At 61.5% G+C, this 56873-nt stretch carries 54 protein-coding genes and 1 other RNA gene (2 of these 55 only partly in view); 28 read left to right on the top strand and 27 right to left on the bottom strand.

The features are described from left to right. The 4 genes from murG to murB form a co-directional block, all read left to right on the top strand. Positions 1–687 carry the 3' portion of an undecaprenyldiphospho-muramoylpentapeptide beta-N-acetylglucosaminyltransferase gene (gene murG / locus FQV27_RS05455; RefSeq protein WP_147096786.1) on the top strand. The gene continues 396 nt to the left of window position 1, outside the view, so only the last 687 of its 1083 coding nucleotides appear in the window; its start codon lies beyond the left edge, outside the window; it ends in the stop codon at positions 685–687. After that, positions 684–2114, top strand: coding sequence for a UDP-N-acetylmuramate--L-alanine ligase (gene murC / locus FQV27_RS05450; protein WP_147096785.1), 1431 nt, complete (start codon positions 684–686; stop codon positions 2112–2114). Before murG ends, murC begins: the two co-directional genes overlap by 4 nt. 678 nt (positions 2115–2792) lie before the next feature. Beyond that, positions 2793–3872, top strand: a complete 1080-nt coding sequence (locus FQV27_RS05445; RefSeq protein WP_147096784.1) for a hypothetical protein — start codon at positions 2793–2795, stop codon at positions 3870–3872. Positions 3873–4449: 577 nt separating this feature from the next. Continuing rightward, on the top strand, positions 4450–5373 hold the full coding sequence (gene murB / locus FQV27_RS05440; RefSeq protein WP_147096783.1) for a UDP-N-acetylmuramate dehydrogenase: 924 nt from the start codon (positions 4450–4452) through the stop codon (positions 5371–5373). 28 nt (positions 5374–5401) lie between these two features. On the opposite strand, the gene FQV27_RS05435 is transcribed toward murB, so the two are convergent. Continuing rightward, positions 5402–6061, bottom strand: a complete 660-nt coding sequence (locus FQV27_RS05435; RefSeq protein WP_147096782.1) for a MarC family protein — start codon at positions 6059–6061, stop codon at positions 5402–5404. A gap of 93 nt (positions 6062–6154) precedes the next feature. Between FQV27_RS05435 and FQV27_RS05430 the strand changes: the two genes are divergently transcribed. From FQV27_RS05430 to recN, 9 genes are all read left to right on the top strand, one after another. Beyond that, positions 6155–6988 carry a glycosyltransferase gene (locus FQV27_RS05430; RefSeq protein ID WP_147096781.1) on the top strand — a complete coding sequence of 278 codons (834 nt, stop codon included), beginning with the start codon at positions 6155–6157 and terminating at the stop codon, positions 6986–6988. Next, positions 6985–7857 carry an NAD-dependent epimerase/dehydratase family protein gene (locus FQV27_RS05425; protein ID WP_147096780.1) on the top strand — a complete coding sequence of 291 codons (873 nt, stop codon included), beginning with the start codon at positions 6985–6987 and terminating at the stop codon, positions 7855–7857. Before FQV27_RS05430 ends, FQV27_RS05425 begins: the two co-directional genes overlap by 4 nt. 108 nt (positions 7858–7965) lie before the next feature. Next, a complete protein-coding gene (locus tag FQV27_RS05420) occupies positions 7966–8889 on the top strand; it encodes a D-alanine--D-alanine ligase (RefSeq protein ID WP_147096779.1) in 924 nt (307 codons plus the stop codon). Beyond that, positions 8877–9866 (top strand): cell division protein FtsQ/DivIB, encoded by a 990-nt coding sequence (locus FQV27_RS05415; RefSeq protein ID WP_147096778.1) that lies wholly within the window; start codon positions 8877–8879, stop codon positions 9864–9866. Before FQV27_RS05420 ends, FQV27_RS05415 begins: the two co-directional genes overlap by 13 nt. Before the next feature lie 15 nt (positions 9867–9881). After that, complete coding sequence (ftsA, locus tag FQV27_RS05410) at positions 9882–11216, top strand: cell division protein FtsA (protein ID WP_147096777.1); 1335 nt, start codon at positions 9882–9884, stop codon at positions 11214–11216. Positions 11217–11442: 226 nt separating this feature from the next. Then, positions 11443–13053, top strand: coding sequence for a cell division protein FtsZ (gene ftsZ, locus FQV27_RS05405; protein ID WP_147096776.1), 1611 nt, complete (start codon positions 11443–11445; stop codon positions 13051–13053). A 229-nt stretch (positions 13054–13282) separates the two neighbouring features. Next, positions 13283–14221, top strand: a complete 939-nt coding sequence (gene lpxC / locus FQV27_RS05400) for a UDP-3-O-acyl-N-acetylglucosamine deacetylase (RefSeq protein WP_147096775.1) — start codon at positions 13283–13285, stop codon at positions 14219–14221. A 139-nt stretch (positions 14222–14360) separates the two neighbouring features. Beyond that, the gene (locus FQV27_RS05395; RefSeq protein WP_147096774.1) at positions 14361–15209 is read left to right on the top strand and encodes an outer membrane protein assembly factor BamD; all 849 of its coding nucleotides are present in this window, start codon (positions 14361–14363) and stop codon (positions 15207–15209) included. A gap of 34 nt (positions 15210–15243) precedes the next feature. Then, a complete protein-coding gene (gene recN / locus FQV27_RS05390) occupies positions 15244–16890 on the top strand; it encodes a DNA repair protein RecN (protein WP_147096773.1) in 1647 nt (548 codons plus the stop codon). Here the strand turns inward: recN and FQV27_RS05385 are convergent. The 5 genes from FQV27_RS05385 to FQV27_RS05365 form a co-directional block, all read right to left on the bottom strand. Then, the gene (locus FQV27_RS05385; protein WP_147096772.1) at positions 16887–17183 is read right to left on the bottom strand and encodes a hypothetical protein; all 297 of its coding nucleotides are present in this window, start codon (positions 17181–17183) and stop codon (positions 16887–16889) included. The genes recN and FQV27_RS05385 overlap by 4 nt on opposite strands. Positions 17184–17302: 119 nt before the next feature. Then, positions 17303–18178 (bottom strand): 3-hydroxyisobutyrate dehydrogenase, encoded by an 876-nt coding sequence (mmsB, locus tag FQV27_RS05380; RefSeq protein ID WP_147096771.1) that lies wholly within the window; start codon positions 18176–18178, stop codon positions 17303–17305. Continuing rightward, positions 18175–19194 (bottom strand): enoyl-CoA hydratase/isomerase family protein, encoded by a 1020-nt coding sequence (locus tag FQV27_RS05375; protein WP_147096770.1) that lies wholly within the window; start codon positions 19192–19194, stop codon positions 18175–18177. Before FQV27_RS05375 ends, mmsB begins: the two co-directional genes overlap by 4 nt. Then, a complete protein-coding gene (locus FQV27_RS05370) occupies positions 19194–20339 on the bottom strand; it encodes an acyl-CoA dehydrogenase family protein (protein WP_147096769.1) in 1146 nt (381 codons plus the stop codon). The genes FQV27_RS05375 and FQV27_RS05370 overlap by 1 nt, the downstream gene beginning before the upstream one ends. Before the next feature lie 61 nt (positions 20340–20400). Then, entirely contained in the window at positions 20401–21900 is a 1500-nt protein-coding gene (locus tag FQV27_RS05365; RefSeq protein ID WP_147096768.1) for a CoA-acylating methylmalonate-semialdehyde dehydrogenase, read from the bottom strand. Positions 21901–22000: 100 nt separating this feature from the next. Here FQV27_RS05365 and FQV27_RS05360 point away from each other — a divergent pair, with 100 nt between their 5' ends. The 3 genes from FQV27_RS05360 (at position 22001) to coaD (ending at position 23989) form a co-directional block, all read left to right on the top strand. Further along, a complete protein-coding gene (locus tag FQV27_RS05360) occupies positions 22001–22918 on the top strand; it encodes a LysR family transcriptional regulator (protein WP_147096767.1) in 918 nt (305 codons plus the stop codon). A gap of 50 nt (positions 22919–22968) precedes the next feature. Next, positions 22969–23409 (top strand): CBS domain-containing protein, encoded by a 441-nt coding sequence (locus FQV27_RS05355; RefSeq protein ID WP_147096766.1) that lies wholly within the window; start codon positions 22969–22971, stop codon positions 23407–23409. Positions 23410–23488: 79 nt separating this feature from the next. Then, on the top strand, positions 23489–23989 hold the full coding sequence (coaD, locus tag FQV27_RS05350; RefSeq protein ID WP_147096765.1) for a pantetheine-phosphate adenylyltransferase: 501 nt from the start codon (positions 23489–23491) through the stop codon (positions 23987–23989). Positions 23990–24070: 81 nt separating this feature from the next. Here coaD and FQV27_RS05345 read toward each other — a convergent pair whose 3' ends face one another. Then, the gene (locus FQV27_RS05345) at positions 24071–24586 is read right to left on the bottom strand and encodes a bactofilin family protein (protein WP_147096764.1); all 516 of its coding nucleotides are present in this window, start codon (positions 24584–24586) and stop codon (positions 24071–24073) included. Further along, on the bottom strand, positions 24576–25826 hold the full coding sequence (locus FQV27_RS05340; protein ID WP_147096763.1) for a DUF5930 domain-containing protein: 1251 nt from the start codon (positions 25824–25826) through the stop codon (positions 24576–24578). Before FQV27_RS05340 ends, FQV27_RS05345 begins: the two co-directional genes overlap by 11 nt. A gap of 286 nt (positions 25827–26112) precedes the next feature. Between FQV27_RS05340 and FQV27_RS18830 the strand changes: the two genes are divergently transcribed. Together FQV27_RS18830 and gap are read left to right on the top strand one after the other, a co-directional pair. After that, complete coding sequence (locus tag FQV27_RS18830; RefSeq protein WP_186827218.1) at positions 26113–26256, top strand: hypothetical protein; 144 nt, start codon at positions 26113–26115, stop codon at positions 26254–26256. 76 nt (positions 26257–26332) lie between these two features. Next, the gene (gene gap / locus FQV27_RS05335; RefSeq protein WP_147096762.1) at positions 26333–27334 is read left to right on the top strand and encodes a type I glyceraldehyde-3-phosphate dehydrogenase; all 1002 of its coding nucleotides are present in this window, start codon (positions 26333–26335) and stop codon (positions 27332–27334) included. A gap of 74 nt (positions 27335–27408) precedes the next feature. On the opposite strand, the gene FQV27_RS05330 is transcribed toward gap, so the two are convergent. Next, entirely contained in the window at positions 27409–27729 is a 321-nt protein-coding gene (locus tag FQV27_RS05330) for an antibiotic ABC transporter (protein ID WP_147096761.1), read from the bottom strand. Positions 27730–27844: 115 nt separating this feature from the next. On the opposite strand from FQV27_RS05330, the gene pyrC reads away from it, so the two are divergent. From pyrC to FQV27_RS05310, 4 genes are all read left to right on the top strand, one after another. Continuing rightward, positions 27845–28894, top strand: a complete 1050-nt coding sequence (pyrC, locus tag FQV27_RS05325) for a dihydroorotase (protein ID WP_147096760.1) — start codon at positions 27845–27847, stop codon at positions 28892–28894. After that, on the top strand, positions 28891–29562 hold the full coding sequence (locus tag FQV27_RS05320) for an orotate phosphoribosyltransferase (protein ID WP_147096759.1): 672 nt from the start codon (positions 28891–28893) through the stop codon (positions 29560–29562). The genes pyrC and FQV27_RS05320 overlap by 4 nt, the downstream gene beginning before the upstream one ends. Before the next feature lie 172 nt (positions 29563–29734). Then, positions 29735–31222, top strand: a complete 1488-nt coding sequence (locus tag FQV27_RS05315) for a replicative DNA helicase (RefSeq protein ID WP_147096758.1) — start codon at positions 29735–29737, stop codon at positions 31220–31222. Beyond that, on the top strand, positions 31219–31752 hold the full coding sequence (locus FQV27_RS05310) for a hypothetical protein (protein WP_147096757.1): 534 nt from the start codon (positions 31219–31221) through the stop codon (positions 31750–31752). Before FQV27_RS05315 ends, FQV27_RS05310 begins: the two co-directional genes overlap by 4 nt. A gap of 64 nt (positions 31753–31816) precedes the next feature. Here the strand turns inward: FQV27_RS05310 and FQV27_RS05305 are convergent, their stop codons facing one another. The 7 genes from FQV27_RS05305 to FQV27_RS05275 form a co-directional block, all read right to left on the bottom strand. Next, the gene (locus FQV27_RS05305; RefSeq protein WP_147096756.1) at positions 31817–32866 is read right to left on the bottom strand and encodes a flagellar motor switch protein FliG; all 1050 of its coding nucleotides are present in this window, start codon (positions 32864–32866) and stop codon (positions 31817–31819) included. A 57-nt stretch (positions 32867–32923) separates the two neighbouring features. Then, complete coding sequence (gene purB, locus FQV27_RS05300) at positions 32924–34234, bottom strand: adenylosuccinate lyase (RefSeq protein ID WP_147096755.1); 1311 nt, start codon at positions 34232–34234, stop codon at positions 32924–32926. 28 nt (positions 34235–34262) lie between these two features. Then, on the bottom strand, positions 34263–34481 hold the full coding sequence (locus FQV27_RS05295; RefSeq protein ID WP_147096865.1) for a ribbon-helix-helix domain-containing protein: 219 nt from the start codon (positions 34479–34481) through the stop codon (positions 34263–34265). Between the two features lie 10 nt (positions 34482–34491). Next, the gene (locus FQV27_RS05290) at positions 34492–34668 is read right to left on the bottom strand and encodes a DUF4169 family protein (protein ID WP_147096754.1); all 177 of its coding nucleotides are present in this window, start codon (positions 34666–34668) and stop codon (positions 34492–34494) included. Between the two features lie 68 nt (positions 34669–34736). Further along, positions 34737–35858 carry an acyltransferase family protein gene (locus FQV27_RS05285; RefSeq protein ID WP_147096753.1) on the bottom strand — a complete coding sequence of 374 codons (1122 nt, stop codon included), beginning with the start codon at positions 35856–35858 and terminating at the stop codon, positions 34737–34739. A gap of 640 nt (positions 35859–36498) precedes the next feature. After that, a complete protein-coding gene (gene fumC / locus FQV27_RS05280) occupies positions 36499–37893 on the bottom strand; it encodes a class II fumarate hydratase (protein WP_147096752.1) in 1395 nt (464 codons plus the stop codon). Between the two features lie 294 nt (positions 37894–38187). Next, entirely contained in the window at positions 38188–38649 is a 462-nt protein-coding gene (locus tag FQV27_RS05275) for an SspB family protein (protein WP_147096751.1), read from the bottom strand. Between the two features lie 127 nt (positions 38650–38776). Here FQV27_RS05275 and FQV27_RS05270 point away from each other — a divergent pair, with 127 nt between their 5' ends. Then, the gene (locus tag FQV27_RS05270; RefSeq protein ID WP_147096750.1) at positions 38777–40000 is read left to right on the top strand and encodes a cation:proton antiporter; all 1224 of its coding nucleotides are present in this window, start codon (positions 38777–38779) and stop codon (positions 39998–40000) included. A 22-nt stretch (positions 40001–40022) separates the two neighbouring features. On the opposite strand, the gene ssrA is transcribed toward FQV27_RS05270, so the two are convergent. Further along, positions 40023–40378, bottom strand: a transfer-messenger RNA (tmRNA) gene (gene ssrA / locus FQV27_RS05265). A 69-nt stretch (positions 40379–40447) separates the two neighbouring features. Between ssrA and FQV27_RS05260 the strand changes: the two genes are divergently transcribed. Beyond that, positions 40448–41053 (top strand): nucleoside deaminase, encoded by a 606-nt coding sequence (locus FQV27_RS05260; protein WP_186827217.1) that lies wholly within the window; start codon positions 40448–40450, stop codon positions 41051–41053. A gap of 14 nt (positions 41054–41067) precedes the next feature. On the opposite strand, the gene FQV27_RS05255 is transcribed toward FQV27_RS05260, so the two are convergent. The 10 genes from FQV27_RS05255 to FQV27_RS05210 form a co-directional block, all read right to left on the bottom strand. Further along, the gene (locus FQV27_RS05255; protein ID WP_222611658.1) at positions 41068–41631 is read right to left on the bottom strand and encodes a CGNR zinc finger domain-containing protein; all 564 of its coding nucleotides are present in this window, start codon (positions 41629–41631) and stop codon (positions 41068–41070) included. A 96-nt stretch (positions 41632–41727) separates the two neighbouring features. Beyond that, the gene (locus tag FQV27_RS05250) at positions 41728–42054 is read right to left on the bottom strand and encodes an antibiotic biosynthesis monooxygenase family protein (protein WP_147096748.1); all 327 of its coding nucleotides are present in this window, start codon (positions 42052–42054) and stop codon (positions 41728–41730) included. Between the two features lie 12 nt (positions 42055–42066). After that, a complete protein-coding gene (locus tag FQV27_RS05245; RefSeq protein WP_147096747.1) occupies positions 42067–42939 on the bottom strand; it encodes an alpha/beta fold hydrolase in 873 nt (290 codons plus the stop codon). A gap of 171 nt (positions 42940–43110) precedes the next feature. Next, a complete protein-coding gene (locus FQV27_RS05240) occupies positions 43111–44226 on the bottom strand; it encodes a calcium-binding protein (protein ID WP_147096746.1) in 1116 nt (371 codons plus the stop codon). Positions 44227–44269: 43 nt separating this feature from the next. Next, positions 44270–45607 carry a calcium-binding protein gene (locus FQV27_RS05235; RefSeq protein WP_147096745.1) on the bottom strand — a complete coding sequence of 446 codons (1338 nt, stop codon included), beginning with the start codon at positions 45605–45607 and terminating at the stop codon, positions 44270–44272. A gap of 266 nt (positions 45608–45873) precedes the next feature. Next, positions 45874–46914, bottom strand: a complete 1041-nt coding sequence (locus FQV27_RS05230) for an ABC transporter substrate-binding protein (protein ID WP_147096744.1) — start codon at positions 46912–46914, stop codon at positions 45874–45876. Positions 46915–47053: 139 nt separating this feature from the next. Continuing rightward, positions 47054–47947, bottom strand: a complete 894-nt coding sequence (ppk2, locus tag FQV27_RS05225) for a polyphosphate kinase 2 (protein ID WP_147096743.1) — start codon at positions 47945–47947, stop codon at positions 47054–47056. Between the two features lie 72 nt (positions 47948–48019). Beyond that, complete coding sequence (gene metA, locus FQV27_RS05220; RefSeq protein WP_147096742.1) at positions 48020–48943, bottom strand: homoserine O-acetyltransferase MetA; 924 nt, start codon at positions 48941–48943, stop codon at positions 48020–48022. A 1-nt stretch (position 48944) separates the two neighbouring features. Continuing rightward, positions 48945–49820, bottom strand: coding sequence for an ATPase (locus tag FQV27_RS05215; RefSeq protein ID WP_147096741.1), 876 nt, complete (start codon positions 49818–49820; stop codon positions 48945–48947). 97 nt (positions 49821–49917) lie between these two features. After that, on the bottom strand, positions 49918–51054 hold the full coding sequence (locus FQV27_RS05210; RefSeq protein WP_147096740.1) for an OmpP1/FadL family transporter: 1137 nt from the start codon (positions 51052–51054) through the stop codon (positions 49918–49920). Between the two features lie 415 nt (positions 51055–51469). Between FQV27_RS05210 and guaB the strand changes: the two genes are divergently transcribed. The 4 genes from guaB to FQV27_RS05190 all read left to right on the top strand — a co-directional run. Further along, positions 51470–52918 (top strand): IMP dehydrogenase, encoded by a 1449-nt coding sequence (gene guaB, locus FQV27_RS05205; RefSeq protein ID WP_147096739.1) that lies wholly within the window; start codon positions 51470–51472, stop codon positions 52916–52918. Positions 52919–53127: 209 nt separating this feature from the next. Further along, positions 53128–53505 carry a hypothetical protein gene (locus FQV27_RS05200; protein WP_147096738.1) on the top strand — a complete coding sequence of 126 codons (378 nt, stop codon included), beginning with the start codon at positions 53128–53130 and terminating at the stop codon, positions 53503–53505. Beyond that, entirely contained in the window at positions 53502–56342 is a 2841-nt protein-coding gene (locus tag FQV27_RS05195) for a hybrid sensor histidine kinase/response regulator (RefSeq protein WP_147096737.1), read from the top strand. Before FQV27_RS05200 ends, FQV27_RS05195 begins: the two co-directional genes overlap by 4 nt. Further along, positions 56339–56873, top strand: the 5' portion of a protein-coding gene (locus FQV27_RS05190; protein ID WP_147096736.1) for a diguanylate cyclase. 386 nt of this gene lie beyond the right edge of the window; the window shows 535 of its 921 coding nt (coding positions 1–535); it begins with the start codon at positions 56339–56341; its stop codon lies beyond the right edge, outside the window. Before FQV27_RS05195 ends, FQV27_RS05190 begins: the two co-directional genes overlap by 4 nt.

Raw genomic sequence — 56873 nt, 5'->3', positions numbered from 1 at the left:
GCCTTCGCCAAGCGCGTGCAGAAAGTCGCCTGCGGCACCTGGCCGACCCGGCTGCCATCGGGCGTGGAAGGTGATCATACCGGCAACCCGGTCCGTCAGGCGGTGCTCGATCAGGCCGGCGCGCCCTATGCGCGGCCCGGCGAGGAACGGCTGAACCTGCTGGTGATCGGCGGCAGTCAGGGCGCGCGCGTTCTGTCGGACGTGGTCCCTGCCGCCGTCGCTGCGCTTCCGGACGATATTCGCGCCCGGCTGGACGTCGCCCATCAGGCCCGCGCCGAGGATCACGACCGCGTCGCGGCCGCCTATGCCGATGCCGGGATCAGCGCCACGGTCGAGCCGTTCTTTACCGACGTTCCCGAACGTCTGGCCGCGTGCCATCTGGTCATCAGCCGCGCCGGGGCGTCATCCGTCGCCGACATCACCACCATCGGCCGGCCCGCCATCCTGATCCCCTTTGCAGCGGCAACCGGCGATCACCAGACCGCCAATGCGCGGCCCCTTGCCGATGCGGGGGCTGCCTTGATGCTGCCTGAAAGTATACTTGACCCCGAAACGCTTGCGCGCGACATGCTCGCAATCTTGACCGACCCCGACCGCGCGGCGGGCATGGCCGCTGCCGCATTGGCGCTTGGCCGTCCCGACGCCGCCCAACGCCTGTACGAAATCGTAACGGAGATAGCCGCATGAATGCCGCGACGAAACTGCCCGGAGAGCTTGGCCCGATCCACTTCATCGGCATCGGCGGCATCGGCATGTCGGGCATTGCCGAAGTGCTGATGACGCTTGGCTATGACGTGCAGGGCTCGGACGCGAAACGCTCGAAGATCACCGACCGGCTGGAAAGCCTCGGCGCACGGATCTTCGAAGGCCAGCGGGCGGAAAACATCGGCGAGGCGGGGGTCGTGGTGATTTCCACGGCGATCAAGAAGGGCAATCCCGAACTGGAAGAAGCCCGTCGCCGCGGTCTGCCCATCGTCCGCCGGGCCGAGATGCTGGCCGAACTGATGCGCCTGAAATCCAATGTCGCCATTGCTGGCACGCATGGCAAGACCACGACGACGACGATGGTGGCGACGCTGCTGGATCACGGCAATTTCGACCCCACTGTCATCAATGGCGGGGTGATCCACGCCTATGGGTCCAACGCGCGGGCGGGTGCCGGCGAATGGATGGTGGTCGAGGCCGATGAAAGCGATGGCAGCTTCAACCGCCTGCCCGCGACCATCGCCGTCATCACCAATATCGACCCCGAGCATATGGAGCATTGGGGCGATTTCGACAAACTGCGCGAGGGTTTCTACAACTTCGCATCCTCGGTTCCCTTCTACGGTCTGGTGGTCTGCTGCACCGACCATGCCGAGGTGCAGGCCCTTGTCGGCAAGCTGAACGACCGCCGCGTCGCGACCTTCGGCTTCAATGCGCAGGCCGATATCCGCGCGATCAACCTGCGCTATGAAAACGGCATCGCGCATTTCGACGTGGCCCTGCAGGGCGAGGGAGATCTCTCCGAGGACGGCGAAGTGCCGGTGATCGAAGGCTGCACCCTTCCCATGCCCGGCGATCACAACGTCTCGAACGCTCTGGCCGCCGTCGCCGTGGCCCGCCATCTGGGCATGAAGCGCAGCGAAATCCGCGAGGCGCTGGCGAAATTCGGCGGCGTCGGCCGCAGGTTTACCCGCGTGGGAGAGGTGAACGGCGTCACCATCATCGACGATTACGGCCATCACCCGGTCGAAATCGCCGCCGTCCTGAAGGCCGCGCGTCAGGCCACCAAGGGCCGCGTCATCGCCGTCCATCAGCCGCATCGCTATTCGCGCCTGTCGAACCTGTTCGAGGATTTCTGCGCCTGCTTCAACGAGGCCGATGTCGTCGGCATCGCCGATGTCTATTCCGCAGGTGAAGACCCCATTCCCGGCGCCTCGCGCGACGATCTGGTCGCGGGCCTCATCGCCCACGGCCACCGCCACGCCCGCGCCGTGGTCAGCGAAGAGGACCTCGCCCGCCTCGTCCGCGAACAGGCCCGCCCCGGCGACATGGTCGTCTGCCTCGGCGCCGGCACGATCTCGGCTTGGGCCAACGCGCTGCCGGAACGGCTGACCGAAAAGGCGGCGTGATCGGCCGGGCGGCACACGCCCGTCCTGCCGCTGCTGGCTCGGTTATGCGCGCATAGGCTGGGGCCGTTCCCGCCATGTTCTGATTATGCGTGCCACGGCGCTGACGGCGGCGGGGGCCTGTCATCCGGTCAGCCGGATGAAGACGGCGCAAGGCGGATTTCTGGCCGGCATCATCGGCCTTGGCATGGGCGTGCTGCTACTCGTCGGGGTGCTCTCCATAGGCATCGGCGCCGGCCTCGCGCGGCGCTCGGGCCGCCGTCACCCGCCCGGCCCCGTCGCCTGCTGCCCGAGGCCGCGCTCTTCTACCTGCTCCTCGCCTGCGCCATCACCCTCAGCCTGCTGGAAGAAACCGGCGAGCCCTACGGACCCGGAGGCCTCCACTGACCCCCACGTCACCCCCGACACCCGGCCGAGCCACACCGCATAGGCTGCGCTTCAACGCATTGCCGAGGCGGAAATCAGCCTTGTCGCGGATCGGATTTGCGGCTTTGTTGCCGACCTACGCCGCGCTGCAAATGGACTGCGCGATGGCGTGACATTACTGCCGTTTGATTCCCGGCACCCAAAGCCCGGTTCGCGCGCTTCGCACCCGCCGCGGGAAACACCTCTGGCAGGATGCGGAAGTCTCGACCAAAGCTAAAACAGCGAATAGACAGAACTTCATAAGAGCATGGTGGTTTGGAGAGCGATAACTTGAATACAATCGGATTGATAGACCCGGACCGACTCCAAAACATCCCGGAAAAGCACTGGGCGGAGCATGAGTTTTGCTTTCACTTGCACGACCTCATGGCGGCGTTGCTTGTGCAAATGGAAATTCAAAAGGCTGGGCATATTCGATTTGAGACCGGTTCCGAAGATGATCGCCGCCTGTTGGCAAGCGGCATCCACATTCTGGATTTTCTGGATAAGTCAGGACGCGGGGAGTTGGAAAGGCGAGCGGTCGTAAATCACGTTTGTAATGCGCTCTTTTCCGACATGCTCCACTTCATCTATGAAGCCCTTCGGGCGTTAGAAAAGCGAAAATTTACCGTCGCCTTCTCGCTCCTTCGCAAGCCCCTGAAAGAAGGCATGTTGATAGTCGCCCAGATGTGCGCGGACGAAGGAGCATTCTTCGATAGACTGAAGGCAGACGCGAAGAACCTGCTCAGTCGAAGAAACTTGGATGAAGCAGGGATCAAAGCTCTACTCGAAGCGGCGATGAAGTTGAGTCGGGGGTGCAGCTTCACAAATCCTGACAAAGTGTATGACGCAGTTTTCAATTATCATAACGACCAAGGCTTCGCGGGTCTTTTCGACAAGGCGACCCATCTAGTGACAGAGTTTCGAAGAAATCAGACCGAAGACTACAATCTGAACTTTATCTTCAAAAATCCTGAGGATGACGACATCTATGCTGGTGGGACATATGCCCAACTCGCAATGCTTATTCTCGTTCTCCACATAATGCAGATTGAACTGTATCGGCGAATGGGAAAAGCCAGCAAGAAATATCAGAATTGGATGTTATTCACGTCTGTTGGAGCATATGAAGCCCTCTTTACGAAGGGCCGCTCTCGGATGACGAATTTTGTTAATTCGAACTTTGCCGAATTTATGCAGTGTCGATTGTGCGAAGCTCAGCTTCGGATCAAGAAAGTCAATGCTCCGCGCCTATTCATAGGAGAGCGACTATACTGCGAACAATGCTTAGCGGATCAGCACTTCCCGTTTGGATGGCTACTCTCCAAAGTCGATCTGGACCTCTTCGAAGACTGATCCAGAAGTGTCCGCTGCCCTTGCTTCGCGATTTCCCGCGCGAGTCGCAGCATCGGTCAACATAGACACTTCGCAGTTACCTACAGCGCATTCCATGAACAGCAGCTTTTGCATGCCCACCTCGCGCGCACACACAAAAAACCACCGGATAGACCCGACAGCCCCAGCCCGGAACAAGGGACGTCAGCCCCGCCGGGCCAGCGTCCGACCGCCCCCAGGGGCGGACGTTTTTGCTCCGCTCCGCGCCAAACGGGCCTTTCACGTGGCAGCGCGACAAGGGGATGCCGCTCAGACGCCGGCGGCGTCCACCCGCGGCCGGACGCTGGCCGTCAGATGCACGCGGGAACGGCCCTCCGCGTCGAGCGGGGCATCGCCAGCACGGGCGCAACCGGGGGGCTGCGGCTGTATATACGGATAATAGACGCGTTATGGACGGGTTATAGACGCATTATTACAGCCAAAACCCAGCATTTGCAGGCGAAACGTGGCCCGCGCGCCGGTTCGCCGCAACACCCTGCGCCCGCTGCTGTTGCGCAGATATTGACGCCCGTAGCGTGTCTGGATACCAGCTTGGGGCATGAGCATCGACCTTCCCACGCCGCGCGGCGCATTGACCCCGAACCGCCCCCTCGACAGCCTCACCTGGCTGCGTGTCGGCGGCCCTGCCGACTGGCTGTTTCAGCCTGCTGACGCCGATGACCTCTCAGCGTTTCTCGGGGCGCTCGACCCGGCAATTGCGGTCTTTCCGATGGGTGTCGGGTCCAATCTGATCGTGCGCGACGGCGGGATACGCGGTGTCGTGATCCGTCTTGGCCGCGGCTTCAACGGGATCGGGGTTGATGGGGATATCGTGACGGCGGGTGCTGCGGCGCTTGGCGCGCATGTGGCGCGCAAGGCCGCCGATGCCGGTCGCGACCTGACCTTCCTGCGCACGATCCCTGGCAGTATCGGTGGTGCGGTAAGGATGAATGCGGGCTGCTATGGGTCATATATTGCCGACCATCTGATTGATGCGACGGCAATTTCCCGCGACGGGACCTTCGTGACGCTCGGCCCCGACGACCTGAAATTCGCCTATCGCCACAGCGAATTGCCCGATGGGTCGGTGCTGATTTCAGCACGGCTGCGTGCCTCGGCAGGCGATGCAGAGCTTCTGCATGCGAAGATGGAAAACCAGCTTGCCATGCGCGATGCCTCGCAGCCGACACGGGAACGCAGCGCCGGATCGACCTTCCGCAATCCCGCCGGCTTCAGTTCGACCGGGCGCGCCGATGACACACACGAGGCGAAGGCGTGGAAGCTGATCGAGAATGCCGGCCTTCGCGGTCATCGGCTTGGCGGTGCGCAAATGTCCGAGAAGCATCCGAATTTCCTTCTGAACGCAGACGGTGCGACCGCCGCCCAGCTGGAGGAGCTTGGAGAGTTCGTGCGCGGCCGCGTGCGCGAGACGTCGGGCCATGAGCTGCAATGGGAAGTGATCCGGATCGGCGATCCGGCCTGAACCTGCAGAGCAGTGCTACAAAGCCGCGCTATTTGGCGCCTGACAGCATCTCTCCGGCGCCGCCGACAACGGTTGCCAGCCCCATCATGTCCATTCCGCCAAGGATCGCATCGACCGCGACCGCCGCGAGCAGCATCCCCATGACGCGGCTGATGATATTCGCGCCGGTCGTGCCGATATATTTGTAAACCTTCGTCGCCGCCAGAAGCAGACCGAGCGTGATGGCAAGCACGACAAGCAGCGCGCCCGCCGTGACAAGCTGATCCGCCATCGAGTTCTGGTGATTGTCGGTCAGCACCACGACACCCAGCATCGCACCGGGCGAGGCGATGGAGGGGATCGCCAGCGGAAAGACCGCACCCTCCAGGTGGTCGCGCTCGGCCTCCTCGATCTCTCGCTGCGGTTTGGAATCTCCGAAGATCATGGTCATCGCGAAAATGAACAGCACGATGCCGCCCGCGATCTGAAACGAGCCGAGCCGAAGGCCCATCGCCTCCAGCACGAACTGCCCGAAAAACAGGAAGCCGATCAGCACTGCCGTGGCAACAGAGACTGCCCGTATCGCGAAGCGTCGATGCAGCGCGCGCGGAACATATTTGGTTGCGAACAGAAAGACCGGAACAGACCCGATCGGATCAATCACGACGAACAATGTGATGAACTCGCGAAACACTGCGCTGATGTCCATTCGGTTCCTTTGTCGGGGAAGGTGTCAGATATGACCTTGATGTATCAACCCGCCGTGACGTATCGCAAGAGGCGACGATAAAGGGGTGATCACATGTCCGATGGGTTGCGTGCCGAACGCGCCGCCAAAAGCCGTTTCGCCTATGTCACACTCGCGACGAATGCCGATTACGCGCTTGGCGCGCTGGCGCTGGTGAACTCGATCCGTGCGAACGGGACCGTTGCCGATTGCGTCGTGTTGCATACTGCGGTTCCCGACCAGCATCTGACACCGCTGCGAGAGGCGGGCGCGCGCCTGATCGGCACCGATCTTCTTGATACATCGCCCGAATTCAATGCGGCGCATGCCCGTGACGCCCTGCACGCGCGGGCTGCTTTCACCAAGGGAACAAAGCCGCCCTTCCACACACCGCTCGACAATTTCGTTAAGCTGCGGCTGTGGCAGCTGACAGAATATGATGCGGTCGTGTTCATTGATGCCGACGCGATCATGCTGAAAAACAGCGATAAACTTTTCGGCTATCCCGAATTCTGCGCGGCACCTAATGTCTATGAAAGCCTTGGCGATTTTCACCGGCTGAATTCGGGCGTGTTTACAGCGCGCCCGTCCGAGGCAACGTTTGCGGCCATGATCGACCGGCTTGATCAGCCCGGCATCTTCTGGCGGCGCACGGATCAGACCTTTCTCGAAAGCTTCTTTCCCGACTGGCACGGGCTGCCGGTCTTTTTCAACATGCTGCAATATGTCTGGTTCAACATGCCGGATCTGTGGCGGTGGCAGCAGATCCATATTCTGCACTTCCAGTATGAAAAGCCCTGGCATGATCACGATAAAGCCGACCGTCTTAGGCCGCTGATCAATCTTTGGCGCGGTTTTGCCGGGCAGGGCGCGCGGCTTGATCCCGCCAGTCTGCCCGATCCGGCATGAAAATCGCGGTAACCGGGGGAACCGGTCTTGTCGGGCGCTTCATCGTCAATGAAGCCATTGGTGAGGGCGATGAAGTCACGGTGATGACCCGCACCCCGCCGAAGCCGGGGTTTTTCAACGGTCCGGTCGAATACATCCCCTACGATCTCGAAAAAGAATATCTGGAAATCAATGCGTTTGATGCGGTAATTCACGCTGCATTCGATCATATACCCGACCGCTACAGGGGTGGCGAGGGCAACGATCCGCAGCGCTTCCTGCGCCGGAACCTTGATGGCTCTTTGCGCCTGTTCGAAGCGGCGGCTAGGGCTGGCGCGCGGGTCGTCTTTCTGTCCTCGCGCGCGGTTTATGGTCCGCAGCCGGGGCCACTTACCGAGGATATGACCTGCGTGCCGGAAACGCTTTACGGTCAGGCAAAGCTGAAGGCTGAAGATGCGCTGCTGGCGTCGGGGCAGCCTGCCACGATCCTGCGTGCAACGGGCGTTTATGGGGCGCCGGGTCCGGGGCAAAGGCATAAATGGGTCCGATTGTTCGAGAAATATGCCTCAGGAGAGGCGACCACGCCGCGAATTGGTACGGAGGTTCACGGGCAATCGCTTGCGCAGGCGGTGAGGATCGGCCTGAACGGCGCGCAGGGCGTTTTCAATGTATCGGATATCATGCTGGACCGGCACGATCTTCTGCAAGGCTGGGGCGATGTGACCGGGGTGAATGGTCCCATACCTGAGCGCGCCGAAGCAGGCAGTGTCAGCCAGATGGATGTCGGCAAGCTGAAGGCGCTCGGCTGGCGGCGGGGTTCGATGGAACTTCTGCGACCGACGCTTCGTGAAATGGCGCGACAGGCCGGAATTTCGCCCAAGGATGCATAAGCCCCTTTTCTGATTGGATTTGCTTCGCTAGAATCGCATCACAAGCACGACCCGGAACAAACGGGCGGCAGAACGGCACCCGGATATCAACCGGGCGGAAAGGCGAAAGTGGCGGGCGAGTCGAGCAGGACAGCCCCGAAAGTCGCAGTCCTCTTGGGCGGCCCCTCGGCAGAGCGTGAGGTGTCCTTGTCCTCGGGGGCGGAATGCGCAAAAGCGCTGCGGCAGGCGGGCTATGAGGTAGTCGAGATTGACGCGGGGCAAGATCTGCCCGCGCGATTGGCCGAAGTCGCGCCCGATGTCGTATTCAATGCACTGCATGGCCGCTGGGGCGAAGATGGCTGCGTTCAGGGTGTCCTTGAATGGCTGTGCATACCCTATACGCATTCCGGTGTGCTGGCCTCTGCGCTGGCGATGGACAAGACGCGGTCGAAGCAGGTCTATCGCAATGCAGGCCTGCCCGTCGTCGACAGCATCATCGTGCCGACCGAGATCGCGCGCAAATCCCACGCGCTGCCGCCGCCCTATGTTGTCAAGCCGAACGCGGAGGGGTCCAGCGTCGGTATATATATTGTCCATGATGGCGCGAACGGCCCGCCGCAAATCGACGACAAGATGCCCTCGGAGGTCATGGTCGAAACCTATGTGCCGGGGCGCGAACTGACCGTTGCCGTGCTGGGCGACCGTGCCCTCGGCGTCACTGATATCGTGACGGATGGCTGGTATGACTATGATGCCAAGTACAAGGCGGGCGGCTCGCGCCACGTGATCCCCGCTGACATCCCCGACGACGTCGCCGCTGCCTGTCTTGACTATGCGCTGCGCGCGCATCAGGCGCTTGGCTGCTCGGGGATGAGCCGCACCGATTTTCGCTGGGACGAGGCGCGCGGCCTTGCCGGTCTTTTCCTTCTGGAAACCAACACTCAGCCCGGCATGACCCCGACATCGCTTGCACCTGAACAGGCAGCAGCGGTCGGCATGGATTTTCCCGCGCTTTGCGCATGGCTGATCGAGGACGCGCTATGCAGGGCATAGATCATGATCGCCGGCCCGGCTTTTCGCCCCAGCCGACACCGCCCCGGAAGGGCTGGCCGCGCCCGCAGCAACCCGCGCATAAGCCGAAACGGGATCCGGCCCCGTCACGCTTTGCCTACCGCCTGCACAGGATGTGGCTGACGCCCTATTTCCGCCGCCTGACGCGGATCGGCATTCCCGCATTTCTGATCGCGTTCACGACGCTTCTCTGGCTGTCAGACGAGGATCGCCGCGCCAGCCTGTCGGGCGGGCTGACGGGCATGGTCGAAGCGGTCCAGAATCGCGATCAGTTCATGGTCAAGGTCATGACCATCGACGGTGCCTCTGCGCCGGTCGACAAGGCGCTTCGGATGATGTTGCCGGTGGACCTGCCGGCCTCCAGCTTCGATATCAACCTCGACCAGCTGCGCAGCGACATACTCATGCTGGACGCTGTCCGCGATGTGGAACTGCGCATCAAGCCCGATGGGGTGCTTGCCGCCAAGGTGGTGGAACGTCAGCCAGTTTTGTTGTGGCGCCATGCCCGCGGCATCGAGCAACTGGATGAAACCGGCCACCGCGTCGCCTCTGTCACGGAGCGCTCGGTCCGGCCGGGGCTGCCGCTTATTGCGGGCGAAGGTGCCGACAAGGTCGCGCGCGAAGCAATCCGCATTTTCGCGGCCAGCGGACCGCTTCTGCCACGCATGCGCGGTTTGCAGCGCGTCGGAGAGCGCCGCTGGGACATGGTGCTTGATCGCGGGCAGCGTATCCAGCTTCCCGCCAATAGCCCCGTTGCCGCGCTGGAGCGGCTGATCGTTCTGGATCAGGCCGAGGACATGCTGGCCCGCGACATCTCGGTCGTGGATCTGCGCGATGGCAGCCGGCCGGTCGCGCGGATCGGGCTGGGTGCCCAGAACGAGATCCGCGCCGCTCGCGGCCAGCCTCTGCTGGGAGCGGACGGGCGCGAACTGCCAAAACAAAAAGACAAGAAAAGCTGAGGGCGAGGACGGGCGATGAGGGATATTTATCAGCAGCAGCGCGCGATGCGGAACATGCGCCAAGCCGCCCTGCAGCGCGGCGTGGTGGCGGTGCTGGATATCGGCAGTTCGAAAGTGGCATGTTTCGTGCTGCAATTTGACGGACCCGGCATCTATCGCGAAACCGATGGTGTCGGCCCGATGGCCGGGCAATCCAATTTCCGCGTGATCGGCGCGGCGACGACGCGGTCGCGCGGCGTCCGCTTCGGCGAGATAGAAACCATGGCCGAAACCGAACGCGCCATCCGCACCGCCGTGCAGGCCGCGCAGAAGCTGGCAGGGGTGCGCGTCGATCATGCCATTGCCTGCATTTCGGGCGCGCGGCCGGCCTCTTACGGGCTGGCTGGTGAAATCGCGTTGAAGAACGGGTCGGTCGGGCAGGGCGACATCGCGCAGGTGCTCGGGTCGTGCGAGGTGCCGGATTTCGGGCGCGGACGGCAGGTGCTGCATGCCCAGCCGGTGAATTTCATGGTCGATGGCCGCTCTGGCCTGATGGACCCGCGCGAGCATTCGGGGCAGGCGCTTGGCTGCGACATGCATGTGTTGACGGTGGACGGCGACGCGATCGACAACCTGATCCATGTGATCCGGCGCTGCGACATGGAACTGGCGGGTGTTGCCTCCGGCTCCTACATGTCGGCGCTTTCGTCGCTGGTCGAGGACGAGCAGGAACTGGGTGCGGCCTGCATCGACATGGGCGGCGGTGCGACCGGCGTGTCGATCTTCGTGCGAAAGCATATGATCTTTGCCGACGCCGTGCCGATGGGCGGTGATCTGGTCACGCAGGATGTGGCCAAGGGGTTGAAAGTCCCGATGGCGGTTGCCGAACGCCTGAAGACGCTGAATGGCGGGGTCGAGGCGACGGGCCGCGACGACCGCGACCTGATCGAGCTTGGCGGCGAAACCGGCGACTGGGAAACTGACCGCCGCACCGTCAGCCGCGCCGATCTGATCGGCATCATGCGCCCGCGTGTCGAAGAAATTCTTGAAGAAGTCGCGGCAATTCTTGATGCGGCCGGCTTCGATCATATGCCCAGCCAGCAGGTGGTGCTGACCGGCGGTGGCAGTCAGATACCCGGTCTGGACGGGCTGGCGGCGCGGATGCTCGGGCGGAATGTCCGAATCGGCCGGCCTCTGCGCATCCACGGTCTGCCGCATCAGCTGACCGGTCCGAACTTCGCATCGGCGGTCGGTCTGGCGCTGTTTGCGGCGCACCCGCAGGACGAATGGTGGGATTTCGAGATGCCCGCCGAGACCTATCCGTCGCGATCCTTGCGTCGGGCCTATCGCTGGTTTCGCAACAACTGGTGACAGGCGGTTGAAATCATTGGTAGTAGGGGCGGCGCACGCCTCCCCTAGATGCAGCGGTGTCGGCAAGATACCGCCTGAAGCCTATGGATAAACCACAAGATTTTGCGTCTCGGCACTGTTTTTCGGGTGACGGTAGGCCCGGTCTTGGTTACAGTTTGAAGAATACCGGGGGATTCGACCGCCCGCGCGAGGCGAGCGGGACGTGACATAACAACAGGCGGAAACCATGAACCTCAATCTGATGATGAACGACGACGACGATCTGAAGCCGCGCATCACCGTGTTCGGTGTCGGCGGTGCAGGCGGCAACGCGGTCAACAACATGATCGAACAGCAGCTTGAGGGCTGCGTGTTCGTGGTCGCCAACACCGATGCACAGGCCCTTAAGCAGTCGGCATCGGAAGCCCGCATCCAGCTGGGCCCGAAAGTCACCGAAGGTCTGGGTGCAGGCGCAAAGCCCGAAGTCGGCGCACGCGCTGCCGAGGAGACGATCGAAGATATCGTCGATCACCTGCAGGGCGCGCATATGTGCTTCATCACCGCCGGGATGGGCGGCGGCACCGGCACCGGTGCGGCCCCGATCATCGCGCAGGCCGCCCGTCAGATGGGCATCCTCACGGTCGGCGTCGTGACCAAGCCCTTCCAGTTCGAAGGCACCAAGCGCATGCGTCAGGCCGATAGCGGCGTGGCAGAGCTGCAGAAGCATGTCGATACCCTGATTATCATTCCGAACCAGAACCTGTTCCGTCTGGCCAACGAAAAGACCACCTTTACCGAAGCCTTCGCGATGGCTGATGACGTGCTGTATCAGGGCGTCAAGGGCGTGACCGACCTGATGGTGCGTCCGGGCCTGATCAATCTCGACTTCGCCGATGTCCGCGCCGTGATGGACGAAATGGGCAAGGCGATGATGGGCACCGGCGAAGCCACCGGCGAAAACCGCGCCGTGCAGGCCGCAGAGAAGGCGATTGCCAACCCGCTGCTGGACGAGATCAGCCTGAACGGCGCCAAGGGCGTTCTGATCAATATCACCGGCGGCACCGACCTGACCCTGTTCGAACTGGACGAGGCTGCGAACATCATCCGCGACAAGGTCGATGGCGATGCGAACATAATCGTCGGCTCGACGCTCGATCCCTCGATGGAAGGGACGATCCGTGTTTCGGTCGTCGCGACCGGCATCGACGCCGCGATCGAGGAAGCTGCCCCTCCGGCACCGCGTCGCCGCGTGGAAGCGTCTGCGCCCGCGCCGCAGCCGGCCCCCGCAGCCCCTGCGCCGCGGGTCGAGCAGCAGCCAGCGGCCAGCCGTGCCGAATACGACGATGTTCCGCCCCGCCGCGCCACGCCGCCTGCAGCGCAGCATGTCGACCTGACGCCTGAAGAAGATGCGATGCCGTCCCCGGCCTATCAGCCGAAAGAGCCGTCGCGTGCTCAGGCACCGGCCGATCCGCTTGGCGACAGCGCCGAAAACTTCGTCGCGCCGCGTGGTGCTGCGACCCGCGGCACGCCGCCGGCCGATGTGCTGGAACGGATGCGCCGCGCCGCTGCCGCCCAGCCGGGGGCCGCGAGCCGCAGCCCCGCACCGACGCCGCGCCGCACCGAAGCCGAAGCACCCACGCGCGCGGAAAGCCGTATGGCCGGGCTTGGCCGCATGATCGAACGGATGGCCGGCCATAACAGCGAAAAGCCCTCGGCCGCGTCTATCGCCGATCGGGTCAGCGAACGCCTCTCGACCCGGCGTCAGGGCAATCTCGACGCGGAATTTGACGATCTGGCCGACGATTCGCCCTCGGCGAATGCCGAGATACCGGCCTTCCTGCGTCGGCAGGCAAACTGATCACGACATGCCGCGGGCCGTTCACGGCCCCGTGTCCAAACTGTCGCAAAGGGCCGCCGCGAGGTGGCCCTTTTTCGTGGCTATGCCTGCAAAATACCGAAAAGGCAGGGTTTTCCCGCAGGGATATGTTACAGAGAGTCACAAAACGTTAATTGAGTGGATCTGCCTGCGCGCCTAACTGAATGTAGCGGATCAGCAATCGGTCCGTAAAAAACAAACGGGCAGAACCATGCAGGCAACCATAGCAAAAGCGACAGAGTTTCGGGGCGTCGGACTTCACACCGGCGTTGCTGTGCGCATGCAGATCCTGCCCGCGCCCGCGGGTCATGGCATCGTGTTCGAGCGCAGCGATCTTCCGGTCGGCACTAACCGCATCGCGGCACTGTGGAAAAATGTTGTGCCGTCCAAGCTCTGCACGCTGATCGAAAACGATAACGGCATCCGGGTGTCGACGATCGAACATATCATGGCGGCGCTTTCCGGCACCGGCATCCTGAACGCGCTTATCCGTATCGACGCGGGCGAGGTTCCGATCCTCGACGGCTCTGCGGCAGAGTTCGTATCGGGCATCCTCGACGCGGGGATCGACATCCAGGACGCACCGCTGCGCGCGATCCGCGTGACGCGCCCTGTCGAATATCGCGAAGGGGACGCAGTCGCACGGCTTGAACCCGCCGACCATCTGGAGATTGATTTTCACATCGACTTTACCGACAAGGCGATCGGTCGTCAGGAAAAGTCGCTCGATATGGCTAATGGTGCCTTCGTGCGCGAGCTGATGGACAGCCGCACCTTCTGTCGGCAGTCCGATGTCGAAGCAATGCGCGCCAGTGGTCTTGCGCTTGGCGGCACCTATCTGAACGCCGTTGTCATTGACGATGACAAGGTGCTGTCGCCGGGCGGTCTGCGCCACAAGGATGAGGCCGTGCGCCATAAGATGCTGGACGCGATGGGCGACCTCGCGCTTGCCGGTGCGCCGCTTCTGGCGCGCTATACCGGCAACAGGGCAGGTCACGCGATGACCAACAAGGTGCTGCGGGCGCTTTTCGCGGAGCCTGACGCCTGGGAATGGGTGACATGCGAGAGTGATCTCGAATGCCGGCTTCCGGGCGCCGGCGTTGCCGCCTATGGCCCGGTCAACGCCCGGGCGTTGATTGCCGTTGCCTGAGGCTTGCGCGACCGCGTGCAAGCCTCGGTAAAATCACCACATTGCCATTTTGCGCCCCCTGATGTTCTGTGCTAGGACGACCGGGCCGCTGCGGGGCCGACTCGTTCGCTGGTGTGCAGTTTCTTACAGGCAGGTTCCGATGGTCCGCTTCGTATCGCCCAAAACTTTGATGGCTGTCGTTCTCGCGGGCGCTGTCTTGACGGGATGTGGCAATCGCGGTGGCGCGGGCGATCGCATACCGGTCGATAACTTCACCGCAGAACAGATTTACAAGCGCGGCGAGTACGAGCTTGAAAACAGCCGCAAGCCCGATTCTGCGATCTATTATTTCTCGGAGATCGAGCGGCTCTACCCGTATTCGGAATGGGCGAAGCGCGCGCTCATCATGCAGGCCTATGGGTATCACAAGGCCAAGAAATACGAAGAAGCGCGCGGCGCCGCGCAGCGCTTCATCGACACCTATCCGGGCGATGACGATGCAGCATATGCGAAGTATCTGCTGGCTCTCAGTTACTACGACCAGATCGACGAGGTCGGGCGCGATCAGGGCCTGACCTTCCAGGCGCTTCAAGCCCTGCGCGACGTGATCGAAGAATATCCCGACAGCGAATATGCGCGCAGTTCGATCCTGAAGTTCGATCTGTCTTTCGATCACCTCGCCGGCAAGGAAATGGAGATCGGGCGCTACTATCTCAAGCGTGGTCATTACGCAGCGGCGATCAACCGCTTCCGTGTCGTCGTGGAAGAATTCCAGACGACGACCCATACGCCCGAGGCGCTGATGCGTCTGGTCGAGGCTTATCTGGCGCTTGGTCTTACCGACGAGGCCCAGACCGCAGGCGCGATTCTGGGGCATAACTTCCAGTCCTCGCCCTTCTATCAGGACGCCTATAACCAGCTTCGTGGTCGCGGTTTGACCGCTACGCCGCAGGGCAAAAGCTGGCTGACGGACGTTTATCGCCAGGTTATTCAGGGCAAGTGGCTGTAACGATGCGCCTCGGCGCATCCTGTGGGGCTGGGCGATGCTGCGCGAACTCCATATACGCGACATTCTGCTGATTGACCGGCTGAAGCTGGACTTCGGTCCCGGCCTCAATGTGCTGACAGGCGAAACCGGGGCGGGAAAGTCGATATTGCTCGACTGCCTCGGCTTCGTGCTGGGATGGCGCGGACGCGCTGAACTGGTGCGCAGCGGTGCCGCGCAGGGTGAGGTTGTGGCGGTTTTCGACCTGCCTGACGGGCACCCGGCACATGCGATCCTTGAGGAGGCGGGCATTGAAGCAGGGGCCGAACTGATTCTGCGCCGCGTGAACAGCGCTGACGGGCGCAAATCCGCGTGGATCAATGACCGCCGCGCGTCCGGAGAGGTTCTGCGCACGCTGTCGGAAACATTGGTCGAACTGCATGGGCAGCATGACGATCGTGGTCTGCTGAATCCCCGCGGGCATCGGCAGTTGCTGGATGCGTTTGCCGGGACTGACCTTGCCCCGATCCGCAACCAATGGCGCGAGCTTCGAGCCGTCGAAGCCCAGATCGCCGCCCTTGAAGCGTCGCAAGAGGCGCAGCGCAAGGAAGCCGAATTCCTGTCGCATGCATTGGAGGAACTGGCGCAGCTTGACCCTCAGCCGGGTGAGGATGCGACGCTGGATACCCGTCGCCGCGCGATGCAGGGCGCGGAACGAATCCGTGACGACGTGGCACGCGCGCTGGCAGCGCTTGGACCCGGCGGCGCGGAAGGCGCGATGCTGGATGCGACGCGCTGGCTGGAAGGTGCGGCGGATCAGGCCGAGGGGCGCTTCGATGCCCCGCTTGAGGCTTTGTCGCGCGCGCTTGTCGAACTCGGTGAGGCGTTTGGCGGCGTAGAGGCAGCGATAGAGGCGATGGATTTCGACCCGTCCGAGCTTGAGCGCACCGAGGAACGGCTGTTCGGGCTTCGCGCGCTGGCGCGAAAGCATGACGTGCAGCCTGACGATCTGGCTGATCTTGCCGAAAATCTGCAGTCGCGCTGGAAAGAGGTCAGCGGAAGCGAGGAATTGCTTGTCGAATTGCGACAGCGGCAGACCCAGCACCGTGCGAATTACGAGACGCTAGCGCAGGCGGCGACGGCACTGCGATCCGACGCGGCTGCGCAGCTTGATACCGCGATGGCGGCAGAGCTGGCGCCCCTGAAGATGGAGCGCGCGGTCTTTGAAACACGGCTTGAAGAGGGCGAATCCGGGCCCGAGGGACGCGACAATGTCTTCTTCACTGTCGCGACCAATCCCGGCGCGCCTGCCGGGGCGCTTGACAAAATCGCCTCGGGCGGGGAGCTGTCGCGATTTCTTCTTGCGCTGAAAGTCAGTCTCGCGCGCGGCAATGATGCAGTGACGATGATTTTTGATGAAATAGACCGTGGGGTTGGCGGGGCAACCGCAGACGCGGTCGGACGCCGCCTTGCCCGGCTGAGCGAGAGCGCACAGGTGCTTGTCGTCACACACTCTCCGCAGGTTGCCGCACTTGGAAGCACGCATTTCCGTGTCGCCAAGGATGTGGATGACGGCATGACGACAAGCCGCGTCCATGCGCTGAATCAGGACGAGCGGGTGGACGAGATCGCGCGGATGCTGTCAGGCGAGACGATCACACCGGCCGCGCGCGACGCTGCGCGTGTGCTGATCGGTATCAGCTAATCCAGTATCTTTTCGACACGGCGGATGACCGACTGAACCTTCAAGGTCTTTGGGTTGATGCGAACCAGCATGCCGGAGACGATCGCATACCGGCTTCCCGACAGATCGGGGCCGAGCCCGTAGCGACCCGGATGAGAGATCAGGTGGATTTCGTCCGCCTCAACCGCTTCCCCAACTGTCACCTTGCCCGCAGATTTGTGCAGTTCATCCCCCAGGGTCGCGTTGCCGATCAGCGACGCGCCGAGTAATGCCGCAGCGGCAGCAAGAGTGAAGAATGAATTGCGGATCAGCAAGTTCTGCTCGTTTTCTTTTATACCGATACACTGATAGCGGGGAACGCATCAGGCACAGCCTGGTTCCCGCATATTGCCGATTTTTCGAGCGTATCGAAGCATTCCGCCGCGCGGACCTGTCACCCGTCGCGACCGCGCCGGTCAAATCGCGGAAGCATGGCCGAAAAGTCTTGACCTCGTCCGTCCTCGGACTCGACAAAGCGCGCGTAAAGTTCGGCTGCAAGCTGCCCCATTGGCGTGTCCGCATCAGCACTTTCAGCGGCCATCTGCGCCAGTCTCAGATCCTTCAGCATCAGTTCCGCCGCAAAGCCCGGCCGATAGCCATTATCTGCGGGCGATTGCGGGCCGACACCCGGCACGGGGCAATAGGCGTTGACCGACCAGCTTGAGCCTGACGAGGTTGAAACCACGTCAAACAGCTTCTGCTGGTCAAGACCCAGCTTTCCGGCCAGTGAAAATGCCTCGCATGTGGCGATCATCGTGGCACCGAGGATCATGTTGTTGCAGATTTTCGCGGCCTGACCGGCACCGGAACTGCCGCAATGGACGGCCTTCTGCCCCATGATCTCAAAAAGCGGCGCGATGGTCGCAAAGCTATCGTCACCGCCGCCGACCATGAAGGTCAGCGTGCCCTGCGCCGCACCGGTTATGCCGCCTGAAACTGGCGCATCAAGTGCGCCTATGCCTGCCGCCTTGGCAAGATCGGCCACCTCGCGCGCGCTATCGACATCGACGGTGGAACAGTCGCACAGAACCGCGCCCTTCGGCATGGAGGGGACGACTGCTGCGGCAACGTCGCGCAGGATCTGACCATTTGGCAGCATCGTGATGACAGCCTCTGCCCCCGAGGCTGCCTCTGCGGCACTTGCGACCGGCAAAAGCGGTGCCTCGGGTGTCGCGGTGACGTCGAATGCACGCACCTCGTGCCCTGCCTTCGCGAGATTAAGCGCCATGGGCATCCCCATATTGCCCAGTCCGATAAAACCGATCTTCATGGCGTTTTCCCTTGTGCTTCGTCGAAATGCAGCTCGTCCGCGCCAAGCGGTGACAGGATCGCATCTACCGCCGCAGGCGATGCATCCGCCCGCCATTTCGGATTGCGATCCTTGTCGATGATCTGGGCGCGCACGCCTTCGATGAAATCGCCGTCCCGCGTGGCGCGGCTGGTGAATCGGTACTCGCGCTGCAGGCTGTCCTGCATGCGCGCGTCGCTGCGCGCCTCTCGGACCAGCCTAAGCCCCGCCGCCATTGACAGCGGAGAGTTGCGGCGGATCGGCTTCAACGCGGTGTCATCACCCGCCGCCTCGAGGGCTGCGATAATATCGGCAACGCTCTCGCCTTCGAAGGCAGACAGATCGGCGGATGCAAGAGGCGCTTCTGGCGCAGGCGCGCCCGCGATGATCGAGACATCGCCGCTTTCTGCCAGCTTGTCGATCAGCGCGGGCCAGTCGCCCTCAGGCAGATAATAATCAGCGAAACCGGCGTGGATCGCATCGCCCGGACCCATCCGGTCGGCGGTCAGCATCAGGTATTCCCCGATCCGTCCCGGCGCATGGGCCAGCAGCCAGCTGCCGCCAACGTCAGGGATCAGCCCGATGCCGGATTCCGGCATCGCGATTTTCGTCGTGTCGCCGACGATGCGGTGGCTGGCATGGCCACCGACGCCCACACCGCCGCCCATGACGAAGCCCTGCATGAGGGCGACGATCGGCTTGGGATAATCGGCGATGGCGGCGTTCATGCGGTATTCGTCGAAGAAGAACCGCTCACCCTCAGCATGGTCGCCCTTCAGACCCGCCTGATAGACAGCGGCAATGTCGCCCCCTGCGCAGAAGGCCTTGTCGCCTTCGGCGTCAATGATGACCAGATCGACGTCCGGATCGTTGCGCCAGTCGTCAAGCGCCTGATGGATCGCCAGCGCCATGTCGTGGCTAAGCGCATTCAGCGCCTGCGGGCGGTTGAAGGTGATGCGCCCGGCGCGGCGGTCCTTGCGGATGATCAGATCGTCCATCAGCCCCTCTCTGTCAGCAGGCCGCGGCTGACGATCAGCCGCATGATTTCGTTCGTGCCTTCCAGAATCTGGTGAACGCGCAGGTCGCGCACAAGCTTCTCGATCCCGTAATCGGCCAGATAGCCATAACCGCCATGCAGCTGCAGGCAGCCATTCGCGACTTCGAACGCGCGGTCGGTGACGTGCAGCTTGGCCATGGCGCAGAACTTCGTCGCGTCGGGCGCGCCCTGATCCAGCTTCCACGCCGCCTGCCGCAGGAAGATGCGGGCCGATTGCAGCGCCGTTTCCATTTCCGCCAGCCGGAATTGCAGCGCCTGAAACTGATCCAGCGATTTGCCGAAGGCCTTGCGCTCGCCCATATAGGCCAGCGTCTTGTCAAGCGCCGCTTGCGCCGCCCCAAGCGCCCCGGCCGAGATGTTCAGCCGTCCCCCATCCAGCCCCGCCATTGCATAGCTGAACCCGCGGCCATCCTGACCGATCTGGTTCTCCAGCGGGATCAGGCAGTCGTCGAACTGCACCTGCGCGGTCGGTTGTGCCTTCCAGCCCATCTTGCGTTCCAGCGCACCGAAGCTGAGGCCGGGCGCCCCGTCCTCGACGACGACAGTTGAAATGCCCTTCGGCCCGTCCTCGCCCGTGCGCACCATGGTCAGGTAACAGTCGGAATAGCCCCCGCCCGATATGAAGGCCTTGGTGCCGTTCAACTTGAAGCCGTCATTTCCTTTCGCGGCGCGGGTCCGCAACGCGGCGGCGTCGGACCCCGACCCGGGTTCGGTCAGACAATAGGACCAGATCTTTTCCATACTGCACAGATCGGGCAGGAACTTCGCCTTCGCCTCGTCTGATCCGAACTTGTCGATCATCCCGCCGCACATGTTGTGGATCGACAGGAAGCTGCCGACGGACGGGTCGGACATGGCAAGGGCTTCGAATATAAGCGTGCCGTCCAGCCGTGACAGGCCCGATCCGCCATATTCCTCGGAAACAAATATCCCGCCAAGGCCAAGCTGGGCCGCATTGCTCCACAGCTCTCGCGGAATGGTCCCCGCCTCTTCCCAGGCTTCGGAATGTGGCGCGATATGTTCGGCGCCAAACTCGCGCGCCATGTCAAAAATCGCCTGCTGCTCTTCGCTGAGCGCGAAATCCATAAGGGCCTCCCTTCCCCTGTGGTCCCGTGTCGAACGGGGGGCATGGCGCCCCCCGCAATGATCAGTCCATGGCCTTGAAGTTGAATTCGCCACCTTCCTTGATGCCCGAGGGCCAGCGGGCGGTCACGGTCTTTGTACGCGTGTAGAAGCGGAAGGCATCCGGGCCGTGCTGGTTCAGGTCGCCGAAGCCCGATTTCTTCCAGCCGCCGAAGGTGTGATAGGCCAGAGGAACCGGGATCGGGACGTTGACGCCCACCATGCCGATATTGATGCGGCTGGCGAAATCGCGGGCGGTGTCGCCGTCGCGGGTGAAGATCGCGGTGCCGTTGCCGTATTCGTGGTCGAGGGCAAGCCCGATGGCTTCTTCGTAGGTTTGCGCGCGAACCGTGGACAGGACGGGGCCAAAGATCTCGGTCTTGTAGATGTCCATATCGGGGGTCACGCGGTCGAACAGATGCGGGCCGACGAAAAAGCCGTCCTCGTAGCCCTGCAGGCTGAAATCGCGGCCATCGACGACAAGTTCCGCGCCCTGATCGACGCCGGTCTGCACCAGCCGGTGGATGTTGTCCTTGGCGGCCTTGGTCACGACCGGGCCGTAATCGACATCATCGCCTGCTGTGTAGGGGCCGACCTTCAGCTTCTCGATCCGCGGCACCAGCCGTTCGATCAGCGCATCTGCGGTCTTGTCGCCCACCGGCACGGCGACCGAAATCGCCATGCAGCGTTCGCCCGCGGCGCCAAAGCCTGCGCCGACAAGCGCGTCCGCCGCCTGATCCAGATCGGCGTCGGGCATGATGATCATGTGGTTCTTCGCACCACCGAAACATTGCGCGCGCTTGCCGGTCTTGGCGGCCTCTTCATAGATATACTGCGCAATTGGCGTCGAACCCACGAAGCCTACAGCCTGAATGACATCGCTGTGCAGAAGCCCATCGACCGCACCCTTGTCGCCATTGATAACCTGCAACACACCATCGGGCAGACCTGCTTCCTTCCAAAGCGCCGCCAGCATCAGCGGGACCGAGGGATCACGTTCGGACGGTTTCAGGATCATCGCGTTCCCGGCAGCAAGGGCCGGGCCCATCTTCCACAGCGGAATCATGGCCGGGAAGTTGAAGGGCGTGATGCCCGCCACCACACCAAGCGGCTGGCGCATCGAATACATGTCGATGCCGGGGCCCGCGCCGTCGGTGAATTCACCCTTCATGAAATGCGGCGCGCCTATGCAGAATTCGATCACCTCCAGCCCACGCTGAACGTCGCCCTTTGCATCCGGGAAGGTCTTGCCATGTTCGGACGACAGAGCCTCGGCCAGCTTGTCCATGTCGCGGTTGATCAGGCGCACCATCTCCATCATGACACGCGCACGGCGCTGCGGATTGGTGGCACCCCATTTCACCTGCGCCTTGGCAGCGCTGTCGATAGCAGCGGTGATTTCCGCGTCCGAGGCAAGGGCGACCTTTGCCTGAACCTCGCCCGTGGCAGGGTTATAGACATCGGCAAAGCGCCCGGACGTACCCGCGACTTCCTTACCGTCAATCCAGTGGCCAATCTCTTTCATCGCATCCTCCAATGCCAGTTCGCGGAAAGACTATCTTGCAAAAATCCACCCAGAAAGTGAAAATTCGGCAAAAAGGTTTTGCAAAAACGCAAGGATGGCGATGGACTGGGACGATCTGCGAGTATTTCTGGCGGTTGCGCGCGATGACAGCTTGTCGCGCGCCGGGCGCAGGCTGGGGATGGACCCGTCGACCGTCGGGCGGCGGATCGTGCGGCTGGAAACCGCACTTGGCGGGGCGCTTTTTGTGAAATCGCCACAGGGTTACGCCCTGACCGCTGAGGGAGAGCGGCTGATGCCTTATGCCGAAGCGGCTGAACTGGCACTGAGCGGCGCGGCCGACGCGCTTGGCCGGCCGGGCGATCTGACCGGGCAATTGCGGATCGGGGCGCCGGACGGTTGCGCGAATTATCTGCTGCCACAGGTCGCGGCGGCGATGTGTGACGCCCATCCGGGGCTGGAAATTCAGATCGTCGCGCTGCCCCGTGTGTTCAACCTTTCCAAACGAGAGGCGGATCTGGCGATCGCCGTCAGCAGGCCGGAAAGCGGCAGGCTGGTGGTGCAGCGGCTGTGCGATTACCGTCTGCATCTGGCGGCGCATCGCGACTATCTGTCGGAAAGCCCGCCTTTGGCCAGTCTGGACGAATTTCCTGGACACCGGCTGATCGGCTATATCCCCGACATGATCTTCGACAGCGAGCTGGACTATCTGGCCCCGCTGCTGGCGCGCAGCGGGTCCGAGGCAGCGCGCCTGACCTCGAACTCGGTTTCAGTGCAGATGCAGGCCATCCGGGGTGGGGCAGGGGTCGGGATCGTGCATGACTTTGCGATCCCATTCGCGCCCGGTGTCGTGCGAATCCTGCCGCAGGAATTTGGCCTGACCCGCAGTTTCTGGATGATTCGGCATGCGGATGACCGGCGGTCCGACCGGCTGAACCGGCTGACCGATGAACTGGCACAGCGTCTGCGCAGCGAGGTGGCCCGGCTGGAATCTATCGCGGCCAATGATGGCGGGGCTTGACGTTCGCTGCGGTTGCGACAGACTGAGGTGACGCAACCACGGAGGCCAAGATGCTGGTGAACCAGATACTTTCCCTCAAGGACGCCGGCGTCACCATCGTGACCATCGGCCCTTCAGCTTCGGTCGCAGAGGCTGTGAAGCTTCTGGCCGAAAAGCGCATTGGCGCAGTCGTCGTCAGCGAGGATGGCAAGAAACCCACCGGCATCCTGTCCGAGCGCGACATCGTGCGCGAACTGGGCAAGCAGGGCGCAGACGTGCTGAGCCGCCCGATCAGCGAGTTGATGACGCGCAAGGTTTCGACCTGCGTAAGTGGCGATGACACGCTCGGCGTTCTGGAGAAGATGACGGCCGGACGTTTCCGTCACCTGCCCGTCATCGACGAGGACGGAAACATGATCGGCCTCGTATCCATCGGGGACGCGGTTTCCGCACGACTGAAGGAACTGAATGCCGAAAAAGACGCGCTGACCGGCATGATCATGGGCAGCTGAGCAGAAAGGCTGCACGCACCCCCTTGATTTCGTTGCGCGCATCGGGTGGTTTGCGCGCGACAACCGAAAGGACTTGCGCATGCGCACTGGGCTTTATCCGGGAACGTTTGACCCGATCACGCTGGGACATCTGGATATCATCCAGCGCGCGATGGCTCTGGTAGACCGGCTTGTGATCGGGGTGGCGATCAACCGCGACAAGGGGCCACTTTTTTCGCTGGAAGAACGGGTCGAGATGGTTCGCCGGGAATGCGATGCTGTTGTCGCCCGCACCGGTGGCGAGATTGTGGTCCATCCCTTTGACAATCTGCTGATCGACTGCGCCCGTGATGTAGGCGCCTCTGTCATCATTCGGGGGCTGCGGGCGGTTGCAGATTTTGAATATGAATTTCAAATGGTTGGGATGAACCGGGCGCTTGATGCAAGCATCGAGACAGTGTTTCTTATGGCGGATGCGCGACGGCAGGCAATCGCGTCGAAACTGGTCAAGGAAATCGCTCGTCTGGGCGGCGACGTCTCGAAATTCGTCACCCCGCCAGTGAAAGATGCGTTGCAGGGGCGTTTTCCGCCGGCAGGCTAAACGCAGGAATCGAAATGAAAAAGGGGGCCATATGGCCCCCGATTTCGTCAACTGCTACCCCGAAGGTCGGGGGCGCAGGGATCAGTTATCGGATTTACCGAAATCAGTCGCGGGCGGAGCAAGTTTCTTGGTGCCGCCCTGCGCCAGCGGATCGTCCTGACGCTGAACCGAGCCTTCAAAATGCGCACCCGATTCAATCGCGATGGTCTTATGGATGATGTCACCCTCGACCCGCGCGGTCGATGAGAGGCGCACCTTGAGGCCGCGCAGACGACCGACGACGCGGCCGTTCACGATGACTTCATCGGCCAGCACCTCGCCGCGCACGGTGGCGGTATCACCAATCGTCAGCTGACGGGCGCGGATATCGCCTTCGATATTGCCTTCGATCTGGACATCGCCTGCCGTTTGCAGATCGCCCTTGATCGTCAGATCGGAGGACAGAACCGACGGCGCGCTGCGCTGACGCTGCGGCTGAGGGGCTGCGGGCGTCGCTGCCGACTCGACAGGCGCTTCGCTGCGAACCGGCTCTGATTCGGGGGCCGGCGATTTGGGTTGCTGATTCGGCGTTTCGGTCACGCGAGACTTAGAAAACATTCTGTGCCGCCTTGATAAAGCTCATGGGATTAACGGCCTTGCCGTTCACCCGAACTTCATAGTGAAGATGCGGGCCGGTCGACCGTCCGGTATTCCCCATATCACCGATAAGGCTGCCGCGCGATACCTTCTGACCGACCTTCACACGGATCTTCGACAGGTGGCCATAGCGGGTTTCTGTGCCAAGCGCGTGTTCTATCTTGATGAGGTTGCCATAGCCATTCTGACGACCGGCAAAGGTCACGACGCCGTCGCCGGGCGCAAGGATCGGCGTGCCGACCGGGCCTGCAAGATCGACACCCTGATGCGCGCGACCCCAGCGGGCACCGAAGCCCGAGGTATAGCGGAATGCCGATTTGACGGGCATATCGAGCGGAAGTTTGTTGCTGGCGATCCGGTAGCGGTTCACCTGATCCAGACTGACGATGATTTCGCCAGCACGCGCTTCGGTTTCGCTGATCGCGGCATTGCCGCTTGTCGAAACCGCAGCCGGGGTCAGGGGGCCACCCTGACCGTCATATTCCTTGTCGACCGAGGACAGAAGCGCGTCCGTATCAAGGCCGATCTTGTCGAACATTTCCTCGTAGGGGACGGCGGCCGCGGCGACGGCATCTTCGATCTGCGTAAAGATCTCGTCATTGCGGGCCAGAAGCTGCTCCTGCTCTGCCTTGGCGGCAGCGGCTTCGGCGCGGGCAATGCGCGCGGTCGCTGCAGCCTCGTCGCGGGCGTCTGCGGTGGCGCGCAGCCGCTCGTTCAGGGCGTTAAGCGCAAGATCCTTTTCCTGCGGATCGACACCATCCGCACCGGGGATCGAGGCAAGCGCCGTGCCCAGTTTCTGCTGCACCGCCTCAAGACCGGCTTCCAGTTCGTGATTCTGCTTCTGGGCGCTCAGAAGTTCGGACTGGTATTTCGCGACCTGATCCAGAGCGACCGCGAAGCGAAGCTGCGCCTCTTTCGCCTCGGTCGCGCGCGCGTCGCGTTCGTCGGCAAGCGCGGACATCCGGGTTTCAAACGTGGTCTGCGATTGGGTCGCCTGACTTTGACGGTCCCCGCCGATCCGGTCATAGGCGAGCAGCGCGCCAGACACGATCGCCCATCCGACAAGAATTGCACTTCCTCCCAGCAGACCAAGCTGCGTCGCCGGGCGCAAATGTATCACGCGGGTCGAGCTTTCGGTTTTCAGGAAGAGGCGTTGTTCGGGCAGAAGTCGTTCAAGCGCAGAATTCAGACGGTTAGGCAAGGCAGCTATCCCCGGCTAGTTTATTGTTTTCGCATCCGGATTTGGATGTCCGTTTTCCGTTCCGTGCAGCGGACGAAAAACATCTATGTGTCGTAAACAGGACACAGGCTCTGGTTGCAACTTAATTGGCCAGCCTGTCCGTTGAACCGGCAGAAACCTGCCATGCGCGGCGGATTCTCGCCGATATCGAGTGGTTCAAAGCGCGTTAGGGAACCTGCGAGACTGCGCTTGCCCGCGGTCAGAGCGGCAGCTATGTCGCTAGCTGCACCAAACCGAGCCAGAGCCCGTGACCACGCGCAACGCTATCACAATCTTCGTCCTGATTCTGCTGCTTCTGCTGGCAGACAGGTTGTGGCTGCACTGGGATCTGCCGGTCTTTCTTGGCAAGCGCTTCGTGGCTTTCGTCGAATATCTGAGTTTCTGGCGGTAATGACGGCCTGGTCGGGGTTTAAATGCCCGAAAAAAAGGCCCATAAGCATGGCGAATTCAGTCTGCGGAGGTTCATCATGGCTGTTAAGGTGGCAATCAACGGATTTGGCCGGATCGGGCGCAACGTGCTGCGCGCAATCGTGGAATCCGGGCGTGACGATATCGAGGTAATCGCGATCAACGATCTGGGGCCGGTGGAAACCAACGCCCACCTGATCCGCTTCGACAGCGTGCACGGCAAGTTTCCGGGCACCGTGACCGTCGACGGCGATACTATCGACGTGGGTCGCGGCCCGATCAAGGTCACGGCGATCAAGAACCCGGCCGAACTGCCATGGGGCGATGTCGATGTGGTGATGGAATGCACCGGCATCTTCACCGATGCGGAAAAGGCGAAGGTTCACCTTGAAAACGGGTCGAGCCGGGTGCTCGTGTCGGCGCCTTCCAAGGGTGCCTCGAAGACCATCGTTTACGGTGTAAACCAGGACACGCTGACCAAGGACGACCTGATCGTTTCGAACGCCAGCTGCACCACGAACTGCCTGTCGCCCGTTGCCAAGGTTCTGAATGACGCGATTGGCATCGAAAAAGGGTTCATGACCACCATCCACAGCTATACCGGCGACCAGCCGACGCTGGACACGATGCACAAGGACCTGTACCGCGCCCGCGCCGCTGCGATGTCGATGATCCCGACCTCTACCGGTGCTGCCAAGGCCGTGGGTTTGGTGCTGCCGGAACTGAACGGCAAGCTGGACGGCGTTGCTATCCGCGTGCCGACGCCGAACGTTTCGGTCGTCGATCTGACCTTCGAAGCCAGCCGCGACACCACAGTCGAAGAAGTGAACGAGGCGATCAAGGCAGCCGCTGACGGCCCGCTGAAAGGCATTCTGGGCTATACCGACCAGCCGAATGTCTCGATCGACTTCAACCACGATCCGCGCTCGTCGATCTTTGCGCTGGATCAGACCAAGGTTCTGGACGGTCGCATGGTTCGCATCCTGACCTGGTATGACAACGAATGGGGCTTCTCGAACCGGATGAGCGATACCGCGGTCGCCATGGGCAAGCTGATCTGAGCCTTCCGGCCCGCGAAATTGAAACGGCCTCCGCTTCGGAGGCCGTTTTCAATTCAATCGCTTGTCAGTCTGACTTAGCTGCCTCGCTTGACAGAAGCGCGCGTCAACCGGCGCGCATTGGCCTTTGTTCTGCGGCCATAGGGGCGCAGCGCCGCCGCCATGACCTGATCGGGGCTGGCGCCACGGGTCATCGCCGTCATCATTGCCGATCCCGCTTCCTGTGCGGCATCGAACTTCTCCTGCACCATGCGGTGCGACTCATTTTTGTGCTGCGGCAGAAAACCCATCATGCCGGCGAGACGCATGCCGATGACCATCTGAGATTCTATTGCGATCTGAGCGACTTGCACCCAAAGGCGAGTGGCTTCAGCCATATTGTTGGGAAGAAAACCCATAACGTTTGATCCTGTTTAGGTTGGCGGCATGCTGCACCTGCACAATGGAAATGGCAACCCACATTCCCTGCAACCCGGCTTCCCTCGCGACGCGTGGCAGTATAATCGGTTCCCCATGACCCGATCACTCACGCTTCGCCGCCCTGACGACTGGCACCTGCATCTTCGCGATGGCGAGATGCTGGCGGCCGTGGCCCCGCACTCTGCCGGCTTCGGCCGCGCAATCATCATGCCGAACCTTGTGCCGCCGGTGGTGACGGGCGAACAGGCGCGCGCGTATCGCGACCGCATCCTGTCAGCGCTTCCCGCCGATGCCGCGCTGAAGCCGCTGATGACGCTTTACCTGACCGAGACGACCGATCCGGCGGATGTCGTCGCGGCCCATTCCGATGGTCTGATCGCTGCCGTGAAGCTTTACCCCGCAGGCGCAACGACAAATTCGGCCAGCGGCGTGACCAATTTCGACCGCGTCCGCCCCGTGCTGGAAGCTATGGCCGAGGCCGGCGTGCCGCTTTGCGTGCATGGCGAGGTGACCGATCCCGCCGTCGACATCTTCGATCGTGAAGCTGTTTTCATCGACCGCGTGCTGGACCCGCTTCGCCGTGCGACGCCGGGTCTGCGGGTGGTGATGGAACATGTCACGACCGCTGACGGGGTAGATTACGTCAGCGCGAACGCTGCGGGCGGCGCGATGGGTGCCACAATCACGACGCATCACCTTGTCATCAACCGCAACGCCATTCTGGCTGGCGGCATCCGGCCGCATTACTATTGCCTTCCGGTTGCCAAGCGGGAGACGCATCGACTTGCGCTTCGCGAAGCGGCGATGTCGGGGCAGGGGCCGTTCTTCCTTGGCACTGATTCCGCGCCGCATTCCGACCGTGCCAAGCTTCAGCCCTGCGGCTGCGCGGGCTGCTTCACGGCGCCGAACACGCTCGCCATTCTTGCGCAGGTGTTCGAGGAAGACGGCAAGCTGGACAAGCTGGAGGCTTTCGCCTCGCTGAACGGGCCGGCCTTTTACGGCATGGCACCGAACCCGGATACGATCCGTCTGACCCGTCAGGATGGCGCTGTCGCCTATCCCAGCGAAATTTCTGCCGGCGATGAAACGGTGACGGTTTTCGATCCCGGCTTTCCCCTTTTCTGGCAAACGGAGCCCGCATGAGCCTTTCCTTCCCCGCGCCCGAAGAAATCGCCCGTCTGACTGCCCGCGCATTGCTTGAAATCAAGGCTGTGGACTTCAACGCGGCAGAACCTTTTACCTATGCCTCGGGGTTGAAGGGGCCGACTTATGTCGATTGCCGGCGCATCATTTCCTACCCGCGGGTGCGCGCGACGCTGATGGATTTTCTGGCGGCCACCGTCCTTCGCGACGCGGGGTTCGAAGCGTTCACCAATATCGCCGGCGGTGAAACGGCAGGGATACCGTTCGGTGCGATGGTCGCCGAACGTCTGGCCTTGCCGATGACCTATGTGCGCAAGAAACCGAAGGGTTACGGCCGCAACGCCCGGATCGAAGGGCGGATGGACGAATCCGACCGTGTTCTGCTGGTCGAGGATCTGACAACCGATGGCGGCTCGAAGCTCAGCTTCGTGGACGCGATCCGAGAGACGGGCGCAACCTGCGCGCATACAGCGGTTATCTTCTATTACGGGATATTCCCGGAAACGACGCAGCGGCTCGCCGATCACGGGGTGCGACTGCATCATCTTTGCACTTGGTGGGATGTCTTGGCCGAGGCAAAGGCGCAGGCCGCATTCGACACCGCGACGTTGACGGAAGTGGAGAGCTTTCTGTCCGACCCGCGCGCGTGGCAGACAGCCAATCCTTGATTAACTGACTTTTGTCTGCATTGCGGCCTTCCCTGCGGGACGAAAGGGCCGCAGCAAAACTTGTCCACAGCTCATCCCCAGCTTTACCCACCAGATTTTCGCGGACGCCGGTTCAGATTCGGCATATATTGTGGCATAGAGGCAGCTTCAAAATAATAAGACGGACAGGGCGATGAACGAGATCAGGGCATTGCAGGCAGCAGCCCCCGCGGCCGATTCGGAAGGGCAGAGCGTTCCGTTCTCGATCGAGGCAGAACAGCAACTGCTGGGCGCGCTGCTGACGAATAACGATGTGTTCGACCGCATAAGCCAGATCCTGAAGCCGGAACATTTCTACGAACCTGTTCACGCCCGCATCTACGAAATCGCCGCCGAACGGATCCGCAAAAACGCTCTTGCGAGCCCTGTCACGCTGAAGGCTTTTCTGGAAGGGGATGCCGGGCTGAAGGATCTGGGCGGGCCGGCTTATCTGGCGCGGCTTGCTGCGGCCGCGATCTCTGCTTACGCGGCGCGCGACTATGCGCAGATGATCCGTGAATTCGCGCTGCGCCGCGATCTGATTACGCTCGGGCAGGACATTTCGGCGCGCGCGGCTTCCGTCCGGGTCGAGGACGATGCCGAGGAGCAGATCAAGGCTGCAGAACAGACGCTGTACAAGCTGGGCGAACAGGGCGTGGCAGAGCGCGGCTTTCAGTCCTTCCTCAAGGCAGTGACGGGCGCAGTGGACGCGGCTGCTGCGGCGTTTCAGCGCGACGGTCAGCTTTCGGGGATTCCGACCGGACTGATCGATCTCGATCGCAAAATGGGCGGGCTGAACAATTCAGATCTCGTGATCCTTGCTGGTCGGCCGTCGATGGGGAAAACCTCGCTGGCCACGAATATCGCGTTCAACATCGCGAAGGCCTACAAATCGGGCGAGAAATCCGATGGCACCATCGGTGCCGTGGCTGGCGGGGTGGTCGGGTTTTTCTCGCTGGAGATGTCGGCCGAACAGCTTGCCGCGCGGATTCTCTCTGAGGCGTCAGAAGTGGGCAGTCACCAGATCCGGTCCGGTGACATGACCGAGGAGGAATTCCGCCGTTTCGTGCAGGCTGCGAATGATCTGCAAAGCTGCCCGCTTTATATCGACGACACGCCAGCCTTGCCGATTAACCAGCTTGCGGCGCGGGCACGAAAGCTGAAACGGACGCATGGACTTGACCTCATCATCGTGGACTATCTTCAGCTTCTGAAAGCGGCAAGCGCCAAGGATAGCCGGGTGAACGAGGTGTCTGAGATCACGCAGGGACTGAAGGCTATTGCCAAGGAATTGAACATTCCGGTGATTGCCCTGTCGCAGCTTTCGCGTCAGGTCGAAAGCAGAGAAGACAAGCGCCCGCAACTTTCGGACCTGCGCGAGTCCGGCTCGATCGAACAGGACGCCGACATTGTCATGTTCGTTTTCCGCGAGGAATATTACCGCGAGCGCGAAAAGCCCGCCGATCACGAACTCGACAAACTTGCGAAATGGCAAGAGGTCATGAACGCCGTGCATGGCAAGGCAGAGGTTATCATCGGCAAGCAGCGTCACGGCCCGATCGGCACGGTCGAACTGGCGTTCGAAGGCCGGTTCACCCGGTTTGGCAACCTTGAAAAGGCTCGCCAATCGGAATGGGAATGACGCCGCCGGAACCGGCCGGGAAGCGCGAGCCTACCGCTGCTGGGGACGCGCCGCGCGGCATGTCCGGGCCTGGCGTGGGCGGGGTCTGCCTCGCGAGCTTTCTGTCGCTGCTTCTGTTGTTGCTTGTCGCGCTCAATCACGGGACCGAACGCGCGGCGCGACTGGTCGAAGCCGCACCTCCGCGTCCCGACGGCGTCCCGGCAGAGGCAGTTTTTCAGGGCCGCGCCGGTGTCGGGTATTTCGTTACGCTGACAAAGCTCGAATTGCCGCTGGCTGACGGTCGACGCTTGCTCACCTACAAAGTCGGTGCTTGGGACAGCGTATCAGGCGAACCGGCATATCTGGGGCCCGCCATCCTTGTTCCCGATCCGGCATTCGTGATGGAGACGCCAAGTGCCGCAATTCAGCCAGCCGCCGACGAGATACTGAAGTCGCTGCGTTATGCGAATGGCGCGTTCAGCTTTGACATGAGTGACGGTGGGTTGTCTGGCCGCATCGTTCCCCTGCGCGTCAAAGGGCCAACCCCTTAATCCGAAGGGCGCGATGAAACGAACCAATCGCAGGTTCTGCGTCGTTCCCCCGCGCCGAAAGCTGTCAGTTCGCGCCAGACGTTTTGATAACAATATCTCCCTCTGGCTCATCGACCTCGCCCGCGATCAGGAACAGATCGCCCGCGTCTTCCATCCGGCGGATGCCGGCGACAATCTCACTCATCGCGTCCTCGGTGTCATTTTGGCTGACGCGGCCAAGCGTCTCGACATCTTCGCGGATCGCGTCAGCCATGCGGCTGGACAGCGCACCCAGAATGAACTCCGCACTTGCGCGGTTCGCGTCCTTGGCGCCTGCAATCGCGCGCAGAAGGGCCTGCTGATCGGCCTCTCGGACGATACGGGGGATGTCTCGGGGGTCGATGCGCTTCGGGATATTGGCCCAGGTGAATATGGCCTTTCGCACCTCATTCGCGAAGTCGGCGTCATCCTGATCCAGCCCAACCAGAACTTCGTCGCGCGTGCCAGAGGTCGTGAAGTTCAGGATCGCGCCGACCTTTTCGATCGGACCGCCGTCGAGAACCGGGGCAGGCAGCGTCTCCGCGGCTTGCAACAGGGCGACACCAATACGCCGCAGCGCCGGTGGCTCGATCCCGCCTGTCATCGACATTGCGTAGGCGATTGCACGCGCGCGCTCAGGTGGCATCATCCCGAACGCCTCCGCCGCTTTGGGGACCGGCAGCTTGGAAAACATGACCGCGGCAACCTCGGTCGCTTCGCCCAACGCAAGCTCGCAGAGCTGCGCCACCGGCATTGCGGCGATACGGTCCCACGGGTCGGCATGTCCAGTCATCGCGGCCATGCGCCGCAGACGGTCCGTAATATCGCGAGAGATCGTGCCGTCCAGCATTTCCAACGTCCCGTCGATCCCGCCGGGAAATGTCAGGCCGACCTGCTCAAGCGATTCACAGAACTCCTCGATCACGCGATCCCGTGTATCCCGGTCGACCATTCCCATCAGCGCCATTTCATGCGCAAGCGCGGCCTGAGCGTTCGGGGGCAATTGTTCAAGAGAGATGCTTTGCCCATTCGCGAGAAGCAGGCGCACGATCACCGCCGCCTTCTGGCGCGGCGTCAGCATCGGTTCCAGCATCATCGGTCGCCCCCACTTGATTCGCAGGGATGACCATCGCAAAGAAAGCTTAAGACCGGGTTAGCTGGCCTGCCCGAAGACCCGCTTGAAGATCGTGTCGACATGCTTGGTGTGATAGCCGAGGTCGAATTTCTCCTCGATCTCGGCGGGCGAAAGCGCCGCGGTCACTTCTGGATCGGCAAGCAGTTCTTCCTTGAAATCCTTGCCTTCTTCCCAGACCTTCATGGCGTTGCGCTGCACAAGCCGATAAGCGTCCTCGCGCGAGACACCTGCCTGGGTCAGGGCCAGCAGCACGCGCTGCGACATGACCAGACCTCTAAACTTGTTCATATTCCGCAGCATGTTTTCGGGATAGATCACCAGCTTGTCGATCACCCCCGCCAGCCGGTTCAGTGCAAAATCCAGTGTGATCGTCGCATCCGGCGCGATGCCGCGTTCGACGGAGGAATGCGAGATATCGCGTTCATGCCAGAGCGCCACGTTTTCCATCGCCGGGACGACCGTCATGCGCACCAGCCGGGCGAGGCCGGTCAGATTTTCGGTCAGGACCGGGTTGCGTTTATGCGGCATCGCGCTGGAACCTTTCTGGCCGGGGCTGAAAAATTCCTCGGCCTCCAGCACCTCGGTGCGCTGCATGTGGCGGATCTCGATGGCGATGTTCTCCATCGACGAAGCGATCACCCCAAGCGTCGAAAAGAACATCGCGTGACGGTCGCGCGGGATCACTTGCGTGCTGATGGGTTCCGGCCGCAAGCCCATCTTTTCGCAGACATATTCTTCGACAAAGGGGTCGATATTCGCGAAAGTCCCGACGGCACCGGAAATCGCGCCGGTGGCGATTTCCTCGCGCGCGGCCTGCAGGCGGCGCTTGTTCCGGTCCATCTCGGCATAGAAACGTGCGAAGGTCAGGCCCATCGTGGTGGGTTCGGCATGGATGCCGTGGCTGCGACCGATGCGCACCGTGTCCTTGTGTTCCATCGCGCGGCGTTTCAGCGCGTCGAGCAGCTTGTCCATATCGGCCAGCAGGATGTCGGCGGCGCGGACAAGCTGGACGTTCAGCGTGGTGTCCAGCACATCCGAGGAGGTCATGCCCTGATGGACGAACCGCGCCTGTTCGCTTCCGATATGCTCGGCCAGGTGGGTCAGGAAGGCGATCACGTCATGCTTTGTGACGGCCTCGATTTCGTCGATGCGGGCGACGTCGAATTCCACATCCTTCGCTTTCCAGACGGCCTCGGCATTTTCGCGCGGGATCACGCCCAGTTCGGCCTGCGCGTCGCAAGCGTAAGCCTCGATCTCGTACCAGATGCGGAATTTCGTCTCGGGTGACCAGATGATGGTCATTTCGGGGCGGGCATAGCGCGGGATCATCGGGGCCTCCTGAATTTTCAGGGGTGACTTAGCGTCCCTTGGTGGATTCTGCCAGCACGAACAGGCGACAGGCGGTGCCAAGGCCGACCTCTGGCGGGCGCACATGGTCGATTTCAGCGATCAGCGCGGCGCGGGTGGTGCCGCGCGTCTTGGCGATCCGTTCGAGCGCCCGCCAGAACGCGTCTTCAAGACTGACCGAGGTGCGATGCCCGTCGATGGAAACCGAGCGCTTCGCCGGCGCGTCCATCGGCGGCAGGTCAATCGTCACGCTTCACCCCGTCGAGATGCTTTGCCGCGCGGTCCTTGTCGGCCTGTTCGGCAAGCCTTTGTGTCTTGGTGCGGCCATGCTTGGCGGCGTTGGCATCCGCCTGTTGGCGGGCGTCCTCACGGGCCTTCTGCTTGCGGAAGCGGTTGAGGTTGGTGATCTGGGTCATGGTCACTGGTTCGGCCGTTTGCAATTTGGCGGTGCCCATAGCTTACAGCGCCAGGCCGACCTTGGCGATCACGACATCAGAAAGATCTTTCGCGCTGGCTGCCGACGGAATTCTATAAATCGATAGCTGCAGATCGATACGATGGAAAGCACAGCCAAATACACGGCGATTACCGGCGTCCTGACCCAGAGTTGATCGCCGAGGAGCAGATTGAAGGCGTGCAGGATTTGCCAATGCCAGATGTAGATGCTGAAGCACATCATCCCTATCAATTGAAGCAGTCTGATTTCCAAAACCGCCCTGATGAAATGAAGATCAGGAACGGATTGCAGCAGAAGGATCATCATCGCCGTGCCCGATGCCAGCAGTAAATTGGCAAGTGTCTGCACCTCAGGCGGTAGCTCACCGACATATCGCGCCGTTGACAGCAGCAGAGCGAGGTAAATGCAAGCAACGGTCGCAAGGGTGAGCACATAGCCTATCGGCCCGCGCAGCGAGTCCCGGCCGTTTCTACGAAACCAGAAATGCGCTGCGAGCATCCCGATGCAGAAATCACCTAACCTGCCGGGAATCGTATCGGCGACATCGTTAAGGTATTTACCTTCTTCATGAAAAGCGGCCGTAGCAAGCGCGTGAAACAGAAACGCCGCGGCTGTCAGCAGACCAAGCACCAAGACGACTCCGCGGGTCCGGGTCAGAATGAGCAGGATCGGGAAAAGCACGGAAAACCAGATCTCGATCCCGAGCGACCATAATGGCGGGTTGTTGGGCGGGAAAAAGACCACGGGCGTCGGAAGCAGAGCAAACAGAAATATAACCGCGTTTGCCGCGACCCAGAAAATCGGCTCACCGAAAAGCATCGCGAGGCAGACGGACACATTTACATAGTACAGAGGAAGAAGCCTTTGGGCACGCTTCTTGAGGAACACGAATGGCTCAAAATTTACTGCCTGTTGCTTTGCGAAGGGCAGGTACAGGACGAAGCCCGAGAGTACGAAGAAAATATTCACACCGAGCCAGCCATTATAGATAAAAGGCTGGACCAGAAAATATGTCAGCGCGGAGGTATCTGAGGCCGGAACGGGCGATTGCAATGGCTGCAGTATGTGATGGGCCAGGACCATGAGTATCGCGATGCCGCGCATGCCATTTATGTAGCCGATTTTGCCGTAACGCCTGCTTGTGGCCATGACTGTCCTACCCTCGTAAGAAGGAGTTTGGTAAACAATGGTGTGATATTAGTACGTTACACGAATCGGTTAACAAAAGAAACTGCTATGATTTGTTAATCGTGGGAGGATATGAGTGTGCGTGTGATATTCACTGGTGAATCACGCCGTACGCCGTCATATGAGCCTGATTGTCCTGGTCTGTATTTTCGCGGTAGCTTGACGATTTATTCACGGTCGAGCGTTCAACGATCACAATCAGGAATTTCAGGCTGGCAAGGCCGATAACCCAATCTTCTGATGGAAAATGCTGATGAGCGCCCAGATGAGGCAGCAGCTAATGTCTCTGCATTACTGCCCGTTCGCGGGAACCGAATGGCTCCATCGGGGCATCCCGCTAGCGAATTGGCAAAGCATATAGCAGGAAATATATTCTGAGGTCGCTATTCGCGTCATTCGATCCGGTTCAGATCGGCGTTTCGGCGAAGAGGTACCGGGGAATTCTGCCTCGCCCCGGTCAAGTAATTGCTCGGCGGGCATGTAATATAGACTGCGCAGCACGGTCACTGGAGTTCATGTCGAACTTGGGCTTCGAGCGGCGAAGTAGCATAAAAAAAGGCGCGCCTCATCGGCGCGCCTTCTGTTCGACTCCGCGGGATGATCAATCTTCCGGGCCGATCATCTTCTCTGGCCGGACGATCTTGTCGAATTCCTCCTCGGTCACAAAACCCATGCCGACGGCTTCCTCGCGCAGCGTCGTTCCGTTCTTATGGGCGGTCTTCGCCACCTTGGTCGCGTTGTCATAGCCGATGGTGGGCGCCAGCGCCGTCACCAGCATCAGCGATTCCTTCATCAGCTTGTCGATCCGGGCCGTGTTCGCCTGCGTTCCGGCGACCATATTATCGGTGAACGACCCCGCGGCGTCGCCCAGAAGCTGCATCGACTGCAGCACGTTATAGGACATCATCGGGTTATAGACGTTCAGTTCGAAATGGCCTTGCGAGCCGGCAATCCCGACCGCCGCGTCATTGCCCATGACATGGGCGCAGACCATGGTCAGCGCCTCGGCCTGGGTCGGGTTGACCTTGCCGGGCATGATGGAAGACCCCGGCTCATTCTCGGGCAGGATCAGCTCGCCCAGACCCGAACGCGGGCCGGAGCCCAGCAGGCGCAGGTCGTTGGCGATCTTGAAGAGGCTCGCCGCGATGGTTTTCAGCGCGCCCGAGAAGAAGACCATCGCGTCATGGGCCGCCAGCGCCTCGAATTTGTTCGGGGCGGTGACGAAGGGCAGGTCGGTGATCTTCGCGATTTCGGCGGCGATTTCCCTGTCCCAGCCCTTCTTGGTGTTCAGTCCGGTGCCGACGGCTGTGCCGCCCTGCGCGAGTTCATAGATCTGCGGCAGGCACAGTTTCACCCGCTCGATCCCCATGCGGACCTGATGGGCGTAGCCGCCGAATTCCTGACCCAGCGTCAGGGGCGTCGCATCCTGCGTATGGGTACGGCCGATCTTGATGATGTCCTTGAACTCGGCGCTTTTGGCTTCCAGCGCCGATGCCAGCTTTTCCAGACCCGGCAGTAGCGTGTCACGGGCCATCATGCCAATGGCGACATGCATCGCGGTCGGGAAAGTGTCGTTGGAGGACTGGCCCATGTTCACATGATCGTTCGGATGAACCGGCTTTTTCGAACCCAACTCGCCGCCGAGAATTTCGATGGCGCGGTTCGACACGACCTCATTCGCGTTCATGTTGGACTGCGTGCCAGACCCCGTCTGCCAGACGACCAGCGGGAAATTGTCGTCGAACTTGCCTTCGAACACTTCGGTCGCGGCCTGCTCCATGGCCTTTGCCACATCGTCGGGCAGCTTGCCCTCCTTGTGGTTGATCCGCGCCGCCGCCAGCTTGATCGCGCCAAGCGCGCGAATGATGGCGACCGGCTGGCGTTCCCAACCGATGGGGAAATTCATGATCGAACGCTGCGTCTGCGCGCCCCAGTATTTGGAGGCATCAACCTCCAGCGGGCCGAAGCTGTCGGTTTCGGTGCGGGTCTTGGTCATATGCGGCTCCCTCGCGAATTTGCGTGGGTTTTAGCGTCAGGCCGGAGGATTCGCAAATGGTATGCGGCTGTATGCTGTCAGGTAAGGGTAGCAGATCGCCTCTCGGTATGAAGGGAGATGGTGCGTAGAATCTCACGGCGGATCAACCCGCTGCCCCAACGGATCATCAGCCAGCGCAGATCAAATCGTCGGCGCGCGGCCATGTCGCTGGCAGTCGCGCGTGTTTCCATGCTCAGAAGGGTGCAGCCGCCAATCGCTTTGCGCGCAGCGCCTGATCGATCAGCGATGGAGCGCTTATTTGCGCCACTTGTCCAGGCTGACGACCTCGCCGCTGCCTTTCTGGGCATCGTCGGCGGCGACCTCCTCGATCTCGGCCTCTTCGAGCTCGTCGTCCTCGTCTGATTCCTGTGTCTCAAAACGAAGACCGAATTCGACCGAAGGATCGACGAACGTTCTGACCGCATTAAACGGAATGACCAGCTTTTCAGGCGCGTTGCCAAAATTCAGCGTGATCGTGAACCCGTCATCGGTCACGCGAAGATCCTCGTACCAGTGCTGGATAACAATGGTCATGTCGTCGGGATAGCGTTCGCGCAGCCAATCTGCGATCTCGACGCCGTCTTCGCGGGTGTCGAAGGTGATGAAGAAATGATGCTCGCCCGGCAGACCCTGATCCGCGACGCGCTGCAGAACATCGGCGATCACCCCCTGCATCGCACGATGCATCAATCCGCCATAGTCGATTGCGCGCGTCATCTGGAAGCCCCTTCTCGCCGTAATCCCTCGGCGCAGTCGCCGCGATCGGGTCGAGTATAGGGATTGAACCCGCTATGAAAAGGGGGCGACTGTCGCGCTTTGCGGCAGGTCGGCGTAAAGGGCGAAAATGAACTACGAGTTGTTTCTGACACTGATCGGCGCGATCACCCTTATGGCGGCCGTGCTCCCGCATTTCCTGAGGAATCTGCCGGTTTCACTGCCGATGGTCCTGGTTGCCTGCGGGCTTCTTCTGCCCTTCGCACTGCCGAATTTTCCGACGATCGACGTCATTTCATTCGGGCTGCTGATCGAGAAGCTGACCGAATTTGCCGTCATCATGTCGCTTACCGGCGCCGGACTGAAGATCGACCGGCGCATCGGGTGGCGGTCCTGGTCGACAACCTGGCGATTGCTGGCAATCACCATGCCGCTGTCCATTATCATGGTGGCACTCGGCGGGATGTGGCTGGTCGGGTTGCCATTGGCGGCGGCGGTGCTGCTGGGGGCTGCCATTGCGCCGACCGATCCGGTTCTGGCGGCCAGCGTGCAGGTGGGCAAGCCGCGCGAGGGAAATGAGCCCGAGACGCGATTTGCGCTGACCAGCGAGGCCGGGTTGAATGACGGGCTGGCCTTTCCCTTTGTGTATCTGTCAATTGCGCTGGTAAGTCAGGGTCTTGGCGCCGATATGCTGTGGAACTGGCTGACGGTTTCGGTTCTGTGGAAGATCGGTTGCGGCGTCGCGATGGGGGTGCTGGTCGGCACGGTCGTTGCGCGGCTGGTTTTCGTCATCGTCAACCCCGCCAAAGGCGCGCAGGGATTTGTCGCCTTGTCGTTGACACTGACCGCCTACGGGCTGTGCGAGCTGGCGCATGGCTATGGATTCATTGCGGTTTTCGTCGCCGCCCTGACCTTCCGCGATTTCGAGCGTGAGGACGAGTATCATGTGGTCCTTCACGACTTCGGCGAAGAAATCGAGATGCTGTTTCTGGCTTTGCTTCTGATGATGCTCGGGGTGGCCGTAGCGCAGGGATTGCTGGGCTATCTGAGCGTGCCGATGGTGGTTCTGGCCGTGCTGGTCATTGCCGTCATCCGCCCGCTTTGCGGCTGGATCGGGCTGTTGGGCAGCGGGCTTTCCTATCGGCAGCGGGTGGGGATCTCGGTGCTTGGAATCCGCGGGATCGGCACGTTCTATTACCTCTCCTATGCCTTGAACAACGCGGAGTTCGACATTGAACTGGGCCGCGAACTATGGGCGATCTCGGCGCTGATCGTGCTGATCTCGGTGGTGCTGCATGGCATCTGGGCCCCGCGTATCATCAGCGTCGCTGACGAGCAGGATCAGATAAAATAACCAAGAATTTCAGGGGGTTGAAAGTGCAGGATTCTGTTGCAAGGCTCCTGCGGGCCCCGCCTTACGCGGCTAAGCGCAAGGAGTTAGGTTTCGGTTACCCGAGCTGCTTACGCAGCCAGAGCGACCGGAGCACGGTTGTCGTTGGCAACTGTACGTTTTGCACCGATAACGGTGGTAGCTCACCGAGGCAAAGCCATCCCCTTTACACGTTCGTCGATCCTGTTTCGGCCCCAGATCCCCCCAACGAAGGCGAATTTGGTGGAGCCGCCGGGTACCGCCCCCGGGTCCGATCCGCTTATTACGAGCGCGTTTATGCCCATAGTCCGGGCGAACCCGAACAGGGGGAATATAGGGGCGCAGGGTGCCGGGAACAAGGGTATGTTTTCCGTATGGAACGCGTAGATAACCCGTATATAACGCGTATATACAGAAATTTCCGGGGGTTGGATGGCACAGGCAATCGCTTTGAACGACACCGCACTGGCGGATGCGCTGCTGCGCGCGCTGGAGGATCACGTCCTGCCACTGACCCGGAAAGGTGTCGCGCAAGGCAACAAGATTTTCGGCGCCGCACTTCTGCGCAAGTCGGATGGCAGCACCGTTCTGGCCGAGACGAATAACGAGACCGAGAACCCGCTGTGGCATGGCGAGGTGCATCTGCTGAAACGCTATCGCGAGGTGCCGGACCTGCCGCCGCCCGAGGAGCTGATCTTCCTGTCCACGCATGAGCCCTGTTCGATGTGCCTGTCAGCGATCACCTGGGCGGGGTTCGACAATTTCTTCGACTTCTTCACCCATGAGGACAGCCGCGACAGCTTTGCCATCCCGCACGATCTGAAGATCCTGAAAGAGGTCTTTACGCTCAATCCGGGCGGATACCGGCGCGAGAATGCCTATTGGAAAGCACGCTCTGTGGCCGAGGTGATTGCGGATGCTGACCCGGATCAGCAAGCGGCACTGAAGGCGCGGGCGGATGCGATCAGGGCGGAATATGACGCGCTGTCGGGGGCCTATCAGGACGGCAAGGCCGCTAACGACATTCCGCTGCGCTAAGCCGTGGGCAGGGCTTAGCCGGCGGCGCTGTTATCATGCGCGGCCATGGCCTGTTTCTTGGCGCGGTTGCCGCAGGTGGCCATGTCGCACCAGCGGCGCGACCCGTTTTTTGAGCGGTCCACGAACAGCCAGTGGCAGTCGGAAAAGGGGCATTCCTTGATCCGCGCGACCTCGTCACTGCTGAACAGATCCAGCGCCGACCATGCGATACTGCCCAGTGCCTGTTCCGCAGTGTCAAATTGCGGGCGCAGCGGCATCCCCCCAAGCTGTGCGCGAGACAGCGCGGCGGCAGCGGCATCGCGCAGGTCGTTCAGCGCATCGTCAGGCGGGGATGCGCCGTTTGCAATTGCCGAACCTATACGTGTAATCGCAGCGCGCAACGCGTGCGCCGCCGCCAGCGTAGGGTCAGGGTCCGGGGCAGTCGCCGCGTCCGTCGCGCGCAGTCCCGACACGCGCAGCCAGTGGCGCAGCGCGTCAGCCGTTGCAAGCTGATCCGCCTCGCGCGCTGTCCCCCGCCAGCTTATCGTATTGGCGAAATCGAGCGCGATATTTCCGGCGATGCGGTGTGGTGACGGCATCCCTGACAATGGCCCCATATGCGATGATCCAGTCATCGCAACGACAGGCCGGAAAGACAAGTCGCGGGTCTGCGCAACACGGGCCGGGCTGCGGGATCAGCGCAAGTGCTGCTGGTCCACAAGAATCTGGTGAATCTGGATGCGGTCGGGAAGTTCCATCAGCAGGTCCTCGTCGCGCGGCAGATGGTGCACGGTTTCCGGGTCGCCTTTTGTGAAAGCCGTCATCGCATCCATGTCGGCCCAATAGGAAATGGTGGTGAACCAGGTTTCGGTTTCGCGATCCTCGCGCAGCAGTTGGACGCCGAGCGCCGTCTTCAGCAGCGGCGGCACCCCGTTGGCGCGATTGTAACTTTCATACTCGTCAGCGTTTTCAGGCGTCGTGCGACCGCGCCAGATACGGGCGATGGTTGGGGTCGTGGTCATGATGTTCCTTTGTCATGCAAGGGTGCGCGACAGAAAATCGCGCAGAAGGGGCAGGGCGTCGTCGAAATGGGATTCCAGCAGCCAGTGGCCGGCATCCGGCAACAGATGCAGTTCCGCATCGGGCAGGTCGCGCAGATACGCATGGGCGGAAGCCTGCGGCATATAGCCATCCTGCGGTCCCCAGACGATCAGCGTCGGCGGCTGATATTCGCGCAGATACGCCTGATAACGCGGGAACCAGTCTAGATTCTGCTCAAGCCGCTCCATCAGGTTGACGGCAATCTGGCGCCGCGCCGGGGTATCCATCAACGGCCAGTGCAGTTTCCAGAGATCGGGCGGGATTCGCGCGGCGATCCGGTCCGACACCTCGCCAATGAATTCCGCGCGAAAGCCGTCTTCGCTGACGGCATCCTCCAGCGGGCGGCGGGCGTCCGGGGTTTTTTGCGACCAATAGGTTTTGATGGTTTCGTATTTGGGGCCGAGAACATCTTCGTAGATGTCGCCGTTCTGGATAATCAGCGCCGCGATGCGCTGAGGGTTCGCGATCGCGTGGCGCAGCCCGATCTGAGAGCCATAGTCGTGCAGCCACAGCGCGTAGCGATCCAGCCCGAGCGTATCCGCGAACGCCCCCAGCAGATCCGCATAGGCATCGAAATCGCAGGCGAATGATTCCGGGTCAGGGGTGTCGCTGTAACCGAAGCCCGGCCAGTCGAATGAAATCGTGCGCCACGTGTCGGCCAATGCGGGCATCAGGCGGCGGAACTGAAAGGACGAACAGGGATAGCCATGCGGCAGCAGCAGAACCGGCGCGTCAGGTGGGCCGGCCTCTCGGATGAACAGCTTGTGCCCTGCGATTTCTGCGAATCGATGTGTTGTCTGTTTCATGGCTGCATTCTGATCAGAGTGAACCAGCAAAACAAGTTTTGATAGTTCGGTGCGTGCAGCAGGCTGGCCAAGAGGCGTTAGGCGTGACCTAACGCCTTGACAAAGAAGGAAAACCGGCCCGCTTGCGTGGGCCGGTTCTTGCCGGTGCCGGACTGTCCGGGCCGGTTCGGATCAGACGAACAGGAAGCTTTGTTCGTTCTCGACTGCTTGCAGCAGGTCCGAGGCGCGGACACCGTCAAGCAGGATGGTGCTGCCGCCGCCAAGGTCGATCAATGCGCCGTCGGCGGTGGCGGTGATGCGGCCCTGAAGGTCGTCGAAATCCTCGATCCCGCTGTTGTTGATGTTGCGGGGGATGACGATGACGTCTTGTTCGTCAATCCTGTTGCTGGTGCCGGGGCCGTCCCAGCCAAGTTCGAAAAGGTCGATGGTGTCGTTTCCGTCAGCCCCGGCATAGTGGTAATAGGTTTCGCCCCAGCCGGACAGAAGGTCGTCGCCGCCCTGGCCATAGATGTGATCCTCGCCCTGCTGGGGGTTGGTCGAGGGCACCGTCACCACATCCCAAGAAGACCCGGCGTCGATGGTGTCATTGCCACCGCCGCCATAGATCACATCGCTGCCGAAATCGCCGTAAAGATCGTCATTGCCGCTGCCCGACACGATGGTGTCGTTGCCGTAATCGGCGTAAATGTTGTTATTGCCGAGATGATCATAGACCCTGTCATCGCCCGCGCCCGGACGGATATAGTCATCGCCCGCGCCGTCATAGATCAGGTCGTTGCCGCTGCTGGAGCGGATGCTGTCATTGCCGAGACCGGAATAGATGGTGTCGTTGCCTGCGCCGGATTCGATCGTGTCGTTGCCGGTGAAGGCGCCGGTATCGCCGATGACGTCATTGCCGTCCCCGGCGATGAGGTGGTCGTCGCCATCGCCCGAAACAATGGTGTTGTTGCCCGAGCCTGCGTCGAGAACATCGTCCCCCGCGCCGAACTTGTCGCTGAGGAAGTCGTTTCCGGTGCCGCCATAGACGGTATCGCTGCCCTCGCCCGAACGGATCAGGTCGTTTCCGGCATCGGCATAGACGAGATCGTCGCCGCCGCCGCTTTCGACGGTGTCATTGCCTTCGCCCATATAAAGGATATCGGCGAAATCGCCGCTTTCATAGGCGTCATCCCCGGCATAGCCAAAGCCGAGAAGCGGGCCGTCCTTGAAGACCAGCGTGTCGGGGCCGTTGGTGCCGAAATATTCATAGAATTCGTCAATGAGGGTCGGGATCCGTGATTGTGGCATGGGTAATCCTTTCGTGGCGTGTTGCGCGCGAAAATGGGCTGGGTCAGACGATGTCGAAATAGCTGTCGAAATATTGCGGATTGGTCAGCTGATCGACGCTGCGATCCTCGAACAGGATCGAATTGCCGCCGCCCAGATTCAGCACCGCGCCATCAGCGGTATCGGACAGGCGATCCAGAAGGTCATCGACCGAATCGATGCCGCTGCCGTTGATGTCCGAGCGGATGATGATGACGTCCTGCGCGACATCGCGAAGGTCGTCCTCGGGCGTCCCGCCGAAGACCGAGAAGTTCTGGATCGTGTCATTGCCGTCCGCGCCGGTATAGTGGACTGCGGTGTTCGACACGACGCCTGTCCCGGCTGCGTCAGTCAGGATGGTGTTGCTGATCAGGTCATCGCCTGCACCGCCCCAGATCTGGTCAAGACCGGGACGGTAGGTCGGATCCCAATCAAAGAGATAGTCGATCGAGCCTCCGCCAAGGATCGTGTCATTGCCGCCCCCGGCCCTGATGACGTCCCCATAGCGGCCGCCGTCGATGCTGTCATTGCCGCCGCCGCTGATGATCGTGTCGTTTTCCTGACCGGCCTGAATTGTGTCGGTGCCAGACCCGGTCGTGATCCGATCACTGCCCCATTCGTCGACGATCAGGTTATTTCCGAACATGTCGATGACCACGTCATCGCCACCTGCCGACATCAGCGTGTCGTTACCCGTGCCGCCGTCAATGGTGTCATTGCCGCTATAGGCATAGCGCGGATCCTCGTCGAAGACGTAATCGTCGCCCGCACCGGCATAGATCAGGTCGTTGCCGATCCCACCGTTGATGGTGTCGTTGCCGTCGCCTTCGTAAATGACATCGTCGCCGTGGCCAGCAAAAATGGAATCGTTGCCATAGCCGGAATAGATGCGGTCATTGCCAGCACCGCCGTCGAAGGTGTCATTGCCGGTCAGATCGGCGGTGTCGCCCAGGAAATCGTCGCCATCGCCGCCCAGAAGCAGGTCATTGCCGTGGCCGGAATTGATGGTGTCATTGCCAGCGCCGCCGTCCAGGATGTCGTCGTAATTGCCTTCCTTGTCGCTGATGAAGTCGTTGCCGGCCCCGCCATAGGCGGTGTCTGCGCCGGTGCCCACGCGGATGATGTCGTTACCGTCATCGCCGTAAACCAGATCATTGCCGCCATGGGTCCAGATCTGGTCATTGTCGGCCCCGCCGTGGATTTCGTCGGTGAAATCGCCGGTGCGGATGGTGTCATTGCCAGCATCGCCATAACCCAGAACCGGACTGTCGAAATATTCGAGGATGTCAGCGCCGGTTGTGCCGTAAAATTCATAGAATGCGGCGGCGAGCGCCTGAATGCTGTTGGTTTGATACTGTGGCATGAGTCCTCCTGTCGCGTCGCGCAGGGCGGGACGCTAAAACTTATGGCAAAATTTACAGTGACCGGAAATTGCCGACGCGCCCGCGACGGCAGATCAGTCAGGGGCAGACTAGGCACGTGCTCAGCAGGGGATCAAGCAGTTACCGGGACACTGGCGGAAACTGGCCGCAGGTGACCACTGCTTGTGCAATACCCGAGATCCGTCATGAAAAAGGCGGCCCATAGGCCGCCCTTATAGGTTGTGCAGGTCGGGATAATCCCTTGCGGTCAGAACCCTGCCTTGATCTTCTCGAACTCGGCCAGTTGCTTTTCGCGCAGTTGCGGATCGTTCGGGGTCTGGTTCAGGATCGGGGCGTCAATCGGGCCAAGGCCGGTTTTCACCGCTTCCTCGTCCTTGATGGTTTCCATGCCGGCAACTGTGGTCGGGCCGTAGCCGATCGTATCGAGCAGGCCCTTGGCCGATTCCGGGGCGAGCCAGGCATTGATGAAGTCATAGACCTTTTCTTCATTGCCGGGGCCGTCCTTCATGTTGACGAAGCCGCAGATGAAGTTCGACGAGCCTTCCTTCGGCGCGCGCTGGAAGCCCACCGGGTAATTATCGGCCTTCAGATAGGTCACGCCGTCATTCCACGACCACGCGACATCGACCTGACCCGAGGCCATGAGCTGCGCCTGTTCGGACGGGTCGGACCAGTAGGCGGCAACGTTCTGATGCGCTTCGCGCAGCCAGTCCGCTGCGGCCTGAAACTGTTCGTCGCTGACCTCGGTCCAGTCGGTCACGCCGGTCGCCAGATAGGCAAGCGCCCAGACATCGTCGGAACTGTCGGGCAGCGAGGTGCGGCCGGCATAATCCGGGTTTGTGAAGATCGACAGGCTTTCGACATCCTCGGCGGGCACCTTCTCGGTGTTGTAGGCGATTGCGGTCGCACCCCAGTCGGTCGGAATATACCAGACGCCTTCGTCGTCGTGAAACACGTCCGAGCCGTTGAACTGCGGATCGAGGTCCGCATAGGCCGGGATCTTCGAGGTGTCCCACGGCTCGATCAGGCCGGCATCGCGGTATTTCGACACCATCTGGCTGCAGGGATGGACCATATCGGCCTTGAAGCCCGATGCGATCTTCTGGAACGCCTCGTCATCGTCGCCGTAAAGCGCGAAGGTCGGGCTGTCGCCGTTCTTGTCGATATAGCCCTGGAACAGGACAGGCTCTTCGAAGCCGGCCCAGTCGAACACGGTCAATTCGGGATCGGCGGCGAGGGCGGGGGTCGCGAGAACAGCGAGGATCGCGGTCGAGCGCAGGAAGGTCATATGCGATGGCCTTTCGGTTGAGTTTCAGCCTGCCGACGCTAGCGGCTGCCCGAAAAGCGCGCAAGTAAAATGGCTGTCTGCACGATCTGCGCGATGCCTGTCTGCCCGGCAGACAGGCAGGCCAGCAGCGCGCGCAGCATCACCTGTCCAGAAGCTCTGCCCCGCCAGCGATCTTGGGGTCGCGGGTGCCGATGGCCTTTTTGTCCTTGCCCGCGTAATCGACGGCATTCAGGATCGTCTGGATCGCGGCGATGCGGGCGCGCTTCTTGTCATCGGAGCGGATGACCGTCCAGGGCGCGGGCTTGATATCCGACCGTTTCAGCGTGTCCTTGATCGCCTTGGTGTATTCGTCCCATTTGCCCAGCCCCTCGACGTCGATGGAGGACAGCTTCCACTGCTTCAGCGGGTCCTTTTCACGGTCGAGAAAGCGCTTGAGCTGTTCGGCGCGACCGACATTCAGCCACAGCTTCACAAGGATCAGGCCGTCATCGACCAGCATGCCTTCGAAGGCGGGAAGCTGGCGGAAGAACTTGACCCGCTGATCCTCGTTCGAAAAGCCGAAAACACGTTCGACCACGCCGCGGTTATACCAGCTTCGGTCGAACAGCGCGATTTCGCCCTTGGCAGGCAGCCAGTCGATATAGCGCTGGAAATACCACTGGTCGGATTCGCGTTCGGACGGCTTCGGAAGGGCCACGATATAGGCAGAGCGCGGATTGAGGTTTTCGCGCACACGTTCGATGGTGCCGCCTTTGCCTGCCGCATCGCGGCCTTCGAACACCACGACCACGCGCTTGCCGGTGACAGAGATGTCATGCATCATCTTCACCAGCTCGGCCTGAAGCTTCTCCATCTGCTTTTCGTAATCGTCCTTGTCCATCTCTTCTTCATAGGGATAGGACGCGTCCAGGATATCGTCCTTGCCGGCCTTTTCGATGGCCTTTCGGATATCCTTCGGGGCCTTTTCTTCGAAAAAGCGCGTGATCTCGCCAACATAGGGCAGGGGGTGTGGGGATTTGCTGGATTTGGCCATGCGTAAACTCCGTGAACTTGGCCGACTATGCGGCCCGGCGCGCGCGCTGAAAAGGGGCGTGACGGGGCTTTGTCAGGTCCCGATCTTCGAAATGTCGTATTCGGTCGTCTGGTAGATCTCGTTGATCCAGTTGCCGTAAAGCAGATGCGCGTGACTGCGCCAGCGGTTGGAAGGCGGGCGCGCGGGGTCGTCGTCGGGATAGTAATTCACCGGGACGGCGATGGACTTTCCCGCCTCGACATCGCGATCATATTCGTCCTTCAGCGTCGTTGAATCATATTCGAAGTGGTTGAATACATAGAGCGCGCGATGCCCCTCGTCCTGCAGAAGACACGGGCCGACCTCGTCCGAGGCAAGCAGCGTGGTCAGTGCCGGGCGGTCGTCCACATCGGCTGCGCGGACTTCTGTCCAGCGGCTGACCGGGATCAGCAGATCGTCGGAAAATCCGCGCAGGAACGGCGATGCCGGCTGGCGGTTTTCGTGGCGGAAGCAGCCGAAGGCCTTGGCGGGCAGGTCGTGTTTCGGCAATCCGTGGAAGTGCCAGGCCATGGCCATCGCCCCCCAGCAGACGCCGAAGGTGGAATGAACATGGGTCTGCGTCCAGTCGAAGACGCGGCTCAGTTCGTCCCAATAGGTTACCTCCTCGAAGGGAAGCTGTTCGATGGGCGCGCCGGTGATGACAAGGCCGTCGAACTTCTCGCCCGTGGCCTCGACATCCGAAAACTTGCGATAAAAGGACTGCATGTGATCGGCTGCGGTATTGCGGCTTTCATGGTCCGACATGCGGATCAGCTGAAAGTCGATCTGCAGCGGCGTTGCCCCGATCAGGCGGGCAAACTGGTTTTCGGTCTGAATCTTCTTCGGCATCAGGTTCAGAAGCCCGATCCGCAGGGGCCGGATATCCTGCATCGCCGCGCGGCCCGGCGACATGACCATGACGCCTTCATCCGACAGGATGTCGAAGGCGGGCAGGTCATTGGGCAGCGTAATGGGCATTTCAGGCTTCCTTGGTGTTTTTCTGGCGGTCGATGGCTTTCGCGATCAGCCGGTCGAGATCTGCGGGATTGCGCACGTTGCCGACTTCGTCGGCGGTGATCGTCACGCCGCGCCGGGCCATCGCGGCATAGCGGGGCTGGCGGTGGGCCAACGCGCGGGCATAGGTCCAGCGGATGAAGTCGTCGGGATCGACCTGATCTTCGCGCAGGCCCTTTTCAATCCGGTAGGCGCGCCATGCGCCGTCGAGAAATTCCGCTTGATAATACATCGGCTTGGGCGCGCGGTCGAAGCGGCGGACGAGTTCTTCGGTATGTGCGTCTGTCCCCTTGATCCAGACCATCAGCAGGTGCTTTTCCAGCGTGGACAGGACCGGGTCGGCGGGATTTTCGGGGTCCACGACCTCGCAGATGGAACCGCCGCTGTCGCAGACGAAATGCGGCAGGCGGTAGATTTCGGTCGCGCGGGTGATGAAATGCGGCGTGTCCAGAAGCGAGGCGATTTCCGCCTTCTCATGCTCGCGCTGGCGCTTCAGGTATTCGTCGAAGGGCAGGCCGCCGCGTGTTTCGCTGCCCGGCTTGCCCAGATATGTGGACAAGGGCGACAGATTGTCGAAGGTGATGTTGCTGCCGATATAGACGCTGTCGGACAACAGAAGCTCGCGCAGGAAGGGGACCTTCATCGCCTCGCGCTTGAAGTTGTCTGCGATCAGCTCGCCCATATAGCGGGTGCCGATGCGGTAATCGATGCTGTAATGGAACCAGTCGCCAGACGCGCGCAGCATGTTCGACAGATGCGTCTTGCCAAGGCCGGACATGCCGAAGAACAGCACGCGCTTGCGCGGGCTTGCCAACCAATCCTGTCCGGTTGCGTAGATCATGGCCTCTCCATCCTGACCGGCGCAATCTAGGCAGCGGCGCCGCAATAGAAAAGCCCCGCGAAATGCGGGGCTTTCCGATCTGGTGGCGAAAGCGCGATCAGAAGCGATAACCGACCCGCAGCCCAAGGCTGACGGCGTCGTTATCTTCCATTTCGGCGCGGGCCTGATCCGGGGTGCCGGTTTCGGCCTTGGCATCGCCCAGCTTGGTGTAGTTGACACCGGCGGTGAACTTCCAGTTGTCCATGGTATAGATGCCCGCGACGGTGATCGCCTTGCGGCCATTGGTCGGTGCCAGCGGCGAGATGAGATCGCTGTCGCCCTCGGGTTCGTAGGTGAAGGCGACGGTGCCCGACCAGTTTTCGGTAAACTTGCGGCCGACGCCGAGCGTGTAAGTTGTCGTATCATCGAGGCTGACAAGCCCGTCAGGAACGTAAGTGCCGAAAAGCGTCGGGATCACCTTGAAGTCAGACCAGTAGGTGCGGCGGATCTGACCGAAGACGAGCGTGTCGGGTGCAACGCCGGTCTGGAAGTCGAGCGCCAGCATGGACGGCGTCGTGACGTCTGTCGTGCCTTCGGCGACCTGAACCGCGCCAAAGAATTCCTTGGTGTCGAATTCGTGGTCGATATCGGAGTAATAGGTCAGCGCGACGCGGGCCGCGATGTCGGGACGTTCCCACGAGACACCGGCCAGCCAGCCGACCGCCGTGTCATCGGCCAGTTTGGCACGATAGCCTGACAGCGTCGAATAGGCCGCGCCCTGCAGGCGGATGTCGCCCGATGCCTTGGACGAGCGCAGACCGGCATGCACGCCCCAGCTCTCGTTGAACTTGTAGCGTCCGATCACCGAGATCATGGCGCTTTCGACATTCGCCTTGGTTCCGCCCAGCATGACCGAACCCTTGGTCAGCGAGGTCGGGTCGACATCGCCATAGGCAATATCGGCGCCGTAGGGGTGTTCGATAATCAGGGCGGCCGAGATCTGGTCGGTGAACTGATGCTTGTAGCCGAAGGTCAGCACGTTGAAATCGTCGGCGACGTTGCCGGTTTCGCGGCCGCCATAGATGGCGAGGTCCTTGCCGCTGACATCGGGCTTCGTCATCTGAAGGCCGGTTTCGACATAGTTGCCTTCTTCGAACAGGATGCCGATCGATTGGGTCGAGCGTTCGATTCCGGCCGCGAAGACCGGGGCGGCGGTCAGCAGAAGTGCGGCGGCGCTTGTGAGTGTCTTTTTCATATGTCCTCCCTGCGTGGCCTTCGTGGCCTTCGCTTCAACTTTAAGGCTACTCTCCCCCCCTCACGAATCAATCACGACAATGGGATGACGTGGCGTCGAAGGCCGCTGGCCTGCGTCTTTGTGTCGCCGCTGCAACGGTTGCAGCCGGTATGACGTAAGGGAAGCGAGAAATCATGCCGCAATGGAAAGTCGAACCGGACGCGCCAGCCCGCTGCCTGCCGGATCAGCGCCGGCGTCCGAGCGCGTCAGGGACGCAGATTCGGCGCCGATTCTGCCGCTGCCCAGGTGCCTGCCAGCGCGGGTTCGGCCTTTCATTCCCGTGACGGCAGGCTGCCATGCAGGATGCGGGGCTAGACAAAAGCGGCTTGAAGTGAAAAGGGGAACTGCCAAACGAACCCCCGAAAGGATTGCTGCCATGCAGATTCGTGAGGCCCTCACATTCGACGATGTTCTTCTGGTTCCGGCGGCATCGAATGTCATGCCTTCGACCGCCGATGTGACAACCCGCGTGACGCGTGGCATTCGCATGAACATCCCGCTCGTCAGCTCTGCCATGGATACCGTTACGGAAAGCCGGATGGCGATTGCCATGGCGCAGGCGGGCGGCATGGGGGTCGTCCACCGCAACCTGACCATCGAGCAGCAGGCGGACGAGGTGCGGCGGGTGAAGCGCTTCGAAAGCGGCATCGTCTATAACCCGATCACGCTGTCGCCGGAACAGACGCTGGCCGACGCCAAGGCGCTGCAGGATCAGTATAATGTCACGGGCTTCCCGGTCGTGGACGAGGATGGGCGCGTGGTCGGGATCGTGACCAACCGCGACATGCGTTTCGCGAGCGATGACAAGACGCCTGTGAAGGCGATGATGACGGCGCAGAACCTTGCGATCCTGCGCGAACCGGCGGACCGCGCGCAGGCGATTGCGATGATGAAGGAACGCCGGATCGAAAAGCTGCTTGTCACGGATGGCAAGGGCGCGCTGACCGGGCTGCTGACGCTGAAGGATACGGAAAAGGCGGTGCTTAACCCGCTCGCCTGCAAAGACGATCTGGGGCGGCTGCGCGTTGGCGCGGCCTCGACCGTGGGCAATGAGGGTTTTGAACGCAGCAAGGCGCTGGTCGAGGCGGGCGTGGACATGGTGGTCATCGACACCGCGCATGGCCATTCCGAAGGCGTGGCCATGGCGGTCGAGCGGCTGCGCAACTTCTCGAACGAGATCCAGATCGTTGCGGGCAATATCGCGACGGCCGGGGCGGCGCAGGCGCTGATCGACGCGGGCGCGGATGCGGTGAAAGTGGGCATCGGGCCGGGGTCGATCTGCACAACGCGCGTTGTCGCGGGCGTCGGCGTGCCGCAGTTGACCGCGATCATGGATGTCGCGGGCACGGCGGGCGATGTGCCGGTGATCGCCGATGGCGGGATCAAGTTTTCCGGCGATTTCGCCAAGGCCATTGCGGCGGGTGCAAGCTGCGCCATGGTCGGCAGCGCCATTGCCGGGACCGATGAATCGCCCGGCGAAGTGATCCTGTATCAGGGCCGCAGCTTCAAATCCTATCGCGGCATGGGCAGCCTTGGCGCAATGGCGCGCGGATCGGCCGACCGTTATTTCCAGAAGGATGCCGCGACCGACAAGCTGGTTCCGGAAGGTATCGAGGGGCAGGTGCCGTATAAGGGGCCGGTTGCCACGGTCGTTCATCAGATGGTGGGCGGGCTGCGCGCGGCCATGGGCTATACCGGCAGCCCCACGGTCGAGGCGATGCGCGGCGGTTGCGAATTCGTGCGCATCACCGGGGCAGGGCTGAAGGAAAGCCACGTCCATGACGTGCAGATCACGCGGGAAAGCCCCAACTACCGGCTGGGCTGAGCGCTCGGGGACCGACCTCCGAAGCGGGCCGCGCCACGGCCCGCTTTTTTCGTGCGCCTGCATGAAGTGTTTTCTCTGAACCGGCTTTTCGCCGAGCGGATCGTTAAAAAGCTTAGCGTTATACGCTCGTCGGCTAACCATTTGATTATCTATCCTGGTTATGGATCGCAGTCTCGGATGCGGTTTTTTTGTAGCGGGGATGGAAAGACATGGTGGTCCTCTGCTCGTCAGCGCGACGGGATGTGCGGCCTGGGCACGATCAGACGCGGGCGATTGACTATCTGCCGGCCGGATTGTTCGCGGTCATCTGTTTCGCCGTGCTTCTGGGGCTGAAACTGTCCGCAACCGGCGGGATGGGCCAATATCTTGTCGTGGCCGCACCCTGGCAGGGTCGGGCCGCGCTTCTTGACATGGTCTGGCAGGCGGGCGGCGGGATCACCGCCGCTGGTGGGCTGCCGAATATCGCCATTGCGCTTGCAGATTCCCCCGATTTCCCGACCGAACTGCGTGCGCTGGGCGCATGGCTGGTCATTCCCTCGCCAGCCTTCTGGGGCTGCGGTTCTGCCCCTGCGGAGGTGGCGAAATGAAAGTCGAACTTGAAACACTGCGCGCCGGTTATGGAGCACTTCTCGTCTGGCTGTTCTGGGCGCATGTGCCTGTCATGGCGCTTGCGGCGCTGTGGAACAAGGCCATGCCGGTGCCCGAGGCGATGCTGATCGCTGCGACAATCGCACTGGCCTATCAAGTGGTTCACTGGCGATACGGCAATGCGCCAGTGACGCGCAATCTGGCAACCGTCGCGCTGGTCGCAGAGCCGGCATTCCTGCTTGTCCTGTTTGCGGGTCATCCGTGGCAGATGGACATGCATATGTATTTCTTTGCGGTCCTGGCGCTGAACATCGCCTGGTTCGACCGCGCGCAGATGTTTCTTGGGGCAATCGTTACGGCGCTGCATCACCTGCTGCTGCTTTATCTGCTTCCTTATGCGGTGTTTCCCGGCTCTGGCGATCTGGCGCGCGTGCTTCTTCATGCGGTGATCGTCATTTTCCAGATGGTCGTGCTGGTCTGGGTGGTGGGCAAGGTGCGCCAGACATTCCGGCGCATGTCGCGGCTGAGCAGCGATCTGGTTCGCAATGGCGAGGCGCTGGAAGAACGCACCCAGGAGGCCGAGGCCGCAAACCGGGCGAAAAGCCTGTTCCTCGCCAATATGAGCCACGAGCTGCGCACCCCGATCAACGCCATTCTGGGCTTCTCGCATCTGCTGCAGCGCGACGGGCTCGGGTCGCGGCAGAAGGATCAGGTCGCCAAGATCAGCGCTGCCGGCCACACGCTGATGCGCCTTATCAACGATGTGCTGGACCTGTCGAAAATCGAGGCCGGAAAGCTGGAATTCGACGCGCGCGAATTCGACCTGCGATCCGCTGTCGAAAGCCAGCTGCAACTTGTATCGGAAAGCGCGCATGCCAAGGGTCTGCGGGTCGAGGTGCGGATCGACGCGAATATTCCAAACGTGCTGATCTGCGATGACATGCGTTTCAATCAGGTCGTGCTGAATCTGCTGAGCAACGCAATCAAGTTCACCGAGCAAGGGGCGGTCACCTTCACGGCGCAGCTTCTTGGCCAAAGCGACGGGGCCGCGACGATCTGCTGTTCCGTGGGCGATACCGGCATCGGGATTTCCGCAGACCAGCAGAAGGCCCTGTTCAGCTCGTTCGTTCAGGCCGATGCATCCACGACGCGGCGCTATGGCGGGACGGGACTCGGCCTCGCGATCTGCCGCCAGATCATCGAGAAGATGGGCGGCTCCATCGATGTCGAGAGTGAGGAAGGCACCGGCAGCACGTTCAGCTTCACCGTAAAAATGAAGGTTCCGTCAGATGTGACAGTGACCAACAGCGCACCGCCCGTCCAGAGGTCGCTGCGCGTGCTGATCGCGGATGACAATCCCGCGGCACGGCAGATCATTCAGGAAATCTTTGCCCGCTGGGGAATCCAGGCCGATCTTGCCTCGTCAGGCGCGGATGCGCTGCGACGCCTGCAATCCGCGTCGCAGGCCGGCGCGACCTACGAACTGCTTATGATCGACTGGAAGATGCCCGGTATGGACGGGTTCGAAACCCTACGCCGGATGCGCAGATCGGAATCGCCGGTGGGCACGCCCATTGTCGTGATGATGTCTGCCCACGATCTGGATGATTGCAGGACGATCGGCGCCAATTTCGGCATCGACGCCTATGTGGCGAAGCCGGTCGAGGCCGATCTCCTGTCGGCCACGCTGACGAAACTGCTTTCATTTGACACAAAGCCGCAACAGGCCGCGCCCCGTGAGGCGCGCGAGCCTGCGGTTTCCGGCGACCTGTCCGGAAAACGCATCCTGCTGGTCGAAGACAATCAGATCAACCGCGAGATCGCGCGCGAAATCCTTCGCGCCGCGGGGCTGAAAATCGATTGCGCCGAAAATGGTCGCATCGCCTGTGAAATGGTCGAGGCCGGGACCATCGCCTATGACGCGGTGCTGATGGACGTCCAGATGCCGGAACTGGACGGGCTTGCGGCAACTCGTCGCATCAGGACCAGGTTTCCGGCCGACAAGCTTCCGATCATCGCAATGACGGCTCACGCCTATGACGACGACAAGCGGCAATGCCTCGAGGCGGGGATGAACGATCACGTCGCCAAGCCGATTGATCCGCAGCTTCTCCTCTCGACGCTCAGGCGGTGGGTGGAAGCTCCCGCGAAGCAGGTTTCCGCGGCACCGATACAGGGCGGCCCTGCGGGGTCCTTGCCCGCAACCCTGCCTCCGTTCGAGATCGGCAAAGCGCTGGTGCGGGTCAACGGCAACGAGGCCCTGCTGCGGCGACTGATCCTTGGATTCGCGTCGGATTACGGTGACGTCGCCGACCGGATCGCCTGGCATATCGAGGCCGATCAGATGAAAGCGGCCTCTGATCTTGCTCATGCCCTGAAAGGCGTCGCCTCGTCACTGGAACTTCGAGAGGTCGCCGGGCTGGCACGTGCAATCGGCGACACGCTCGCCTGTCGTGACCCCGCGGGCGCAATCCATGCGATCCCGAAACTGCGTAAAGCTCTGCAAGAGGCTTGTGAGGCCGCAAAGCGGATCGAAGGCGACCAGCTTTCGGGCGCGAATGTCACAGCGCTGTCTGCTGCTTCGCCGCGCAATCGTCACGTGGACCTTGATCGCGTGACGGTCATTTATCGAAACTTGCGGGAACAGGTTGACCGCCAAAGCCTTTCTGCGCGCCGCGGCTATGAGGAATTCGCGGAGGCACTGGGCGTTACCGGCAGCGAGCGTGCATCTGATGCGATCAGTGCCGCCCTGACCCGGCTGGATTACGCCGAGGCGCTGTCGCTTCTGGATCAGCGATATGCGGCCCTGACGGGCCCGAAAGATATTCCGGCATGACCCAGCGTTCGAGAATCATGGTCGTAGATGACGAGATCGCCAATATCGAGATGATCGGTGCCGTTCTGGAAGAAGAATACGAGGTTCTTTTCGCCCGCTCGGGCGAGCAGGCGATCGAGCTGGCGCGGCGATCGCGTCCCGACCTGATACTGCTTGATGTGGTCATGCCCGGCATGAATGGATATGACACATGCCGCCGCTTCAAGCAGGACCCGGCGACAGCAGATGTTCCGATCATCTTCACAACGGGCCTCGATGGGGTGGAGAGCGAGGTCGAGGGCCTTTCTCTTGGGGCGGTCGATTACCTCACCAAACCGATCCGCCCCGCGTCGCTGCAGCGCCGTATCGACAATCATTTGGGCCTCAAACAGCTGCGCGACAGGCTCGCGAGCCTCGCGACGCTTGATCCGCTAACCGGCCTCGGAAACCGGCGCATGCTCGACGCGGCATTCGGAACGGATTCGCGGCGTCTGAGCGAGGCAGAGCGGGACGAATGGCGCTCGATAATCCTCGTCGATATTGATTATTTCA

Origin of the sequence: Paracoccus aurantiacus (genome assembly GCF_007993065.1) — a bacterium.
Classification (GTDB): Bacteria; Pseudomonadota; Alphaproteobacteria; order Rhodobacterales; family Rhodobacteraceae; genus Paracoccus; species Paracoccus aurantiacus.
This window is presented reverse-complemented; position numbering and strand designations above follow the sequence as displayed.

Coding starts and splice junctions, on each gene's coding strand:
- murC (WP_147096785.1), top strand. CDS start 684: ATGAATGCCGCGACGAAACTGCCCGGAGAGCTTGGCCCGATCCACTTC.
- murB (WP_147096783.1), top strand. CDS start 4,450: ATGAGCATCGACCTTCCCACGCCGCGCGGCGCATTGACCCCGAACCGC.
- FQV27_RS05435 (WP_147096782.1), bottom strand. CDS start 6,061: ATGGACATCAGCGCAGTGTTTCGCGAGTTCATCACATTGTTCGTCGTG.
- FQV27_RS05430 (WP_147096781.1), top strand. CDS start 6,155: ATGTCCGATGGGTTGCGTGCCGAACGCGCCGCCAAAAGCCGTTTCGCC.
- FQV27_RS05425 (WP_147096780.1), top strand. CDS start 6,985: ATGAAAATCGCGGTAACCGGGGGAACCGGTCTTGTCGGGCGCTTCATC.
- FQV27_RS05415 (WP_147096778.1), top strand. CDS start 8,877: ATGCAGGGCATAGATCATGATCGCCGGCCCGGCTTTTCGCCCCAGCCG.
- ftsA (WP_147096777.1), top strand. CDS start 9,882: ATGAGGGATATTTATCAGCAGCAGCGCGCGATGCGGAACATGCGCCAA.
- ftsZ (WP_147096776.1), top strand. CDS start 11,443: ATGAACCTCAATCTGATGATGAACGACGACGACGATCTGAAGCCGCGC.
- lpxC (WP_147096775.1), top strand. CDS start 13,283: ATGCAGGCAACCATAGCAAAAGCGACAGAGTTTCGGGGCGTCGGACTT.
- FQV27_RS05395 (WP_147096774.1), top strand. CDS start 14,361: ATGGTCCGCTTCGTATCGCCCAAAACTTTGATGGCTGTCGTTCTCGCG.
- recN (WP_147096773.1), top strand. CDS start 15,244: ATGCTGCGCGAACTCCATATACGCGACATTCTGCTGATTGACCGGCTG.
- mmsB (WP_147096771.1), bottom strand. CDS start 18,178: ATGAAGATCGGTTTTATCGGACTGGGCAATATGGGGATGCCCATGGCG.
- FQV27_RS05375 (WP_147096770.1), bottom strand. CDS start 19,194: ATGGACGATCTGATCATCCGCAAGGACCGCCGCGCCGGGCGCATCACC.
- FQV27_RS05370 (WP_147096769.1), bottom strand. CDS start 20,339: ATGGATTTCGCGCTCAGCGAAGAGCAGCAGGCGATTTTTGACATGGCG.
- FQV27_RS05365 (WP_147096768.1), bottom strand. CDS start 21,900: ATGAAAGAGATTGGCCACTGGATTGACGGTAAGGAAGTCGCGGGTACG.
- FQV27_RS05360 (WP_147096767.1), top strand. CDS start 22,001: ATGGACTGGGACGATCTGCGAGTATTTCTGGCGGTTGCGCGCGATGAC.
- FQV27_RS05355 (WP_147096766.1), top strand. CDS start 22,969: ATGCTGGTGAACCAGATACTTTCCCTCAAGGACGCCGGCGTCACCATC.
- coaD (WP_147096765.1), top strand. CDS start 23,489: ATGCGCACTGGGCTTTATCCGGGAACGTTTGACCCGATCACGCTGGGA.
- FQV27_RS05345 (WP_147096764.1), bottom strand. CDS start 24,586: ATGTTTTCTAAGTCTCGCGTGACCGAAACGCCGAATCAGCAACCCAAA.
- gap (WP_147096762.1), top strand. CDS start 26,333: ATGGCTGTTAAGGTGGCAATCAACGGATTTGGCCGGATCGGGCGCAAC.
- FQV27_RS05330 (WP_147096761.1), bottom strand. CDS start 27,729: ATGGGTTTTCTTCCCAACAATATGGCTGAAGCCACTCGCCTTTGGGTG.
- pyrC (WP_147096760.1), top strand. CDS start 27,845: ATGACCCGATCACTCACGCTTCGCCGCCCTGACGACTGGCACCTGCAT.
- FQV27_RS05320 (WP_147096759.1), top strand. CDS start 28,891: ATGAGCCTTTCCTTCCCCGCGCCCGAAGAAATCGCCCGTCTGACTGCC.
- FQV27_RS05315 (WP_147096758.1), top strand. CDS start 29,735: ATGAACGAGATCAGGGCATTGCAGGCAGCAGCCCCCGCGGCCGATTCG.
- FQV27_RS05310 (WP_147096757.1), top strand. CDS start 31,219: ATGACGCCGCCGGAACCGGCCGGGAAGCGCGAGCCTACCGCTGCTGGG.
- FQV27_RS05305 (WP_147096756.1), bottom strand. CDS start 32,866: ATGATGCTGGAACCGATGCTGACGCCGCGCCAGAAGGCGGCGGTGATC.
- purB (WP_147096755.1), bottom strand. CDS start 34,234: ATGATCCCGCGCTATGCCCGCCCCGAAATGACCATCATCTGGTCACCC.
- FQV27_RS05295 (WP_147096865.1), bottom strand. CDS start 34,481: ATGGACGCGCCGGCGAAGCGCTCGGTTTCCATCGACGGGCATCGCACC.
- FQV27_RS05290 (WP_147096754.1), bottom strand. CDS start 34,668: ATGACCCAGATCACCAACCTCAACCGCTTCCGCAAGCAGAAGGCCCGT.
- FQV27_RS05285 (WP_147096753.1), bottom strand. CDS start 35,858: ATGGCCACAAGCAGGCGTTACGGCAAAATCGGCTACATAAATGGCATG.
- fumC (WP_147096752.1), bottom strand. CDS start 37,893: ATGACCAAGACCCGCACCGAAACCGACAGCTTCGGCCCGCTGGAGGTT.
- FQV27_RS05275 (WP_147096751.1), bottom strand. CDS start 38,649: ATGACGCGCGCAATCGACTATGGCGGATTGATGCATCGTGCGATGCAG.
- FQV27_RS05270 (WP_147096750.1), top strand. CDS start 38,777: ATGAACTACGAGTTGTTTCTGACACTGATCGGCGCGATCACCCTTATG.
- FQV27_RS05260 (WP_186827217.1), top strand. CDS start 40,448: ATGGCACAGGCAATCGCTTTGAACGACACCGCACTGGCGGATGCGCTG.
- FQV27_RS05255 (WP_222611658.1), bottom strand. CDS start 41,631: ATGCCGTCACCACACCGCATCGCCGGAAATATCGCGCTCGATTTCGCC.
- FQV27_RS05250 (WP_147096748.1), bottom strand. CDS start 42,054: ATGACCACGACCCCAACCATCGCCCGTATCTGGCGCGGTCGCACGACG.
- FQV27_RS05245 (WP_147096747.1), bottom strand. CDS start 42,939: ATGAAACAGACAACACATCGATTCGCAGAAATCGCAGGGCACAAGCTG.
- FQV27_RS05240 (WP_147096746.1), bottom strand. CDS start 44,226: ATGCCACAATCACGGATCCCGACCCTCATTGACGAATTCTATGAATAT.
- FQV27_RS05235 (WP_147096745.1), bottom strand. CDS start 45,607: ATGCCACAGTATCAAACCAACAGCATTCAGGCGCTCGCCGCCGCATTC.
- FQV27_RS05230 (WP_147096744.1), bottom strand. CDS start 46,914: ATGACCTTCCTGCGCTCGACCGCGATCCTCGCTGTTCTCGCGACCCCC.
- ppk2 (WP_147096743.1), bottom strand. CDS start 47,947: ATGGCCAAATCCAGCAAATCCCCACACCCCCTGCCCTATGTTGGCGAG.
- metA (WP_147096742.1), bottom strand. CDS start 48,943: ATGCCCATTACGCTGCCCAATGACCTGCCCGCCTTCGACATCCTGTCG.
- FQV27_RS05215 (WP_147096741.1), bottom strand. CDS start 49,820: ATGATCTACGCAACCGGACAGGATTGGTTGGCAAGCCCGCGCAAGCGC.
- FQV27_RS05210 (WP_147096740.1), bottom strand. CDS start 51,054: ATGAAAAAGACACTCACAAGCGCCGCCGCACTTCTGCTGACCGCCGCC.
- guaB (WP_147096739.1), top strand. CDS start 51,470: ATGCAGATTCGTGAGGCCCTCACATTCGACGATGTTCTTCTGGTTCCG.
- FQV27_RS05200 (WP_147096738.1), top strand. CDS start 53,128: ATGGTGGTCCTCTGCTCGTCAGCGCGACGGGATGTGCGGCCTGGGCAC.
- FQV27_RS05195 (WP_147096737.1), top strand. CDS start 53,502: ATGAAAGTCGAACTTGAAACACTGCGCGCCGGTTATGGAGCACTTCTC.